The sequence below is a fragment of the Caballeronia sp. LZ028 genome (genome assembly GCF_031451415.1).
In the GTDB taxonomy this organism is placed as follows: domain Bacteria; phylum Pseudomonadota; class Gammaproteobacteria; order Burkholderiales; family Burkholderiaceae; genus Caballeronia; species Caballeronia zhejiangensis.
The window spans coordinates 1,574,233-1,626,560 of sequence record NZ_JARUXN010000001.1; the positions used below are offsets into that span (position 1 = coordinate 1,574,233).

76 protein-coding genes, 1 tRNA gene and 1 pseudogene (1 of these 78 running past the window's edge) are annotated in these 52,328 nt (G+C 61.6%); 56 read left to right on the plus strand and 22 right to left on the minus strand.

From position 1 onward, the window contains the following. Positions 1–221: 221 nt before the first annotated feature. The 4 genes from QCE58_RS07420 to QCE58_RS07435 form a co-directional block, all read right to left on the minus strand. Positions 222–647: a hypothetical protein gene (locus QCE58_RS07420; RefSeq protein WP_008349938.1), complete on the minus strand. Its 426-nt coding sequence runs from the start codon at positions 645–647 to the stop codon at positions 222–224. Positions 648–756: 109 nt separating this feature from the next. Then, entirely contained in the window at positions 757–1,002 is a 246-nt protein-coding gene (locus QCE58_RS07425) for a hypothetical protein (RefSeq protein ID WP_033535750.1), read from the minus strand. Positions 1,003–1,289: 287 nt separating this feature from the next. Continuing rightward, positions 1,290–2,504 (minus strand): hypothetical protein, encoded by a 1,215-nt coding sequence (locus QCE58_RS07430; RefSeq protein WP_309779340.1) that lies wholly within the window; start codon positions 2,502–2,504, stop codon positions 1,290–1,292. Then, complete coding sequence (locus QCE58_RS07435) at positions 2,473–2,700, minus strand: DUF4224 domain-containing protein (RefSeq protein ID WP_309779341.1); 228 nt, start codon at positions 2,698–2,700, stop codon at positions 2,473–2,475. Before QCE58_RS07435 ends, QCE58_RS07430 begins: the two co-directional genes overlap by 32 nt. Positions 2,701–2,791: 91 nt before the next feature. Here QCE58_RS07435 and QCE58_RS07440 point away from each other — a divergent pair, with 91 nt between their 5' ends. Next, entirely contained in the window at positions 2,792–3,103 is a 312-nt protein-coding gene (locus QCE58_RS07440; RefSeq protein WP_309779342.1) for a phosphatidylserine/phosphatidylglycerophosphate/cardiolipin synthase, read from the plus strand. Positions 3,104–3,108: 5 nt separating this feature from the next. On the opposite strand, the gene QCE58_RS07445 is transcribed toward QCE58_RS07440, so the two are convergent. From QCE58_RS07445 to QCE58_RS07460, 4 genes are all read right to left on the minus strand, one after another. Further along, a complete protein-coding gene (locus tag QCE58_RS07445; protein ID WP_309779343.1) occupies positions 3,109–3,546 on the minus strand; it encodes a hypothetical protein in 438 nt (145 codons plus the stop codon). Then, positions 3,539–4,090: a Lar family restriction alleviation protein gene (locus tag QCE58_RS07450; protein WP_309779344.1), complete on the minus strand. Its 552-nt coding sequence runs from the start codon at positions 4,088–4,090 to the stop codon at positions 3,539–3,541. The genes QCE58_RS07445 and QCE58_RS07450 overlap by 8 nt, the downstream gene beginning before the upstream one ends. A 27-nt stretch (positions 4,091–4,117) precedes the next feature. Then, positions 4,118–4,528, minus strand: coding sequence for an ASCH domain-containing protein (locus tag QCE58_RS07455; RefSeq protein WP_309779345.1), 411 nt, complete (start codon positions 4,526–4,528; stop codon positions 4,118–4,120). Between the two features lie 789 nt (positions 4,529–5,317). Next, positions 5,318–5,620 carry a hypothetical protein gene (locus QCE58_RS07460; RefSeq protein WP_309779346.1) on the minus strand — a complete coding sequence of 101 codons (303 nt, stop codon included), beginning with the start codon at positions 5,618–5,620 and terminating at the stop codon, positions 5,318–5,320. 121 nt (positions 5,621–5,741) lie between these two features. Between QCE58_RS07460 and QCE58_RS07465 the strand changes: the two genes are divergently transcribed. Then, a complete protein-coding gene (locus QCE58_RS07465; protein ID WP_309779347.1) occupies positions 5,742–5,960 on the plus strand; it encodes a hypothetical protein in 219 nt (72 codons plus the stop codon). Between the two features lie 134 nt (positions 5,961–6,094). Then, positions 6,095–6,391, plus strand: a complete 297-nt coding sequence (locus QCE58_RS07470; protein ID WP_250459818.1) for a hypothetical protein — start codon at positions 6,095–6,097, stop codon at positions 6,389–6,391. Between the two features lie 73 nt (positions 6,392–6,464). Here the strand turns inward: QCE58_RS07470 and QCE58_RS07475 are convergent, their stop codons facing one another. From QCE58_RS07475 to QCE58_RS07495, 5 genes are all read right to left on the minus strand, one after another. Continuing rightward, positions 6,465–6,614: a hypothetical protein gene (locus tag QCE58_RS07475; RefSeq protein WP_309779348.1), complete on the minus strand. Its 150-nt coding sequence runs from the start codon at positions 6,612–6,614 to the stop codon at positions 6,465–6,467. A gap of 141 nt (positions 6,615–6,755) precedes the next feature. Continuing rightward, positions 6,756–6,917 carry a hypothetical protein gene (locus tag QCE58_RS07480; protein WP_167561873.1) on the minus strand — a complete coding sequence of 54 codons (162 nt, stop codon included), beginning with the start codon at positions 6,915–6,917 and terminating at the stop codon, positions 6,756–6,758. A gap of 10 nt (positions 6,918–6,927) precedes the next feature. Continuing rightward, positions 6,928–7,068, minus strand: a complete 141-nt coding sequence (locus tag QCE58_RS07485; protein WP_309779350.1) for a hypothetical protein — start codon at positions 7,066–7,068, stop codon at positions 6,928–6,930. A gap of 285 nt (positions 7,069–7,353) precedes the next feature. Continuing rightward, positions 7,354–8,052 carry a hypothetical protein gene (locus QCE58_RS07490; protein ID WP_309779352.1) on the minus strand — a complete coding sequence of 233 codons (699 nt, stop codon included), beginning with the start codon at positions 8,050–8,052 and terminating at the stop codon, positions 7,354–7,356. An 11-nt stretch (positions 8,053–8,063) separates the two neighbouring features. After that, positions 8,064–9,377: an XRE family transcriptional regulator gene (locus QCE58_RS07495; RefSeq protein WP_309779353.1), complete on the minus strand. Its 1,314-nt coding sequence runs from the start codon at positions 9,375–9,377 to the stop codon at positions 8,064–8,066. Between QCE58_RS07495 and QCE58_RS07500 the strand changes: the two genes are divergently transcribed. The 41 genes and pseudogenes from QCE58_RS07500 (at position 9,370) to QCE58_RS07700 (ending at position 38,436) form a co-directional block, all read left to right on the plus strand. Next, a complete protein-coding gene (locus QCE58_RS07500; RefSeq protein ID WP_309779720.1) occupies positions 9,370–9,630 on the plus strand; it encodes a hypothetical protein in 261 nt (86 codons plus the stop codon). The genes QCE58_RS07495 and QCE58_RS07500 overlap by 8 nt on opposite strands. Next, complete coding sequence (locus QCE58_RS07505; RefSeq protein ID WP_309779354.1) at positions 9,627–9,821, plus strand: hypothetical protein; 195 nt, start codon at positions 9,627–9,629, stop codon at positions 9,819–9,821. Before QCE58_RS07500 ends, QCE58_RS07505 begins: the two co-directional genes overlap by 4 nt. Positions 9,822–9,940: 119 nt before the next feature. After that, on the plus strand, positions 9,941–10,180 hold the full coding sequence (locus QCE58_RS07510) for a hypothetical protein (RefSeq protein WP_061163915.1): 240 nt from the start codon (positions 9,941–9,943) through the stop codon (positions 10,178–10,180). After that, entirely contained in the window at positions 10,177–10,365 is a 189-nt protein-coding gene (locus QCE58_RS07515) for a hypothetical protein (RefSeq protein WP_309779357.1), read from the plus strand. The genes QCE58_RS07510 and QCE58_RS07515 overlap by 4 nt, the downstream gene beginning before the upstream one ends. An 8-nt stretch (positions 10,366–10,373) precedes the next feature. Beyond that, complete coding sequence (locus tag QCE58_RS07520; RefSeq protein WP_309779358.1) at positions 10,374–11,063, plus strand: phage regulatory protein/antirepressor Ant; 690 nt, start codon at positions 10,374–10,376, stop codon at positions 11,061–11,063. Between the two features lies 1 nt (position 11,064). Continuing rightward, positions 11,065–12,240 (plus strand): replication protein, encoded by a 1,176-nt coding sequence (locus tag QCE58_RS07525; RefSeq protein WP_309779360.1) that lies wholly within the window; start codon positions 11,065–11,067, stop codon positions 12,238–12,240. Further along, positions 12,237–12,770 carry a DUF1064 domain-containing protein gene (locus QCE58_RS07530; protein ID WP_309779361.1) on the plus strand — a complete coding sequence of 178 codons (534 nt, stop codon included), beginning with the start codon at positions 12,237–12,239 and terminating at the stop codon, positions 12,768–12,770. Before QCE58_RS07525 ends, QCE58_RS07530 begins: the two co-directional genes overlap by 4 nt. Before the next feature lie 38 nt (positions 12,771–12,808). Then, the gene (locus QCE58_RS07535; RefSeq protein WP_309779362.1) at positions 12,809–13,177 is read left to right on the plus strand and encodes a hypothetical protein; all 369 of its coding nucleotides are present in this window, start codon (positions 12,809–12,811) and stop codon (positions 13,175–13,177) included. Then, entirely contained in the window at positions 13,174–13,569 is a 396-nt protein-coding gene (locus QCE58_RS07540) for a DUF4406 domain-containing protein (protein ID WP_250507651.1), read from the plus strand. The genes QCE58_RS07535 and QCE58_RS07540 overlap by 4 nt, the downstream gene beginning before the upstream one ends. Beyond that, positions 13,566–13,967 (plus strand): annotated as a pseudogene (locus QCE58_RS07545) (hypothetical protein); the annotation flags it as partial. The gene QCE58_RS07540 and the pseudogene QCE58_RS07545, both read left to right, overlap by 4 nt. A gap of 452 nt (positions 13,968–14,419) precedes the next feature. Continuing rightward, positions 14,420–14,545, plus strand: a complete 126-nt coding sequence (locus tag QCE58_RS07550; RefSeq protein ID WP_309779364.1) for a hypothetical protein — start codon at positions 14,420–14,422, stop codon at positions 14,543–14,545. Then, positions 14,542–14,790: a phage portal protein gene (locus QCE58_RS07555; protein WP_250459788.1), complete on the plus strand. Its 249-nt coding sequence runs from the start codon at positions 14,542–14,544 to the stop codon at positions 14,788–14,790. Before QCE58_RS07550 ends, QCE58_RS07555 begins: the two co-directional genes overlap by 4 nt. A 29-nt stretch (positions 14,791–14,819) precedes the next feature. Then, positions 14,820–15,380, plus strand: coding sequence for a hypothetical protein (locus QCE58_RS07560; protein ID WP_309779366.1), 561 nt, complete (start codon positions 14,820–14,822; stop codon positions 15,378–15,380). A gap of 91 nt (positions 15,381–15,471) precedes the next feature. Further along, positions 15,472–16,434, plus strand: coding sequence for a hypothetical protein (locus QCE58_RS07565; protein ID WP_309779367.1), 963 nt, complete (start codon positions 15,472–15,474; stop codon positions 16,432–16,434). Between the two features lie 334 nt (positions 16,435–16,768). Then, positions 16,769–17,494, plus strand: a complete 726-nt coding sequence (locus QCE58_RS07570) for a hypothetical protein (protein WP_309779369.1) — start codon at positions 16,769–16,771, stop codon at positions 17,492–17,494. Beyond that, positions 17,494–18,180 (plus strand): hypothetical protein, encoded by a 687-nt coding sequence (locus tag QCE58_RS07575; RefSeq protein WP_309779370.1) that lies wholly within the window; start codon positions 17,494–17,496, stop codon positions 18,178–18,180. Before QCE58_RS07570 ends, QCE58_RS07575 begins: the two co-directional genes overlap by 1 nt. Before the next feature lie 6 nt (positions 18,181–18,186). Next, positions 18,187–18,396 carry a hypothetical protein gene (locus tag QCE58_RS07580; RefSeq protein ID WP_309779372.1) on the plus strand — a complete coding sequence of 70 codons (210 nt, stop codon included), beginning with the start codon at positions 18,187–18,189 and terminating at the stop codon, positions 18,394–18,396. 192 nt (positions 18,397–18,588) lie between these two features. Further along, positions 18,589–19,167 (plus strand): hypothetical protein, encoded by a 579-nt coding sequence (locus tag QCE58_RS07585; protein ID WP_250459776.1) that lies wholly within the window; start codon positions 18,589–18,591, stop codon positions 19,165–19,167. Continuing rightward, the gene (locus QCE58_RS07590; RefSeq protein ID WP_250497223.1) at positions 19,145–21,166 is read left to right on the plus strand and encodes a terminase gpA endonuclease subunit; all 2,022 of its coding nucleotides are present in this window, start codon (positions 19,145–19,147) and stop codon (positions 21,164–21,166) included. The genes QCE58_RS07585 and QCE58_RS07590 overlap by 23 nt, the downstream gene beginning before the upstream one ends. A 17-nt stretch (positions 21,167–21,183) precedes the next feature. Continuing rightward, complete coding sequence (gene gpW / locus QCE58_RS07595) at positions 21,184–21,459, plus strand: gpW family head-tail joining protein (RefSeq protein ID WP_309779374.1); 276 nt, start codon at positions 21,184–21,186, stop codon at positions 21,457–21,459. A gap of 144 nt (positions 21,460–21,603) precedes the next feature. Beyond that, complete coding sequence (locus QCE58_RS07600; protein WP_250497262.1) at positions 21,604–23,121, plus strand: phage portal protein; 1,518 nt, start codon at positions 21,604–21,606, stop codon at positions 23,119–23,121. Positions 23,122–23,134: 13 nt separating this feature from the next. Continuing rightward, the gene (locus tag QCE58_RS07605) at positions 23,135–24,031 is read left to right on the plus strand and encodes a S49 family peptidase (protein ID WP_250497224.1); all 897 of its coding nucleotides are present in this window, start codon (positions 23,135–23,137) and stop codon (positions 24,029–24,031) included. A 23-nt stretch (positions 24,032–24,054) separates the two neighbouring features. Continuing rightward, positions 24,055–24,645 carry a hypothetical protein gene (locus QCE58_RS07610; protein ID WP_250497225.1) on the plus strand — a complete coding sequence of 197 codons (591 nt, stop codon included), beginning with the start codon at positions 24,055–24,057 and terminating at the stop codon, positions 24,643–24,645. Positions 24,646–24,672: 27 nt separating this feature from the next. Beyond that, positions 24,673–25,086, plus strand: coding sequence for a head decoration protein (locus QCE58_RS07615; RefSeq protein ID WP_250497226.1), 414 nt, complete (start codon positions 24,673–24,675; stop codon positions 25,084–25,086). A 77-nt stretch (positions 25,087–25,163) separates the two neighbouring features. Next, entirely contained in the window at positions 25,164–26,213 is a 1,050-nt protein-coding gene (locus tag QCE58_RS07620) for a major capsid protein (RefSeq protein ID WP_250497227.1), read from the plus strand. 7 nt (positions 26,214–26,220) lie between these two features. Continuing rightward, a complete protein-coding gene (locus QCE58_RS07625; protein WP_250497228.1) occupies positions 26,221–26,457 on the plus strand; it encodes a hypothetical protein in 237 nt (78 codons plus the stop codon). 3 nt (positions 26,458–26,460) lie between these two features. After that, on the plus strand, positions 26,461–26,799 hold the full coding sequence (locus QCE58_RS07630; protein ID WP_061163934.1) for a hypothetical protein: 339 nt from the start codon (positions 26,461–26,463) through the stop codon (positions 26,797–26,799). A gap of 43 nt (positions 26,800–26,842) precedes the next feature. Beyond that, a complete protein-coding gene (locus QCE58_RS07635; protein WP_309779376.1) occupies positions 26,843–27,397 on the plus strand; it encodes a hypothetical protein in 555 nt (184 codons plus the stop codon). Between the two features lie 9 nt (positions 27,398–27,406). After that, the gene (locus QCE58_RS07640; RefSeq protein ID WP_061117460.1) at positions 27,407–27,595 is read left to right on the plus strand and encodes a DUF2635 domain-containing protein; all 189 of its coding nucleotides are present in this window, start codon (positions 27,407–27,409) and stop codon (positions 27,593–27,595) included. Beyond that, positions 27,592–29,085: a phage tail sheath subtilisin-like domain-containing protein gene (locus QCE58_RS07645; protein WP_250497230.1), complete on the plus strand. Its 1,494-nt coding sequence runs from the start codon at positions 27,592–27,594 to the stop codon at positions 29,083–29,085. The genes QCE58_RS07640 and QCE58_RS07645 overlap by 4 nt, the downstream gene beginning before the upstream one ends. A gap of 65 nt (positions 29,086–29,150) precedes the next feature. After that, complete coding sequence (locus tag QCE58_RS07650; RefSeq protein WP_061136869.1) at positions 29,151–29,525, plus strand: phage tail tube protein; 375 nt, start codon at positions 29,151–29,153, stop codon at positions 29,523–29,525. 3 nt (positions 29,526–29,528) lie between these two features. Next, positions 29,529–30,089, plus strand: coding sequence for a phage tail assembly protein (locus QCE58_RS07655; protein WP_061163938.1), 561 nt, complete (start codon positions 29,529–29,531; stop codon positions 30,087–30,089). A gap of 163 nt (positions 30,090–30,252) precedes the next feature. Further along, complete coding sequence (locus QCE58_RS07660; protein ID WP_309779378.1) at positions 30,253–31,680, plus strand: DNA circularization N-terminal domain-containing protein; 1,428 nt, start codon at positions 30,253–30,255, stop codon at positions 31,678–31,680. Between the two features lie 3 nt (positions 31,681–31,683). Continuing rightward, positions 31,684–33,291: a phage tail tip lysozyme gene (locus tag QCE58_RS07665; protein WP_309779379.1), complete on the plus strand. Its 1,608-nt coding sequence runs from the start codon at positions 31,684–31,686 to the stop codon at positions 33,289–33,291. After that, positions 33,291–34,370, plus strand: a complete 1,080-nt coding sequence (locus QCE58_RS07670; protein WP_409014097.1) for a phage baseplate assembly protein — start codon at positions 33,291–33,293, stop codon at positions 34,368–34,370. The genes QCE58_RS07665 and QCE58_RS07670 overlap by 1 nt, the downstream gene beginning before the upstream one ends. A 9-nt stretch (positions 34,371–34,379) precedes the next feature. After that, positions 34,380–34,943 carry a phage baseplate assembly protein V gene (locus QCE58_RS07675; RefSeq protein ID WP_309779382.1) on the plus strand — a complete coding sequence of 188 codons (564 nt, stop codon included), beginning with the start codon at positions 34,380–34,382 and terminating at the stop codon, positions 34,941–34,943. A gap of 3 nt (positions 34,944–34,946) precedes the next feature. Then, the gene (locus tag QCE58_RS07680; protein WP_309779383.1) at positions 34,947–35,393 is read left to right on the plus strand and encodes a phage GP46 family protein; all 447 of its coding nucleotides are present in this window, start codon (positions 34,947–34,949) and stop codon (positions 35,391–35,393) included. 43 nt (positions 35,394–35,436) lie between these two features. Further along, entirely contained in the window at positions 35,437–36,558 is a 1,122-nt protein-coding gene (locus QCE58_RS07685) for a baseplate J/gp47 family protein (RefSeq protein WP_309779384.1), read from the plus strand. A gap of 7 nt (positions 36,559–36,565) precedes the next feature. After that, a complete protein-coding gene (locus QCE58_RS07690; protein WP_309779385.1) occupies positions 36,566–37,162 on the plus strand; it encodes a putative phage tail protein in 597 nt (198 codons plus the stop codon). A 12-nt stretch (positions 37,163–37,174) separates the two neighbouring features. Then, positions 37,175–38,020 carry a glycine-rich domain-containing protein gene (locus QCE58_RS07695; protein ID WP_309779387.1) on the plus strand — a complete coding sequence of 282 codons (846 nt, stop codon included), beginning with the start codon at positions 37,175–37,177 and terminating at the stop codon, positions 38,018–38,020. 11 nt (positions 38,021–38,031) lie between these two features. Beyond that, positions 38,032–38,436, plus strand: a complete 405-nt coding sequence (locus QCE58_RS07700; RefSeq protein ID WP_309779389.1) for a tail fiber assembly protein — start codon at positions 38,032–38,034, stop codon at positions 38,434–38,436. Here the strand turns inward: QCE58_RS07700 and QCE58_RS07705 are convergent. Both QCE58_RS07705 and QCE58_RS07710 read right to left on the minus strand, forming a co-directional pair. Beyond that, on the minus strand, positions 38,433–39,173 hold the full coding sequence (locus QCE58_RS07705) for an SGNH/GDSL hydrolase family protein (RefSeq protein WP_309779390.1): 741 nt from the start codon (positions 39,171–39,173) through the stop codon (positions 38,433–38,435). The genes QCE58_RS07700 and QCE58_RS07705 overlap by 4 nt on opposite strands. A gap of 98 nt (positions 39,174–39,271) precedes the next feature. Next, entirely contained in the window at positions 39,272–39,535 is a 264-nt protein-coding gene (locus tag QCE58_RS07710; protein WP_309779391.1) for an XRE family transcriptional regulator, read from the minus strand. Between the two features lie 202 nt (positions 39,536–39,737). Here QCE58_RS07710 and QCE58_RS07715 point away from each other — a divergent pair, with 202 nt between their 5' ends. From QCE58_RS07715 to QCE58_RS07750, 8 genes are all read left to right on the plus strand, one after another. Next, on the plus strand, positions 39,738–40,157 hold the full coding sequence (locus QCE58_RS07715) for a hypothetical protein (RefSeq protein ID WP_250456693.1): 420 nt from the start codon (positions 39,738–39,740) through the stop codon (positions 40,155–40,157). An 85-nt stretch (positions 40,158–40,242) separates the two neighbouring features. After that, on the plus strand, positions 40,243–40,698 hold the full coding sequence (locus QCE58_RS07720) for a hypothetical protein (RefSeq protein WP_309779393.1): 456 nt from the start codon (positions 40,243–40,245) through the stop codon (positions 40,696–40,698). Between the two features lie 61 nt (positions 40,699–40,759). After that, positions 40,760–41,047: a hypothetical protein gene (locus QCE58_RS07725; protein WP_250456695.1), complete on the plus strand. Its 288-nt coding sequence runs from the start codon at positions 40,760–40,762 to the stop codon at positions 41,045–41,047. After that, positions 41,019–41,540, plus strand: a complete 522-nt coding sequence (locus QCE58_RS07730; RefSeq protein ID WP_309779395.1) for a glycoside hydrolase family protein — start codon at positions 41,019–41,021, stop codon at positions 41,538–41,540. The genes QCE58_RS07725 and QCE58_RS07730 overlap by 29 nt, the downstream gene beginning before the upstream one ends. 1 nt (position 41,541) lies before the next feature. Beyond that, positions 41,542–42,120: a lysis system i-spanin subunit Rz gene (locus tag QCE58_RS07735; RefSeq protein WP_309779397.1), complete on the plus strand. Its 579-nt coding sequence runs from the start codon at positions 41,542–41,544 to the stop codon at positions 42,118–42,120. Positions 42,121–42,124: 4 nt separating this feature from the next. Continuing rightward, a complete protein-coding gene (locus tag QCE58_RS07740) occupies positions 42,125–42,538 on the plus strand; it encodes a hypothetical protein (RefSeq protein WP_309779399.1) in 414 nt (137 codons plus the stop codon). 21 nt (positions 42,539–42,559) lie between these two features. Then, positions 42,560–44,113 (plus strand): hypothetical protein, encoded by a 1,554-nt coding sequence (locus tag QCE58_RS07745; protein ID WP_309779400.1) that lies wholly within the window; start codon positions 42,560–42,562, stop codon positions 44,111–44,113. 16 nt (positions 44,114–44,129) lie between these two features. Continuing rightward, on the plus strand, positions 44,130–44,414 hold the full coding sequence (locus QCE58_RS07750; RefSeq protein WP_309779401.1) for a hypothetical protein: 285 nt from the start codon (positions 44,130–44,132) through the stop codon (positions 44,412–44,414). A 557-nt stretch (positions 44,415–44,971) separates the two neighbouring features. On the opposite strand, the gene QCE58_RS07755 is transcribed toward QCE58_RS07750, so the two are convergent. From QCE58_RS07755 to dusA, 5 genes are all read right to left on the minus strand, one after another. After that, complete coding sequence (locus QCE58_RS07755; RefSeq protein WP_309779402.1) at positions 44,972–45,238, minus strand: hypothetical protein; 267 nt, start codon at positions 45,236–45,238, stop codon at positions 44,972–44,974. Further along, a complete protein-coding gene (locus tag QCE58_RS07760; protein ID WP_309779403.1) occupies positions 45,231–45,389 on the minus strand; it encodes a hypothetical protein in 159 nt (52 codons plus the stop codon). Before QCE58_RS07760 ends, QCE58_RS07755 begins: the two co-directional genes overlap by 8 nt. A 1,120-nt stretch (positions 45,390–46,509) precedes the next feature. After that, entirely contained in the window at positions 46,510–47,589 is a 1,080-nt protein-coding gene (locus QCE58_RS07765) for a RelA/SpoT domain-containing protein (protein ID WP_309779405.1), read from the minus strand. Between the two features lie 180 nt (positions 47,590–47,769). Then, positions 47,770–47,845, minus strand: a tRNA-His gene (locus QCE58_RS07770). A 118-nt stretch (positions 47,846–47,963) separates the two neighbouring features. Beyond that, positions 47,964–48,968 carry a tRNA dihydrouridine(20/20a) synthase DusA gene (dusA, locus tag QCE58_RS07775; RefSeq protein ID WP_250434634.1) on the minus strand — a complete coding sequence of 335 codons (1,005 nt, stop codon included), beginning with the start codon at positions 48,966–48,968 and terminating at the stop codon, positions 47,964–47,966. 180 nt (positions 48,969–49,148) lie between these two features. Here dusA and QCE58_RS07780 point away from each other — a divergent pair, with 180 nt between their 5' ends. From QCE58_RS07780 to QCE58_RS07790, 3 genes are all read left to right on the plus strand, one after another. Beyond that, a complete protein-coding gene (locus tag QCE58_RS07780; RefSeq protein WP_008349936.1) occupies positions 49,149–49,451 on the plus strand; it encodes a hypothetical protein in 303 nt (100 codons plus the stop codon). A gap of 40 nt (positions 49,452–49,491) precedes the next feature. Continuing rightward, positions 49,492–49,887 (plus strand): DUF5594 family protein, encoded by a 396-nt coding sequence (locus tag QCE58_RS07785; RefSeq protein WP_008349935.1) that lies wholly within the window; start codon positions 49,492–49,494, stop codon positions 49,885–49,887. Between the two features lie 111 nt (positions 49,888–49,998). After that, the gene (locus tag QCE58_RS07790; protein WP_008349934.1) at positions 49,999–50,202 is read left to right on the plus strand and encodes a hypothetical protein; all 204 of its coding nucleotides are present in this window, start codon (positions 49,999–50,001) and stop codon (positions 50,200–50,202) included. 25 nt (positions 50,203–50,227) lie between these two features. Here the strand turns inward: QCE58_RS07790 and QCE58_RS07795 are convergent, their stop codons facing one another. Beyond that, a complete protein-coding gene (locus tag QCE58_RS07795) occupies positions 50,228–51,253 on the minus strand; it encodes a methyltransferase (RefSeq protein WP_008349933.1) in 1,026 nt (341 codons plus the stop codon). Positions 51,254–51,452: 199 nt separating this feature from the next. Between QCE58_RS07795 and QCE58_RS07800 the strand changes: the two genes are divergently transcribed. Beyond that, positions 51,453–52,190 carry an SDR family oxidoreductase gene (locus QCE58_RS07800; protein WP_175980087.1) on the plus strand — a complete coding sequence of 246 codons (738 nt, stop codon included), beginning with the start codon at positions 51,453–51,455 and terminating at the stop codon, positions 52,188–52,190. A gap of 21 nt (positions 52,191–52,211) precedes the next feature. Here the strand turns inward: QCE58_RS07800 and QCE58_RS07805 are convergent, their stop codons facing one another. After that, on the minus strand, positions 52,212–52,328 hold the final stretch of the coding sequence (locus QCE58_RS07805; RefSeq protein ID WP_008349929.1) for a lytic transglycosylase domain-containing protein. 345 nt of this gene lie beyond the right edge of the window; the window shows 117 of its 462 coding nt (coding positions 346–462); its start codon lies off the right edge, out of view — the gene reads right to left on this strand; its stop codon occupies positions 52,212–52,214.

The window sequence follows — 52,328 nt, forward strand, 5'->3', positions numbered from 1 at the left end:
CGTTCGATCCACTCGAAGGGCAGATGCTCGGCCAACCGTCGCAGATCGGCCGGCTCCTGTGCTTCGATCAGGTACGTGAGGTGGTTGGCAAGCATCGCATCGAGAAGTTAACAGCCCGGCGCTCCGTTTACAACCACTTCTCGCTCCACAAACAAAAATGCCGTTCAGCGCTAACTGAACGGCATTAGCCCGCGCGGGCCGCTTTCGTTTCCGGCGGCGGGTCAGTGCGGCTCGTGACCCGCCATGAACGCGCGCATGAAGACGAGCGCGCCCCAGCCCCAGATCGCATTGGCGATGAAGTTCGGCGCGAGACGCGGCAGCATGTTGCCGCTCGGCCAGATGCCGCGGGCCGGATCGATGACGAATACGCCGACGGCCGTCAGCACGATGCCGCCGAACACGAGTGCGCCGATCCAGGGCGCGCTGCGCTCGGGCGCGACGCGCAGCAGCCACGCCATCAGCACGCCGAAGATCGAACTCCACAGCGCATTCGCGATGAATTCCGGGATGCCGAGCGGAACAAACGGTGCGGTGGAAAAGCCGGCCGGATCGACGAGACCCGCTGCGTGCAACAGCGCCAGGGTCGATTCGCGAAAAAAGAGTGCGGCGAGAAAACCGGAAACGAACGGCAGAATGACTTTTTGCATTGGCTAGACCGCTTGGAGCATGAGCACGCGGTAGGCTCCGATTATCGTGACGAGCGCCATTATAGTGGCGTCGCGCGTGCTTCCAGCGCGGGTTCGGGGCCGTTGCGGGTTATTTCGCGATCGCGTCGCTCGCGGGGCTGTGATGCAGCATGCGATCGCTGTTCTGCGGTGGATTCGGGCGCTTCACCGGCATGTTGTCGGGATTGTCGGGGCGGGTGGCGCTCGCGGACGGCGCGCCGGGTGCGCCCGGCGGCTTGACCATTGAGGCACTCTCGTCGGGGCGCGCGGTCTGGGCTTGGGTCGCGAAGGTCGTGGCGAGGAGAAGGGCGGCTGTTGCGAGGTGATGTCGGGACATGATGAGTCTCCGCCAAGGGGAGACTTTCGATGTGCACGGCGCGTGCCCGAGGGGCGTCCGAATCAGAAGCCGCAAAGCAAAAAGCCCAGTCATTCGACTGGGCTTTTTGCATGAATTCTCGGTGGGGTGGCTGATGGGACTCGAACCCACGACGACAGGAATCACAATCGCGTCGTCAATCGTCATTTAAATCAATCGAATCAGTCCGATAGCTTCAGGAAATCGGAACGAAATGACGGTTTCGACCCACGGTTTTATGCGGCTCTCCGGGCACCCGTTCCGAAATTTTACTCTGTCGCGCTGGCCTTTTTTACCTTTCGTCTGTCGTAATGGCGGTGGGTCGTGCCCGGGTTCGCGTGCGCCGCAAAGTCGTAGGCGTCGGCGTCGCGGCTCTCCAATTTCGCGGTAATCGCGGCGGGGCGGATGTCGAGCATCGAGAAGTACTCCGCGTGGTCGGTCAGGTGGAGTTCAATTCCGCCGCGCACCGGGTTGTTCACGCGCCGGCCGATCCGCTGCGCAGCCTCACGCATCTTCTTGACCTCGAATTCCTTCGCGATCGCCGGGTCGCGCGCGCCGATGTAGGCGTACATGGCGTCCTGCCAGACCGAGCCCCAGCCGCTCTTCGAATAGGGCTGCCCGCGGCGATTCGGAAATAAAAACAGGCTGTCCACCTTCCGATCGCGTTTCGCGCGCTCAACGACCACGCGAAGGCGCGTCGACCAGCTGCGCAGCTTGACCGTCTCGGCTTCGCCTTTTTTGCGCTTGGCGCCGACGACCTTCACGCCGTCATCGGTGATTCCGGAAAGATGGAAAGGGCGCACTTCGGCGGCGCGGAAGCCGGTGAGGTAGCAGAACATCGCCGCGAGGCCCATCGTCCGGTACGCCTGCTCCTGCCGCAGCGCCCACAGGTAGAACCTGACCACCTGGGCGCGCTCGACCGTCCGAACGTCCTTTTCTGCCTTGTTCAGCATCATCCCGACGAATGGATTCGCCTTGATGACGCCCCAACGGACGGCGTAATTGCAGATCGTCTGCATGAGCGCCATGTCCTTGTTTGCGCCGATCGGCGCGCCGGCCTTCGCGCGGGTGTCGAGATACTGGTAGCCGTGGAACGTTTCGAGGGCGCTCGGCGACATGCGCCCGAAGAACTTCGTCAGGCGCTCGTATGCGCCGGTGCGAACGGACAGCCCCTCTGCGGACTGGTCGCGGAAGTGCGTCGGCGCGACGTCCGTCCTGAAGCGGTCGATCATGTCGGCGACAGAGCCGGCGAGGATCTGCCCGGCCTGAATGTCGAGCGCCTTGCGCTTCGCGCTGCGCTCTGCCGTCGCGATCGCGTGCCGATCGGTGCGCGGCGCGGTGGTCAGCGTCTCGGTGCGGCCGTCCGGGTATTTGTACCAGAACGAGATCTTGCGGACGCCACGGCGCTTGTAGAGCCGATCGATGCCCGTCGACTCGTTGATCTGGTGTGCTTCAGGCGAAGGCTTCGAGGTTCGGCGCGGCATCGTACTTTGCTTTTACGGTTTCGGTGGAGAGGCCCATCTTCTTGTCGCGGTAGGCGCGCGCGACCTTCGGCAGGCCGTTTTTGTCGATCACGAAACGCCAATGGTTGTTTTCGAGCCAGTGCGCCATGGCGGCGCGCTGATTCGGCTTGCAACCGACTAGATCGGCGAGCTCTGAAGCTGAAAGGTACTCACTCATCCGGGTTCTCCAGATACGCGCGGCTGACGCGCATGAATTCGTTGATGTGTTGCGTCATGCTAGGATTGGTCGAAACTCAAATGGAGGGGCTATGCCCGCATACGTGGTGAATGGCGTGCGGCTCGACGAGAATACTGGTCGTGTCACGCACGTCCGCTGGGGAGAAGTCCATAGCGGCAAGCCTGAATGGGTTTCGCAGCCCACGGTCGCCGAAGTGAGCGACGTGGTTGCTGCGCTCGACAGCGGCTCTGAGGTGACGTCGTCCTTCATGGTCGAAGGCCATTTCGTCTTTGGCCCGCGATTTGTCGTCGTTGCGCATGAAGACGGTTCGACGAGTGTTGATCTCGACAAGATCGAAGATCGCGTGGTCGCCCGCGATCTTCGGGACATGGCCCAGATCTAATCTCTTCATCGCTTCTCCGGAGCCATAGCGGCGTCGACGGCGTCGCGCGGCTCGTCTGTGGTCGATCGGGCGAGCTCGCGCTCATGCGGCGCGCTCATGTGGTGCTGAACGACGATCCAGCGCACGTCAGAGTCGTCGCCGCCGGTCGGAACGTCGATGCAACGTAGATCGCAGGACTCTTCGCGCAGCCAGTCGAGTCGCTCCGCATCCTTCTCCATCCCCGCGATCCGCTCGCGCAGCGCGGCGATCTCGGCGTCTTGCCGCTCGATGTGCTTTAGCGACTGACCGAGCGCGCTTTGCTCGTCGATGACGTATCGAACCGCCTGCCCCTCACTCGCGCCTGCTGCGTGCGCCTTCGGTTCCATCATCGATTCGTCGAACATGGCGCATTGGCGGCTGTGACCAAGCACGCCTTTGCAGGTGCATTTCAGTTCCTCAGTCATTGCCGGACTCCTTTGCCAATTCGCCCGCGAAGTTGAAAAGATCATCGTCGCAGTGAAACGACCAACCTTTCGCCTCGCTCCATCCGTCGCCGTGCTTCTCGGCCAGCGCCATGACGCGCGTCCAGTCGATGTTATCGGGCAGAGACTCACTCGCCCCCGCCGCATCGGCTACCGAAGGCGCGGGAGGGGCGGCGAACGTGAGTGGTCTACTGCGCCCATACATCTGGTCTACAGGATTTTCCGCGAAGTAATGGCCAAGCTCCGGTTCGTCCGGCCAATCGATCAGCCACGCCACCGGCTTCGCCCCCGCTGTGTCGGCGATGCTCGCGGAGAGAGCGCGGCGGTTCCATGCGGCCTCGACTTCTTCGCGCGTGCCGTGGATCATTCCGCACGAGCAGGCGACGCATTCGACCGTCCAGCTTCCCGGATGCTTCGCGGGGATGCCCGTGAGCGCGACGAGGCCGGGCGAGTGATCGTGCGGCTCGTGCTCAGTCAAAACAGCGTCAGCGCCACAGAACGGGCAGGGCTTCAGTTTTTCAGTCATGTCGGTTCTCAAAAATGGTGTCGGCGGTCAGGCGGCGGCCGGGGCGTGCATTGAACGCAGGAGCGCTGCTACGTCATCGGGCACATTGAAGAATCCGAGGGCGCCTTTGCACTCGACGAACGGCAAGGCGCGCGCATTAGCAATTTGAAATCCGAACTGGCCTTCCATATGCCAAATCGACGTGCGGCGTTCGGACGGTATGCAATCGGCGATCGTCGCGACACCGACGATGCCGCCGCGCTCCAGATCGTCACGCGCAGGAAGCTGGAGGCCTTCCGCGAAAGCGCTGACGTCCTCGTACTCAGCGCGCGTCATACCCTTGCTCGCGTGAACCAGCACTCGCCCACGGAAGCGTGTCGGCCATGTGCGGTTCTCAATGTCTTTATGGCCGTTGACGATAAGCCACGCCCACGGCTGCCTGATTGAAAGTGCTTTCATGTTCTCTCGCAATAACAGTCTGTCCAATGGCGATCGCGCATCGTTCGCCGGTGATTCCCGCGACCATCTCCACGAATCGCTCACATACGCGCTGTATCTGCTGTGTCGTCGGCTTCCGAGCGAGCCCTATGCTTTCGAGTGCGTCGAGCAGCGCCCGGAAGGTGGGGAGCAGGCGGGTCATTAGGGCGTCCAAGCGATTTAACGACGGGAATCTCATATAGCGCGTATAGTGGTCTGGCATGCCGCTCCTGGTGTGTAGGGAGCAAGCATGGAAAACCTATCGTGTATGCCATATCGCGGGTACACCATCGACGTTCGCGTTGTCACAAGCAAATCGCCATCGCTTGATGGCCAACAGGTTCGATACGCTGTCTCCTGGTCCATCCTTTCCTCTAACCCTCTCGCAACGCCTGTCATAAGCCTGCCGGAGCAACTTAATTTCCTTACGCCCGAAGCGGGATTCAAATATGCCGAACGGCAAGCGAAGAGGTTCATCGACGGTTGCGTCAACGATGGAACTGCTGATGCAGCACCAGCCTGAATCATCTTTCCGGAATTGAGCATGTCGCGACTGTTGAGAATCGGAACTCTGGAGTTCCACGTGCTGGTTGAGCCGCTGGTGGGCGGCGGATTCACATACGCTTGCGTTGAGATTGATCGAACGAGGCCGAAGGTTGATCGGATCCATTTCGAGAGCTCCCTTCGATACGAAAGTGAAGATGCTGCGTACGCTGGCGGCACGGCCTATGCTCGGAAGCAAGGGCGACGAGTGCTGAAATAGAGGGCCGCTCATTCCGTCTCTCCCGTTTCCGCCGAGAATTTGAGGTACTCCGCATAGTCCTGCCAGTAGCGCTTCATATTCGACGCGTGCTGCTTCGGCGTGCTGTCCCATTCGACGACGGCGGCGGTGACGGTCGGCCAGTGATCCGGGTTCTTGCCCTCGGCGACCGACTGCGCGCGCTGCTTTGCGAGGTACGCGCCCCAGTACGCGTTGAACGCCGCCGCGACTTTTTCGGCTTCCTCTCTCGACGGCGCGGCGACGACGTCGTCCGGGCCTTGGATGTGGAGCATCCACAAGTTTTTTTTGCTCACGCTTGCCTCATTCTCGGTTTTCGACTCCTAAATTCCACTCGGCTCGTCAATCTCTCGGCTTAGGCCTCTTAAGAAGCGCACAATCAGTTTTCCGTTGTGCATACCTACTGCTGGAATCGCCATGACACGCTTGATCAAGATGGGAAATCATGAGTACCACGTCGTGGTACATCCGCTGCTGGCGGGCGGCTTCGCATTTACAGTCGTTGACATCGACCTGACCGGTCCTAAAGTCACCGAGGCTCGTCATGACAGTGAGACCAGATTTCCCACCGAGCAGGATGCCTATGAACGGGGTTCCGTCTACGCTCGTCGGCGCGCTAGATTGTTCAGACGGTAACGGGCATAAGGCGATTCTCGGTTCTGCCCTCTCGAATCTGCCGATCTCTCCGCATAGCAGGGCGTGATGACTGATCGAACGTTTTGCGTAAGTTTCTTGCACAGTCTGCATAACTAACCTAGGACGTTCCTTTCATGAACGAAAAACCTCAGCTCCCCGTGTTGCGCTTGGAGGGGGATCTCTTCTTCACTCAACGACTTGCCAACAAGACATATCGAATCCAAGTAACAAGCGAATGCCTCGCTGATATTTTCGGTTCTGACGGCTCGTTAGAAGCCGACATCCGAGCTTTGCAAGGCAACATTCAATTGATCGTTACAATCGCGGCACGCAAAATAATGGTCGGCACGAAATCGCCAATTAGAATTCGGTGCGCCGACTTTCGGCGCTTCGCCTCGCTAGGCGCCGATGCCGATGGTCGCTCTCGGTGAAGATCACTATGTCGTTCCGCCCCGCCAATAAGCCGGCAGCCGGATTACGCGCCGGCACGCGGTTGATGGGAATTCAGTTCGTGGACGGCCAGTTGATACGCTTCTTCTGCTGCTCCAGCTCTTCGAGGCGGCGTTTCGCGCTGGCATCGGCACCGCGCACCAGCGCGATCGCCGCAACCATCGTCACGAAAAGCAGAAGGACTACTATCTGATACGTGTTCATGGTGAGCCTTTACGGGATCGTTTTACGCGCAGTGGACGACTGTGCAGCGTTCGAAACGAGCGGCGCGGTAGTCGATCTCAGCACAGATCGCCAGATAAGCCGCCGCGACCAGAAACGTAATTCCCCAGATCTGCCAGAGCTTCACGCCAACACCCCAGCGCGGAATGCGACGCACAGGAACCACACTGCGCCGATCGCGACACCGTAAAGACCGGCAACGCCGATCGCCTTGTAGATCCTTTCGACGTCCTGCAGCCGCGTGATGTCGCGGAGCAGGGCGTTGTCTTCTAGAACGCGTTCCATCTTCCCGTCCTTATCCGCCGGCCCGAGCGTCAGCGACGCCGGGTGCGATGATATTGAGTGCGTATTCACGCAGGAGATGTTCGATGAGCGCGCCGGCGCCACCTTGTGCAAGACGCTTCAGCTCGAATAGATCGCTTGCCAGCCAGCTCATTTGCTATCTCCCGTCCACTTGCCGGACAGGAAGCCCTGAGTACAAGACACTGATCACTGCCAGTGCCCTGAGATCAGGGCTCCCGGTTTATCCCCGGAGCGCTTCGTTCAGCGCATGGATGCATTAAACATCATGTTTAAACCCGTGTCAAACATTTTGTTTAACGATTTCTTATCCGTTTGAGAAAAGGAAACAGCCCGCCGGGTTGGGGCGGGCTGCTGATCTGGAATGTAGGAGACGACGAGTTGAGGCGGCTGCGAAGGCTGTATCCGTAGTGGTCGCGCTCTACCTCATGACGACAAGGTTGCCCGTGTTCATTCCGCTCTCGACGGCCCAGTCAAGGAGGGGTCTTGGCAGGTTTTCAGGATTGCCGCCATAGATGTGGAAGGTCGACCCTTCAACCATAGTTATTGCATAGCCGCGCGCGGTGTTTGTGTCGACTGCCCAAGCCGCAACGTTCGAACCGCACTCGTGAGATTTGCAACCCGAGCCGAACAGAACGGAGCCGGCGCGCTTGACCGGTGTGACGGTTTGCAGGCGCTGGGAGAACTCCGTTTTCTGTTGCTTTAGCTCAGCTGGAAACGAATCCCATACTGCAGCATCGTCGCTTGCGATGTTGCTGTATTGCCCTTCGACGTTAGCAAATCGCGCGCGGTTCAAGGAGGCAATAGCTCGCTGCCACTCGGAATCTTGGACTCTATAAATAACGTTTTTGCGGTCGGCCACGATGTCCAGTGGAATCTCTGCCGATGAGCCGTATGCGAGGACGGTTACTACGCCCTGGTACTTCGTCCCAGAGTCCTGCACAACCTTGATTGCCCCGATCCGCGGCGCTGGAGCTCCCGCCGGTGTCTCGCGAGAGAGTCGAGTCTCCAACTGCGAGGACACATTCTTCGCGATGTCGTCCGTACTCTGTTGGCAGCCGGACAATGCTGCGGCGAGCCAGGTGCACATCAGCAGGTTTTTAGTGTTGTTATAAGCCATGTGGCGGTCCTTCAATCGGGGCGCCAGCTTGACGGGCGGCAGATTGCTCGAACAAAGTGCATCTTCTCGATCTCATCGCTCGAGAAGCTGATGGGTTTATGAGCATCGTTCGCCGAGCGCAAGTGAACCCGACCGGCGCGACGATAGAGAAACTCTTTCACCATGACCTGCCCAGCCTTCGACTTGACGAGCACCTCGTCACCGGCCTCGATAGCTTGGTTGGGCTCGATAACGACGAATTCGCCGTCTTTGATTCTGGGACGCATTGAGTCGCCGACGCACTTCAAGGCGTATGCGTTCGGATCCCTGGAAGGGAAGTCGACGTAGCCGTCACCGGCTCCGACGGGATATTCGAGGTCGGCCCAGTACCCGTTATCCCCAAGTTGCGCATGACCTACCACGGGGACAGCTCTCCAGTTCGTAATGGGGATAGGCTCATACTCGTCGACATATCGAACAGCGACGCCCGGCTCGCCTTTCCCTTTCGTAAGCCAAACAACGTTCACGCCGTAGGCTGTTTGCAGCGCGGCACCTTGCGCCAGTGTGATGTCTGGGCCTTCCCCGTCCAGCCATTGGCCGGCGACGGATTCGCTAACCCCCGCAACAGATGCAATTTCAGCGGTAGTTAAGCCCTTATCGAAAAGCGCTGCTCTCAGTCTACGTGGCGACCTCGCTGACGCCAAGTCGTCTGAAGAAATAACAATATCAGACTCGCTTCGATCAGATTTTCCGATCTCGGGGCGTGATCGGTCTCTTTTCGACGAATCATTCGACGAAGGAACCGGTGCGGAGCCGAGCATCGTGCCTTCGCCGGTCATGAGCCAAACAGCGCTGCACCCAAGTTTTTCTTGGGCGTCGAGCATCGCCGCTTTCGACATGCCGCGACGCTCCCAGTTGTTTACGTTCTGGGGCGCGACATTCAGAAGGCGTGCGATTTCGGTAGGCGTGGTGAGCCCGCGCAACAGCCGGGCTGCCTCGTAGAGGCGGGCGGTGGTTTCATGCATACCCCGGATGTTCTCAAAATTAAACACTTTGTTGTTCAACATAGTGTTTGCTTTTTGATTAAACGTGGTGTTTAATAACGCATGGACCGGAAAAACGACATCACTGCTGACCGACTCCTCATCGAGGAACTCGGTGGGGCTTCCAGGCTTGCCCGTCGGCTGGGTTTCGACCAGCGCGGTGGAGTTCAACGCGTCCACAACTGGAAGGAGAGAGGGATCCCGGCTGCCGTCAAGCTCGAATTCCCCGACATCTTTCTTGGTAGGCCCCGTCAGCGACTCGCAAAGTAGGTCTCTCGCGCGTTCGTTGTCTTTTGTGTTCATCAACCGTTTTTCTTTTATGGAGGAAGCAATGTCTCGTCGCGCTGAATTTCGCAACGAAGTAAAGACCCGCCTCGAAGACCCCGTCTACGACGGAATGCAAGCATTCAAGGCTCTCTACGGCATTGACAGCGATTCCGCTGCACTTGCCCGCATCGCCAAGCTTTTTCTGTTTGGCACGGTTGGTACTTTGCCGGCGAATCTGTTGGGCGTCAGTGTCGCGTCGCCCCAAGTTGGGAGCGCAGTAAGCGCATGAATGAAGGAAAAACCGGCCTTCTCGTTGAACTTCCGATTCCTGAAGCTGGGGAGTTGGCTGCTTTGGCGGCGAGTCTGGGCGTTTCAACTCAGAAATACCTCGGGTATCACGTCCTGCGCTCTGCATACGGACCGCTGCACCCGGAAGTAGCCGCGTTTGAAGTGGCCCACGTTGGGCGGCGCGGGGAATAAAACGTCAGACAACTGACGGAGTTCGTCGGCTACGAGGCCGACACCTGCATGGATGAGTCGATACACAAGCAGCTTGGGCGCCAGGCTTCTTCTGTTCCGATTTAGTACTACTGACCGGCATGCCGGCGGGAGATCCCATGCAAAACAACTCGAATCCGGTTCTCTTTGCGCCGGAGCTGCCGCCGGAACTGCCGGCTGCCCAGCAGAAACAGATCCGCGACGCCATGTGTGCGGTTGCGGCGCGCGGCGAGCGCTTTCCCGGCGAACTCGCTGCTGTTCGCGTCGGCCTTTCGCGCGAATTCGCAACCTTCAATGCCGACTGCTCGCGGGCGGCCAAGGCTTCGAAGGTGAAGGCATGAGCGCGCGCGATCTTCAGCCGTCGCTCGGCGGCGCGGATCTGCTTCATACCGGCCGCTTCTTCATCGGCCCGATGACGACCGATCAATCGATCCGGCTGAATGCCGCGCCGAAGATTTGCATCGGCTGCGGTGCTCGCCAATTGGCTGACGGCAGCTTGCCGTGTGGCCACGACAACGACCTGTGAGGTCATCCATGAACGAAATGTCGCTCCTCAATTCGCTGACGATGTCGAGTCGGGAGATCGCTGAACTTTGCGGCAAGCGCCACGACAACGTCATGCGCGACATTCGCCTCATGTTGATCGACCTTCACGGCGTCGATGGTGTCCTCAAATTTGAGGATACCCAGATCAACCAGCAGAACGATCAGCGTTACCCGATTTTTCGCTTGCCGAAGCGCGAGACGCTCATCCTCGTTTCTGGGTACAGCGTCGTCATGCGTGCACGAATCATCGACCGTTGGCAGGAACTCGAAGCGCGCGCGGCGCAACCGGCCGTCAATCTCGACGACCCGGCATTCCTGCGCGGCGCGCTGCTTCAGTACACGGAGCGCGTCATCGCGCTCGAGCAGAAGGTGGCGGAACAGGCACCGGCCGTCGAATTCGCGCATGCCATCCGCGACACAAGCGACGCGATCTCGATCGCCCATATGTCGGCGGTCCTCGGCATCGGACGGAATCGCTTCTTCGCGCGTCTCCGCGCAGACCACATCCTGATGGCAGACAACCTGCCGTATCAGATCTACAAGGATCGCGGCTATTTCCGCGTCATCGAAAGCGTGTGGATCGATGAGGCCAAGGAGCCGCACCCGACGTTCAAGACGCTCGTGACGGGCCGCGGGCAGGTGTTTCTGCAGCGCAAATACGGCGCCGAGGCTGCGTGAAATGGCACTCGCAGACGTCATCCACATGCCCGAACAGCGCGCCGTCCAGGTCGAGGACGGATTCACGCGCATCGCTCACGGCATCCTCGAAGCGCTCGCGCTCGCGGACCTCGGCAAGCGCCACTACAAGGTGCTCATGGTCCTTTTGCGCCAGACGTACGGCTACAACAAGAAGGCCGACGAGATCAGCCTGACGCAGTTCCGCGACAAGACTGGCGTGCTGCCGCCGAACGTTTCGACGGCGATCGATGAACTGGTCGACATGCGCGTCATCGTCCGCACGCCGGGCAAGCACGCCTTCTGCCTCGCTGTGAATAAGTCGTATGGCCAGTGGACCGGCAAGGCGAAAGTGGACGTTGCGAAGCTTTGGGGTTATCGAAACGATAACAGCACTGTTATCGAAACGATCATCGAGGGTTATCAAAACGATAACTCTGCTGTTATCGAAACGATAAACACAATAGACAACTCCAAAAGAAAAGACCAAAAGACAACTCCAAAAGAAACCCTTTCGCGCTCGCTTCGCGAACGCTTTGAAATTTTCTGGGCGGCATACCCGCGTAAGAAATCGAAGGCCAAGGCAGAGAAAGCCTTCGCCAAGCTCAACCCGGACGAGCAGCTGATGACGGCCCTGATGGCCGGTCTGACGCAGGCCATGACTTCGGAGCAGTGGGCAAACCCGCAGTTCATCCCGTACGCCGCTTCGTGGCTGAACGCTGGCGGATGGATGGACGAGATCCAGAGCGCATACAGCGACGCCGAACTTGCCGTGATCCGAGCCTTCAATGAGGCGCTCGGGGAGCGAGTCGGCACCGTGGACGAGGCTGCATTCGTCGAGGCGCGCGCCGGCGCAATCCGCGCGTTCCTCGGAAAGCTCGCTGCGGATCCGGAGGCGTGGAAGCGCTACTTCCCGGCCGTGCGCGACAAGGTCGAACTGCCGCCGCATGCAGGCTTCGACTACCTCATCAGCCCGAAAGGCTACGGCGACGTGCGCGGCCGCATGGCGATCAAGCGCAATCCGGACGGAACGCGCGTGCACGCCGGCGAATGGGACAAGTCGGCAAGCGGCATCAAGGCCAAGGCGAAGGAAATGGGAATCGCATTCGACGACGAAGAGCCGGTGCCTGCGATCGCCGTGCGCGTGCGTGCCGCAATTGCGAAGCAGGAGGAACAGTGAAGCGCTCCGCAGCCCTCCATTACCCGGAAGGAACGACGCATGTCGGCACGGCGCGCGTGCGCGAGGACCGCACAGTCGGGCCGGACTTCGCACGGCGCGAGCTGATGCGACGCACTGGCCGGCAGCCGACGAGCGAGTTCGACGACATTGCTTCCGGCTATGACCCGTTCGCGACCGCGCCGAAGGTTCCGACCGCGAAGAAGAAGCCAGCGAAGTACCGCAACGAGAAATGCGAGAGCGGCGGCATCAAGTTCGACAGCAAACGCGAGATGAAGCGCTGGCACGAGCTGGTGCAGATGCAGGTTCGCGGCGAGATCAGCGAGTTGGAGCTGCAGGTGCCGTTCGTCCTGGCTGAGCCGGTGGTGATCGGTGGGCGCAAGCGGCCAGCGCTGCGGTACGTGGCGGATTTTGTGTACGAGAAGGGCGGCGAGACGGTCATTGAAGACGTGAAAGGCCGCGTAACCGAAGGATACCGCATCAAGCGCCATCTGATGGCGGCGCGCGGGCTGACGATCGTGGAGGTGAAGTGATGCGATGCAACGAGAACTACGCGCGGCAGGACCTGAGCGTGCGCGCGCCGATGAAGAAGACGCACAAGGTGATGCCGCTGAATCAGCGTCTTTTGCTCGAAGCGCTGCGACGTCGTCGGCACGCGGCGATCGCCGTGATCGCCGATGAGCTTCAGAAATCGCGCGACGCGACGAAGCACGTATTCGCCTCTCTCGTCCGCCAAGGCTACATCGAGCAGACCCGCAAATCGGAGGCTATTTGCCACGGTCGCGTGCCATCCATTTACCGGTGGACTGGCAAGAGCTTCCCGCCGTCGAGCGAAATCATCGCGAAAGCCGAAGAAGAGGATCGCGTTCTCTCGGTCGCCGTCGCCGCTCTCGTGGCGGGGATTCAGGCCATGTGCCGCGTCGGGAGGGTCGCAGCATGAAGCTTTATATCGCTGGTCCGATGACGGGCTATCCCGAACTGAATTTCCCCGCTTTTCATGCCGAGGCAGGGCGTCTCCGCGCGCTGGGCTTCGAGATCGTTAATCCGGCCGAGATCAACGTTGATCCGACGGCCGGATGGCTCGCCTGCATGCGCGCAGACATCAAGCAACTGGTCGACTGCGACGGCATCGCACTGCTGCCTGGCTGGGAGCAATCGAGCGGCGCGACGGTGGAACACACGCTCGCGCGCGGGCTGGGCCTGCGGGTCATGCAGGCGCGTCACATCGTCGGACTGGCAGGCGAAATCCCTGTGATCGCACAGGAAGCCATTGTCGAGATCCTCGATGAGATCGAAAGCGGTGCGAGCGAACAGATTGCGGAGGCCCAGTGAAGCGCTCGAAGCCGCTCGTGAGCAAGACGCCGATGAAGCGCTCGGCGTTCAAGACGGCGGACCGCGCGACCTCGCTGCGCCGCTCTGCGATGAAGTCACGTGTGAAGAAGCCGACTGTCGCCGAGGGCTCGAAGTATCTGGCGGCGTGCCGCGGCGAGCCTTGCTTCCTTCGCGTCTTCGGTGTGTGCGTCGGTCGCGAGTCTGTCGTGCCGTGCCACTCGAACCAGTTGCGCCACGGCAAGGGCAAGGGCATCAAGGCGAAGCACGAGTTCACGGTGCCCGGCTGCTGGGCGTGCCATGCATGGATCGACCAAGGCAAGGCAGCGCGCGAGGAGAAGTTCTCGACGTGGGATCGCGGGTACGAGCGCTGGGTGCCCGTGCGCGCGGAAAAGATGGGTTTGAAGGAGGAAGAGGGTGCGGTGCTTGATTCGAATACCAACGGATACGCGATGGCGCACGCCGCGCGGCCGCAACGGGAAGCGCTATGCCGTGGAGCCGTTTCAACTCACGGCGGCGTTGGAGACGCGGGTGTACAGGCTGGCGCGCCCGACGGTGCAGAACACGATCCGGCCGTTTGTTTGGGTTGATGCATGGATTCCCGAGGATCGCCGGAGCGGAATTCCGGTCCTCGACGACGCGTGGGTGAGGGCGGGTGTGTATCGCACCAGAGCATTCATCGACGACAACAAAAAGACTTTGGCCCCGTTCCTCGAGAGCGGATTAGACGAGATGGAAGTGGGAGATTGACCATGAACACGACGATTCCGGACAACTTCGATGCACTCTGGGTGGCGCTCGGCATCAAGCGCAAGATCTGGACTGCTCCGATCCAGCCGCAGAAGGTGACGCGATGATCTCCGCCGCCGCTCTCGCAACGCCGAACGCTGACGTCGCCGGCATCGTTTTCGTGTTCGTGTGGATCGCTCTGTCGGTTCTCGCTGTCGCCGCGTATTCGCGCACGGAGGTGCATCAGTGAGCGCGCATGCCTACATTCAATACGCAGACGTCCCGCAGAGCTTGATCGATACGAGCAGGCAGCACATCGACGGAGTGACGGGTGCCAAGATCATCGCCTTCGACGGTTGCCCGTTCGCCGGCCAGATCGAGAGCGATGGCGATTCGCTCGAAGTCGAGTTCCCGTTCCCGCGCAACGCAGCGCTGCGAGACAGCTTCGTTGCATGGCTCATGAACTGGGGCATCAGCTTCATGGTGGCAATGTGAGGCGCGGCGACTTCCGCGATCCGGCCATCGTGCTCGAAGAGCGTCAGTCGGGCACGTGCCTCGGATGCGCTGAGTTGATCCGCTCGCGCTGGGGCGGAACGACAAAGTTCATCTGCAACAAGGCATTTCAGAAGGCAGCACTGAGCATCTATGAGATGCGTCGCTGCAGAAAATACAACGAGGGAGTTTTCATGACGCGCGAACAGAGCGAACAGATCGAAGAAATGCTGCTGGAGTGGTATCGCTGGCAGATCCGCCAGTCGCACCGCGAGACGCTTGCGCATTTCTATCGCCCGGAGGATCGCACCTGCCGCGGCTATGAGACGCCGGCGAATGCCGAAGAGGACGCCGAAGACGCGTATCAGTGGGCGGATGACCAACAATCCGAGCAGGTGCAGCTCTGCGTCGATGCGCTGCCGGCGGAGCAGCGCGCGGCGATCAGCGCCAGTATGCGCAACAAGGAGGCAGGCTATCAGGTGTGGAGCAACGGCCGCGCGGGCGACCAGCACGCGACGTATCAGGCGGCGAAGGAAAGGCTTTTCCCGATGTTTGTCGCACGACATCTCATTCGCGTCGAGGTGTCAGTCTGAAGCGGATCCGTTGGTTCCGTGACGAGCAGCATTGAAATTTAGCTTCGGCAGCGATAGTCTTCAACGATTCCAAAAATGTGGGAGGACGGGAGTGGCAAGACTTTTGTTGCGCAGCAAGGGAGTTCTGAGGCACTTAGCGTCCGTTAAAGTCACGAACGACGGCTCGATAAAACTCAACCTTGTGCGGGAGGGGATTAGCGAGGGCGGTTATCAGTGGTCCTTTGACGGGGCAGGCCCGGGTCCGGTTTCTACGCAGGACGCGCCGGAGCCAAAAACAAAGTCAATCACCATCCACACGAGTGGGCGAATCAACTATCACTTTGGCGGTGGTTCGAGCCGCTGCGTTCCCTGCCTGTTGGATCTGGAGCAGATTGTACCGATCGTCGCTTACTCGATTCCCAGCGTTGACCTCTTGGACGCTGTCGGACAGTCCGGCGAGGATGATTGGGTCTGTGACTTCCCGTCTGAACTTGAGCATCGGATAGTCTTCTCCTTCTCGGTGCTTCCTGCGGTGCAGCCACCAGTACCTGGAGAATTGGGGCGATTCGGTGTCGAGGGACTCTTTGCATTGGCTTGGTGCGCTGAGCCTGATCCTGCCGGAGTAACTAAGAACACCCTTCCCGATGCGGTATTCACAACGTTACGACCCGGCGACAGCTTGCCGGCGCAAGCAGCTCGCGAGGAAGAGGTGTATCTGCGATTTCGACGAGCGATGTATGCGAACGACATCGCCACCGCAGTGGCAAATTTGCCAAACAGCGATGCAATCACAGCAGAACAGGTCGAGGCAATGATTCAGGCTGGTCCTGGGCTATACCCTCCCAACAAGGAAGGCATTTGGACGGTTCTGTCAAGCGTTCCGATGCGGATAGCCCCGCGTCTCGAAGTCTCCTTCGAAGACGAAAGATTCCGGGCGGAGGTTGTCGACCTCCGTCCGGGTGACACGCGACTCGCCACGGTTAGAGTGCGATTTAAGGTTTTCGACGAGCATACAAAGAGGTACGTTAAGGGAAGCGTCGCAATTCGCGGCATTGCGCTCCACGCGGAGCTTTGACAGGAGCGAGGACCGTATCGCCCGGACGAAAGCAAGCGGGCACGATCCGCAAATCCCGTCGGCAGTGGATTGAAAGTAGATGCTGGAAAGGTCGAAGCACGGTCCCGTGCTGGTTGGCCTCTCTGACGGGCCTCAGAAAAAAGTTGTAAAGCTTAAAAGATTGTCAGATAATCATCGCCGGAAAGATGCGCCCTGAAAGCCCGCTTGTCAAAAGACAGCGGGCTTTTTGCATTGCGCATCGCTCGAACACGTTTGTGCGTGTCTCCTCGGCGGGGCAACTGCCCTGATTTGACGCCTCGGCTTATGCCGGGGCGTTTTCTTTTCGGAGGTTGCTATGCTGAAGTTCAATCCCGACACCAACGTCATCTTCGATAACGAAGAGGCGGCTGTCGCACCGATCCGTGAAATCACGCGCGACGATATTCCCGACCTGATCGCAAACGGAGCGGGCGTTGACCCGAGCGCCAACGTGGGGGAGCAAACCTCGTCGCCAGCCCAGACGGATGGCGATGCCCAGGCTGCTCAGGACCCGGCTGTGTCTGCGACCGGCTCGGATACGGACGCTGACGTGGGAAAGCCCGTCGACACGTCCTCGATCTCGCCCGCAGCATCCAGCAGCGAATCCACGGCGGCGGCTGACGAGGGAAAGGCGGCAGATACGGCCGCGACCTCCGACTCGCAATCAGTCGACGTTTCGCCCGCGGTGATTTCTGACGCGCAGGCCGACCCGGGCGGCGCGGGCGCGGCCGACCTCAATCCGACGCCGGCCGCACCGAACCTTGATGCGCAAGTGCCGGCAAGCGTCTCGTCGGACGCCGTCCCTTTGGACGTTGGTGGCGCCGCTGATGCGGAGGCTGGCGGTGCTGAAGCGGGGGAGTCCGATGCGGCGCTTTCTGCTTCCCAGATTGGCTCTGGCTCGGATGAGCATCCGCTGACCATCATCGGCGAGATCGAAGCGTTGGTGCGCATGGTCGGCAACGCCGCTGTGCACGAGTATCAGCGCCTGATCCAACGTCTTGCCGATCTCAAGAATCACCCGACCATCAAGGACGGCGAGTAATGCAGAGCCCCATCCGCATCAGCGTTCAGTCGGATCTCGACGCGCTGACGCGGAGGCTCAACGATTTCGAACGCAAGCAACTTCCGTTCGCGTGTGCACAGGCGCTGACGGCGGTCGCGAAACGCGTTCAGGCCGCCGAGAAAGCGGCCCTCCCTCAAGTGTTCGATCGCCCGACGCCATTCACGGTCAATTCGATCGGCATGAAAGCCGCGCGCAAGAACACGCAAGAGGCGCTGGTGTTCGTGAAGGACATCGCCGCCGCGTATCTCGCGCCGTACGAGTTCGGCGGCACGCACAAGCTCATCGGCTCGGGCAAGACGTGGCTGAATCCGAAGGATATGGCGCTGCTGAACCAGTACGGCAACTTCAGCCGCACGGCGCTGAAGCGTTTGGAGGGCCGGCCTGACATATTCGTCGGCTCGATCAAGACAGCGAGCGGCGAGTCGATCGGTGGAGTGTGGCAGCGGCCGACCGACGTCAAGGCGATCAAGCGCAGCGGCAAGCGCGGCGTCGCGCTGCGTGGCGCGAACAAGACGAGTCATCTAAGACTGCTGATCCGCTTCGGCGATGCGCAGCCGGTCAAGCAGCACCTCGACTTTGGCAAGCGCGGCCGTGAGGTGGTCGCATCTACATATCGCGCCGAGTTTGCTGCGGCGTTTGCAAAGGCGCTCGCGACGGCACGGTGATCGACGATGAGGATCTACAAGTGCACGAACTTCACCGGCTTCTATCCGGTGGGAGTCGCTGCGGTGGTCGTCGCTGAATGCGCGTCTGCTGCCGAGCATCTGCTCAACGTGGCATTGCAAGCTGTCGGGTTGCCCGGTGATGCACAGATCAGTGAAGACGACGCGATCAACTCTGCTGTGCCCGGCATCGTGATGCTCAGGAACGGCGAGTACTGACGCGCGCCGCGCGCGGGATGGTTGTAAAAAGTGCGCATCAAGAGGGCGGTGTGGGGTGCTCTGGGAGGGGTGGCAGGTATGGTTTACAAGCGGGTCCTCCGCCGCCCTTCTACTTCGCGGGCACTGCGCGCGCGCGATCTTTCTCTAGCCACAAACTTTTCAAATTTGGGTAACAGGTAACAGATTCGAGCGATGAAACAGAGCGAGTTCGCGGTTCTCCACGGTGTCAGTCGAAAGACGGTCACGAAGTGGAAGGAGCGCGGCTGGCTTGTGTTTGCGGGCGATGAGGTCGACGTCGAAGCGTCGAACGCGCTGCTGAAAAAGTACCGTCGCGACGGTGTCCCGACTGTTACCCACGCTGTTACCCAAGAGGCTCAGGGTAACAAACGCAAAACTGTTACCCAGGCGGCGAGCGAGGTAACACTCGGCGCGCGCGAGGATGCGGCTGACGTCGCGGATCGGATTCTCGCGGGCAACGTCGAGCTGCTTGACTTCGACGCGGCGCGCTGCTTCAAAGAGAACTATCTCGGGTTGAAGGCGCAGCTCGAATACGACCGGGATTCCGGTCTGGTGATCGACGTGGCCGAAGTGGCGAAGGCGGTCGGCACCGAATACGCCAAGGTCCGAACCCGCCTGCTGTCAATTCCCGCGGAACAGGCTCCGCGTCTCCATCGATGCAAGACGCCTGCCGAGTTGCAGGACATGTTGCAGGAGGTCATCACAGAAGCACTCGAAGAACTCACTCGCGATGGAGCAGGCAACCCTAAATAGCACACGGCGATACGCGCGCGGCTATGCAGCGTTGCGCGCGGGCCTCGCGGCGGCGCTTCGCCAGAACCTGACGCCACCGCCGAAGCTGACGTTGAGCGAATGGGCCGAGCGCTATGCCGTGCTTTCGCGTGAGACGAGTGCGCAGACCGGCCGCTTTCGGGCGTTCGGTTATCAGAGGGGCATGCTGGATGCAGTAACCGACCCCAGCGTCGAGAAGATCAGCGTCATGAAGTCGGCTCGCGTCGGCTACACGAAGCTGATGGATCACGCTGTCGGCTTCTTCATCCACCAGGATCCTTCTCCGATTCTCGTCGTGCAGCCTCGTGTCGAGGATGCGGAGAGCTATTCGAAGACGGAAATCGCGCCAATGCTGCGCGACACGCCGGTGCTCGCGGCGATCGCGGGCGATCAGAAGGCGAAAAACAGCGATCAGACGATCCTCGCGAAGACGTTTCGCAACGGTTCGAGCCTGACGCTCGTCGGCGCGAACAGTCCGGCAGGCTTCCGGCGGATCACGTCACGCGTCGTCATGTTTGACGAGGTCGACGCCTATCCGGTCGACGGTGCTGGCAACGAAGGCGATCAGATCGCGCTCGGCACGAAGCGGTCTGAGACATTCTGGAATCGCAAAATCGTCCTCGGCTCGACGCCGACGGTGAAGGGCTACAGCCGGATCGAGAAGAGCTTCAACGAAAGCGATCAGCGCTACTTCTTCGTGGCCTGCCCGCACTGCGGTGAGCGCCAGGTGCTCGAGTGGGGCAGTCCCGAAACGCCGTACGGCATGAAGTGGGACAAGGACGAGCACGGCAACGGCATTCCGGAAAGCGTCTACTACGTCTGCCGGCACAACGGCTGCATCATCCACGAGGCCGACAAGGCTGACATGGTGACGAACGGTGAATGGCGCGCGACGAAGCCATTCAAGGGGCATGCCGGTTTCCATATCTGGGCCGGATACAGCCTCTTTCCGAACGCGTGCTGGTCGAACCTCGTTGCCGAATGGCTCCGCGTGAAGGACGACCCGCTGGCACGGCAGACGTTCATCAACCTCGTGCTCGGCGAGCCTTACGAGGATCGCGGCGATCGCGCGCTGAGCGAGACGCGGCTGGCGGCTCGCACGGAAGTCTGGGATGCGGAAGTGCCCGACGGCGTCGGTCTGATCACAGTCGGCGGCGACGTCCAAGACGATCGCGTCGAGCTCGAAACGATCGGCTGGGGGCACAACGAGGAAAGCTGGTCGATAGATCACGCGGTCATCGAGGGCGACCCCGAGAGCGCGGAGCTTTGGAAACGCGTCGACGAGTACCTGAAGAGGGTCTGGCGGCGCGCAGACGGCCGCGGTTTCGCAGTATCCGCCGCCTGTATCGACTCCGGCGGTCACCACACACAGAAGGTGTACGAGTTCGCGAAGGCGCGACTCGGGCGCCGCATCTGGGCGATCAAGGGCGAGTCGGCGCGCGGCGGCGCGCGGTCACCTGTCTGGCCGACGAAGCGGCCTTCGTCGCGAACGAAATCGACTTTCCGGCCGGTCATCATCGGCGTGAATGCGGCGAAGGACGTGATTCGCGAGCGGCTGCGACGCGATCCCGAAGATAACGACGGCGTGCTGACGTACCCGGCTGGGTACATGCACTTCCCGACGGACCGCGACATCAACTACTTCGCGCAGCTCATCTCGGAGCGCTCGGTGACGAAGTTCGCCAACGGGCAGAAGTTTCGAGTGTGGGAATTGCCGCCTGGCCGCGCGAACGAAGCGCTCGACATTCGGGTGTACGGCTACGCAGCGCTGTGCGGCCTCATGCACATGGGCCTGAAGTTGAACCGGCGTGTCGAAGCGGTGCAGGCGGATTCGACAGATCTTCTGCCGCCTGCTCCGGAGGCGCGGCAGGAGGTCGAGCTGGATGTCGTGAGCGCGGCGCGGCCAGTGCGCCCAGACGGCCCGATCATCAAACAGGCGCAGCCTGAGAAACGCTCTCGGATCCGGCGGCTCGCCGGCTGAAGCATAGGAGAACCACTTTGCGATGCTTCGACCCGAGCCGCAGCCTGCTCGCCGGCATGGATCAGACAGCGCTGCGGCAGTCACTCGCCAACGCGCAGCAGATCTACATCCAGTTGTCGACGGGCGCGCAGGGCGAGTCTTACTCGTACACGCAGGGCGACGGTACGCGCTCGGTCACGTACACGCGCGCTAATCTCGCGGAATTGGCTGCGGCAATTCAGTTGATGCAGGCGCAGCTCGGCATCGTCTCGTCGCCCCGCAGAGCGAACCGAATTACCCTCACACGGCGATAACGCATGGAATCGAACGTACAGCTACTTGGTCCGGACGGGAAGCCGCTGCCGGAGCGCAAGAGCCGTGCGCTCGCGCTGAACGGCAGCTATAGCGGATACGGCAGCACCAGCGCATTCGATGCGGCGGACATGTCCAGTCAGCACATGCGGGACTGGAACCCGGTGCTTTGGTCGCCGGATGGCGAACTCAACCCGTACCGCGATCGCATCGTTTCGCGCGTGCGCGATCTGGTGCGCAACGACGGTTGGGCGTCGGCGGCGGTCACGCGCACGCTCGACAACGTCATCGGTGCCGACTTCCGGCCGATCTCGAAGCCGGATTACCGCGCGCTCGCCGCGATGACCGGCAACAAGAAATTTGATCACGTCTGGGCAGATGAGTTTGGGCGTGCGCTGGAGGCGGGTTGGCGCACGTGGTCGGAAGATCCTGCGCACTTCTGCGACGCGCAGCGCAAGCTGACGATCCCGCAGATGATGCGCCTGGCCTTCCGTCACAAGATCATCGACGGCGATGCGCTCGCGATCCTTCAGTGGATGCCCGAACGCCTGGCGCGTGGCGCGCGCTATGCGACCGTTCTGCAGCTCATTGATCCCGACCGACTGTCGAACCCTCAACAGAATTTCGATCGACAGACGATGCGCGGCGGCGTCGAGGTAGACGAATACGGCGCGCCGGTGGCGTACCACATCCGGAAGGCGCATCAAGGCGACTGGTTCAGCGGCGGAAAGCAGGTGACGTGGGAGCGGATCGCCGCTGAAACCGATTGGGGCCGGCCGATTGTCGTCCACGACTACGACTTCGACCGCGCGTCGCAGCATCGCGGCGGCGCGGGCATTCTGACGCCTGTGCTGCAGCGGCTGAAGATGCTGATCAAGTACGACGGCACCGAGCTCGACGCAGCGATTATCAATGCGATCTTCGGCGCCTACGTCACGAGCCCGTTCGACAAGCAGCTCGTGACCGAGGCGCTTGGCGACGGTGAGGACGTCGAGGCATACAACGGGTACCAGGACGCGCGCGCGGATTTTCACGACAAGACGGATCTACGTCTCGGCGGCGCGCGGTTGCCGATCCTGTTTCCCGGCGAACAGATCAACACCGTATCGGCCACCCGGCCGGCGGGCAACTTCGCCGAGTTTGAGAACGCCATGCTGCGCAACGTCGCGGCGGGCACCGGCATGTCCGCGCAGCAGATCACGCAGAACTGGGCAGACGTCAACTATTCCTCGTACCGCGCGGCGGCGCTCGAGGCGTGGAAGACGTTCGATCGCCGCCGCAGCGACTTCGGTCGCGGGTTCGGCCAGCCGATTCTGTGCGCCATGGTCGAGGAAATGATGGACATCGGCGAACTGCCCCTTCCGTCGGGAGCACCCGACTTTGCGATGGCGCGCGCGGCATATACCCGTGCGTGGTGGATCGGCCCGGGCCGCGGCTACGTCGATCCGATGAAGGAGCGTCAAGGTGCGGCGCTCGGCATCGAGTCCGGTCTGTCCACGCTTGAAGACGAATCGGCGCAGCTATCGGGCAACGATTGGCGCGACAACATCGACCAGCGGGCTGTCGAGATTCAGTACATCAAGGATCGCGGCATTCCCCTTCCGTCAACGCTGAAGGACGATGCGACGGCGGACGACGTTACGCAGGAGCCAAAGGCGCAATGACAACGGAGAAGTTATGGATGGCCAATTCGCGTTTCTGAGCCAGCGGATGTTCAACACACCGCTGGCGATCAAGCGGGAGAAGGCCGAAGTCGTCATGGCGTCGCTCGCCGAGCGGCTCGGCATCTCCCACATCGGGCGGCTTGACGGATCAACGATCCGCCCAATGGCCTTCGGCGCGTGGGACGAAGAATATGAAGACGACACTCGCGCAGGCCGCGTAGTCGATCCCGGCTACGACATGGTCGGCGATACAGGCATCGCGATGATCTCGGTGCGCGGCACGCTCGTGCAGAAGCTCGGCTCGCTGCGCCCATATTCCGGGATGACGGGCTACAACGGCCTGCGACAAAGCATCCTGTCGGCGCATGCGGATCCAGGTGTGCGGGCGATCATGCTTGACGTGGATTCGCCCGGCGGCGAGGTCGCGGGATGCTTCGATCTGGTCGACACGATCTACGGTCTTCGCGGCGACAAGCCGATGTGGTCGATTCTTTCTGAGTCGGCTTATTCGGCCGCTTACGCGATCGCGAGCGCTACGGACAAGATCATCGTTCCTCGAACCGGTGGCGTCGGCTCGATTGGCGTGATCACGATGCACATCGACTGGTCTAAGGCGATAACGAGTGCCGGCATGGCGGTGACATTCATCACCTACGGCGATCGCAAGGCCGATTTCCATCCGGAAATTCCGCTATCTAAAGAGGCGCTCGCTGCGGCTCAGGCCGACATCGACGCTATGGGCGAACTGTTTGTCAACACGGTCGCCCGCAACAGGAATCTCGCACCCGAAGCGGTGCGTGAGACGCAGGCCGCCTGCTTCATGGGCGAAAACGGCGTCAGCCGAGGGCTTGCAGACGCAGTGATGGCGCCAGACGCGGCGCTCCTGGCCTTGCTGGCCGAGCTGGCCTAAACAACACTCTCACGAGGTATGCAATGAGTTTGAAAAAGACCCTTGCGGGCGTGGCGCCGTTTGCCCACCTGCTGAGCCGTGCCGGCGCCGCGCGCGCCGAACAAGAAGACGACGAGCGCAAGCAGCGTGACGACGAGTCCGACGAGGATTACGCGAAGCGCATGGAGGAGCTCGACGACAAGGAAAAGGCCGAAGAGGAAAAGCGCAAGGAAGAAGAAGCCAAGAACGCAAAGGCGAACGACGTCGACGGTGACGACACCGAGGCCGAAGACGGCGACGACGAAACCGACGACTCCAAGAAGGCTGCTCGCGCAACTGAGCGCGCGCGCTGTGCGCGAATCATGGCGCACGGTGTTGCGACCGGCAATGTCGAGCAAGCTGCAAAATTCGCTTTCAACACGAAAATGTCGTCGGCTGACGCCATTGCGATTCTCGGCTCCGGAGCGCACACCGCTGCTCCGGCAGCCCCGGTCGCGTCCCAGCGCAAGTCGCTCGACGAGCGTATGGCGCACGCGCGTCCGCGCAACCCCGGCGATTCGGCACCCGCAGCGGCAGAGCCGACGATGGCAGAACGCATCATCGCGGCGGGCAAGCTCCGTCGCGGCGAGCTTTAATCCCTCCCCACACCCGGAGAAATTCAGATGGCTTTGACTCCTACCACGGTCGGGGAGAACCCCCAAGTCCCGTCGGCATCCGCGCAGACATTCGTTCCCGATCAGCTGATCGCCGGTCCGAAGCAGCTGGTCACCCGCAACGTCACCATCACCGGCGGCCCGTTTGTGCGCGGCACCGTGCTCGGCAAGATCACGGCGAGCGGCAAGTTCACCATCGCCCTGTCGGCATCGTCCGACGGCAGTCAGACGCCGACGGCGATCTTGGCCGACTATGCCGACGGCAGCGCTGGTGACGTGGTCGCGGGCGTGTACCTCGAAGGCGAATTCAACGTCAACGCGGTCACGCTCGGCACCGGCATCACGTCGACGGCTGCTCAAGATGCGCTGCGCCCGCTCGGCATTCACCTCAAATCCTCGGTCTCGGCTGCTGACCCGAGCTAATCTCAACCAGAACTGATGTGAAGGCCCCGCCACCGTGCGGGGCTTTTTCATTTGGGCTCACATACTCGGAGAGTGCAATGCCCGGTAATCTCGTATTCGACACCAACACGCTGATTCAGGTCGTGCAGAACCTGAAGATGGCGCAGAGCTTCTTGCTCGACAAGTTTTTTCCCGGCTTCATCAATCCGGACAGCGAGTTCGTGTCCATCGACGTCGACGTCGGCAAGCGCCGGATGTCGCCGTTTTGCTCGCCACTGGTCGAAGGCAAGCTCGTCGAAAGCCGCCGCTACCAGACCAACACGTTCAAGCCGCCGTACATCAAAGATAAGCGCGCTCCCGATCTGCGCAAGCCGGTCCGCCGCATGATCGGTGAGCGCATCGGCGGTGAACTCACGCCGGAAGTGCGCGAGCAGATGAATCTGGAGTTCGAACTGAATGACCAGATCGACATGCTCACGCGCCGTCTCGAATGGATGGGTGCAAATGCCCTCCTGACCGGCACTGTCACGGTATCCGGCGAGGGCTTTCCAACCACGGTCATCGATTTCGGCCGTGATGGCTCCCTGACAATCGCCTTGACGGGCGGTGCGCAATGGACGCAGGCCAACATCACCGCAGGCACGGCGTCGCCGACCAGCAATATCGAAGCGTGGCAGACACAGATCCTGAAGGCGTCTGGCGCGGTCGCTACCGACATCGTGTTTACGCCGAAGTCATGGGCTGGTTTCAAGCTCGATCCGGTGCTGAAGGGCGCCGAGTTCTATCCGTCGCTCGCCCCGTTCGGCAATGCGGTGAATGTGGGTGCGCAAATCGAGCGCGGCGGCGTCCACAAGGGCAAGTGGGGAAACTACAACTTGTGGCTCTACAACGACTGGTATGTGGACGATGTTACCAACGTCGAAACGCCGATGCTGCCGGACGGTGCGCTGATCATGTCGGGACCGGATTTGCAGGGTACGCGTGCTTTCGGCATCGTCGAAGACCCGGCGTTCAACTATGCTTCGCTGCCGTTCGCTCCGAAGACGTGGGTCAAGGAAGACCCGGCGCAACGATTCCTGATGATGCAGTCGGCGCCCATCGTCATCCCGAGCCGCGTGAATGCCGCGCTGGCCGCAACCGTCGCGTGAGGCAGACATGGCGAACGAAAAATTCATCGAAGCCGTCGTCGCGCGTGGCCGCACGATTCACGACCAGCTCAAGCCCGGCGAAGAGCCGATCATCAAAAAGGCTGGCGAGACCGTCAAGCTGCCCGAATCGGAAGTGAAGCGCCTGCGCGCGCTCGGCTTCCTCAATCCCGAAAAGGTCGAGGAAGTGAAGCTAGAAGGCGCGCAGATCACCGGCGGGCAGGTGTCGATCGACCACGCGGAGTGAGCGATGGACTGGGACGACATCGTCGACGGCAAGATCCTGGGTCCTCTGATGGCGCAGTTCGGGACGGCGATCACCTATATGCCGATCGACGGTGGTTCGTTCCAGATCACTGGCGCTTACGACAAGGCGTTCTTCGGCGTCGATCCGGTGACCGGGTCGACGGTCGTCACGCAGCAGCCGACGGTTGGCATCCAAGTCTCGCAGTTCCCCGTTGAGCCGCAGCAGTACGACACGCTGATGATCAATAAGACGGGCGAGCAGTGGCAGGTGCGCGAGGTCCATCTCGATGGCCACGGCGGCGGCCGGCTCATGCTCAACGTCATAGGGCAAACCGATGTCTGATCCGACTGGCCGCGCCGAATTACGCGGCGTGCTGCTCTCGATCTTGCAGACGATTCCGGGTGTGGCTGTGTATTCGCCTGGTGACTGGAATGTGGCGACGCCCAAGCTGCCCGCGATCAAGCTGCGGCCGGCGAAAGAGCGGAAGCAGTCGAATGGCCGAAATGGTCCGACGGCGTTCACTACCGTCGCGGCATTCGAGATCAAGGCAGAAGTGTCGGCCGCCTCCGGTCCTGCGGCGCTCCTTGCGCTCGAAACGCTCGGTGCGGAGATAGAAGAAGCGGTCTTCAAAAGCATTCCGTTACGCCGCATCGCGCAGGACTTCCCGTTCTGCGACACGGAAACGGAAGTGACCGCCGATGGCTCGACACACGTAGGCGGGCTCTCAATCCTTCTGGGCATTGAGTTCTTCGAGACGTTCTATCCAGACATCAACACGCAGTTGCTCGCGATGAACGTGACGGCTGACCTCACGAACCTCGCCGATCCGAACGGCACATATCCGGACCCGCCATTTCCCGACGCTGTCACGCCGGCCCCGCGCACGCAGGGTCCAGACGGGCGCGCGGAAGGCGAGGTCAACGTTCAATTTCCTCAATAGGAGCGACGAATGATCGTCAAACCTGCACCGGGCCTCAAAGTGCGGCATCCGGTTACGAAGCAGTTGCTGCCGGATGAAGGCATCGAAGTGCCGGACGGCGACATCTTCTGGACCCGCGTGCTCAATGACGGCGACGTCGTTCTCGCGGACAACGCGGCTCTGCCCGCACCGAAGCAGTCGGGGAGTGACGCAGAATGACCATTCCGTTCAAGCAGATCCCGCAGAACATCCGCACGCCGTTGTTCTTCGCCGAGATCGACAATTCGCACGCGAACTCCGCTGTCGCGAACCAGCGCGCATTGCTGATCGGCCCAATCACGTCGGCCGGCATCGCGACGCCCAACGTGCCGCTCATTTCGTCTGGCACGGGCGACGCGAACGTCCAGGCGGGCGCGAACAGCGTGCTCGCTCTGATGACGGCCGCCTATCGCCAAAATGACCAGTTCGGTGAGGTTTGGTATCTGCCGGTGCAGGACGCTGCCGGCGCGGTAGCCGCGACCGGTTCGATTGCGTTCACTTCGGCGCCGACGGCCAATGGCACGATCTCGCTGTATATTGCTGGTCAGCTCGTCTCCGTGCCGGTGACGGCAGGCCAGACGACCGCGCAGATTGCGACCGCTGTCGCTGCGGCGATCAATCTGATCCCGTCGATGCCCGTCACTGCAGCCGCATCGACGAGCACCGTAACGCTGACGGCCGACAACAAGGGCCTCGTCGGCAACGACATCGACGTCCGCTTCAATTACATCGGCACTACGGCCGGCGAGGCGCTGCCCACCGGTCTGGCTGCGACGATCACGGCGATGGCGGGTGGGACGACGAACCCGACGCTCACGACGGCGCTCGGCAATCTTCAGGATATGCCGTTTGACTTCATCGCTTGCGCGTTTACCGATACGACGTCGCTCGACGCCCTGAAGGCGTTCCTGAACGATTCGACCGGTCGCTGGAGCTGGCAACAGCAGGTGTACGGTCACGTGTTTGTCGCATATCGCAGCACATGGGCGGGGCTCACCACGTTCGGCACGTCGCGCAATAACCAGCACGAGTCGATCATGGGCTTCAATGACTCGCCGACGCCCGCATGGCAATGGGCGGCGGCGATCGCGGCCGTGACGGCGGTGAGCGTGCGGGCTGATCCGGGCGTACCGATGCAAACCGTCGCGCTGACCGGCGTGCTTGCGCCGCCGCTCCAATCGCGATTCAACTTGAGCCAGCGCAACACGCTGCTCTATGACGGCATCGCCACCTTCACCGTTGGTGACGACGGCACGGTCGCGATCGAGAACCTGATCACGAGCTACCAGACGAACGCGTTCGGCCAGCCCGACAACAGCTATCTCGAAGTCGAGACGATGTTCCTGCTCGCGTACGTGCTGCGTCGCCTGCGCACGCTGGTAACGTCGAAGTATGCGCGCGTGAAGCTGGCGGCGAACGGCACGCGCTTCGGCCCGGGTGCCGGCATCGTGACGCCGAACATCATCAAGGCTGATCAGATCGCCGAATATCAGGCGATGGAGTACGAAGGCTACGTGCAGGGCAGCGATAAGTTCGCTCAGTCGATCATCGTCGAGCAAAACGCGCAGAACCCGAACCGTGTCGACGTCCTCTGGCCGGGCACGCTGATCAACCAGTTGCGGATCTTCGCGCTGCTCGCGCAGTTCCGTCTGTCGACCAGCCAGACGTAAGCAGTTCGCCAACGCTGTGAGCCGCCCATGACCGGGCGGCTTTTTCTTTTGTGGAGAAGCCAACGATGGCGAACAACACGAATTTCATCGCCGGCACCGCGTATATCACGATCGACGGCGTCAACTATCAGCTCGAAGGTGAGTTGCGGTACGACGTCGGCACCGTGACGCGCGAGTCGCTGGCCGGCCAAGATACGGTGCACGGCTTCAGCGAGAAGCCCAAAGCTCCGTCGATCTCTGCATCGATCCGCGACTCGGGCGGTGTCAGCCTCGCTGCGATCAACGCGATGCGCAGCAACACGGTCGTTCTCGAGCTCGCAAACGGCAAGACGATCATCGGCCGGAACATGTGGACTGTCGAAGCGCAGGAAGTCGATACGACCGAAGCGAAATTCACCGTCAAGTGGGAAGGCCTGCAGGGCTCGGTCACGGAGCAGTAATCGATGAGCGACACAAAAACCATCCAACTTCGCAAGGCGCTGAGCTATGGCAAGGGCGATCAGGCGAAGACAGTCGACTCGATCACGCTCCGTGAGCCGACCGCAGGCGAGTATGAGAAGGCGGAAAATGCGGCCGGTGTCTACGGTCTGCAGATCGCCCTCATCGCGCTGCTTAGCGGCGTGCCCGTCGACGTCATCGACCAGATGTACACGAGCCAGATTGATGAGGCTGCCGACTTCATCGGTTCATTCGGCAAGGAAGCGATCAGCGGCATGAAGGCCAGCGCCGATGAGTTCGAGCTTGTTCTCCAATCGCCGGTCAAACTCACGGCCGACGAGAGCCCGCTGAACGTCGCTTCTCTCGAACTGTGCGAGCCGACGAACCAGCAGAAACGCAAAGCGTCGGCCGCCGGCGGCACGTTCGCCTCGAGTATCGCGCTTATCAGCATCGTGTCGAAGGTGCCGAAGAACGCGGTGCGCGCGTTGACGGCGCGCGATTTCATGGCCGCGTGCGCGTACTTCAACGGTTTTCAGCTTCGGCGGACAGCGAACTCGGACGACTGATTGCCGCCGTCACGGCCGTGCCGGAAGGCTGGGATGACGTTCTCGCCGAGTTGACGCATTTCATGCGGTGGGGGCCGAACGACGCCGACGGCATGACGTTTTCCGAGACTTTGCGCTGGCTTGATCAGGCCAAGCGCATGAAACAACAGATTGGAGCGAAGGCATGAACATTGGGGGCGGCGCAGGTGCAGTGCTCGGCACCACGTCGGGCATCTCCAATCTGGCGAGCTCGCTGGCTGCACGGCTCGGCGGCTCCGCCGGTTCGTATTTCGATCAACTGCGGCCCGCGTCATTCCGCGGCGTGCCGTTTGTATCGCTAGGCGGTGAAGGGGGCTTCGGTCGGCGGAACGAACTGCATGAATACCCGCTGCGCGACACGCCGTGGGTTGAGGATCTTGGGCGCGGCACGCGGCGCTTTCGCGTGTTCGGCTTCGTCGTTGGCGACGACGTCATTGCGCAGCGCGACCTGCTGATTGCAGCGTGCGAGAAGGAAGGCGCTGGCTCACTCGTGCATCCGACGTATGGTCGGCGAGACGTCAGCCTGATGGATAGCCGCTGGATCGAGCGGTGGGAGAAGGGCCGGTATTTCGAATTCGAGTTTGAATTCATCGAGGGCGGTCCTCGTGTCTTCCCGGCGACCTCGGTGGCGGGCGGCAGTCTTGTAGAAAGCGCCGCGAGCGGCCTGAACGTGGCGGCCGCTCTTAATTTCGCTCGCACGGCGCTGACAGCAATCGCGTACGGCGCTGCGGTGCTTGGATCGGCAGTGAGCACGGCGGTCGGCTGGTACACGGCGGCGAAGAATTTCGTCGGAGACGCGCGGAACCTCTTCCGACTTCTGACGACTCTGCCTGGGGACTTTGGTCGGTTCGCCGGCAGCGCGACGGTGCCGACATTCAGCAAATTTCCGATCTCGTCCGTCGACACAAGCGGCGCAACCGTCGAAAGCCTCACACAAGCTGCAACCCTCGCGCGCGCGAATCTTGACACCGCGTCCGCGACCCTGGACGCAGCGGCGCGGAATCTCGACGCGTCGACAATCGACGACTTCACCGCTGCGGCGCAAGGGCTCACGAGCGCGATGCTGGCGGCGACGCCGGACCCGGCTGATTCGATGCGCTTGCTAACGTCGTTGGCCGCCTACGAACCGAGCGGCGTGACGACGGCGTCGGCGATCGGCAGCGCGATGGCGACCATACAATCGGCGTGCACGGACCTGTTTCGGCGCGCAACCATCGCTTCCATAGCAGTGGCGGCGTCTACTTATGAGCCTACTTCGAGCGACGACGCGGCGAGAGTGCGCGCTCAGGTGCTCGATCTAATCGACGCTGAAACAGTGATTGCTGGCGATCAAGGTGACGATGAGACGTACGACGCGCTCCGATCGCTTCGGCAAGCCGTTGTATCAGACTTGAACCAACGCGGAGCGGGGCTTCCGGCCATGCGGACATTCGCGTTTGCAACGCCGCTGCCGGCACTCGCCCTTGCGAACCGCATTTATCGCGACGCATCGCGCGCGGATGAGTTGGTCGCGCAAGCTGACCCTGTGCATCCCGCGTTCTTTCCAACACGCTTCAAGGCACTTGCGACCTGATCCATGGCGAACAACCTGACGATCGTTATCTCCGCGCTCGACAGGACCGGGGCGGGATTCGCGTCGGCGAACCGGAACCTGCGCGCCATCGATCAAGCGATGATCCGTACGAGTCGATCGTCGCAGCGGATGACGGCGGTGCAGAGCTTCGTGACTGGGGCCACGCGCGCCAGCGCCCTCAGCGGCGCTTTGCTTGCCGGCGTGGTCGGCGCGGCTGCGCTCGTGACATCGAAAATTCTTTCGATCGAATCGGCGTGGGCGAACACGGTCCGCAGCGTCAGCAACAAATCGCTGACTCTTGGCATCGACGCCAAGGAACTATTCGGCATTCAGAATGCGGCGAAGTCTGTCGGTTTGAGCGCCGAGCAGGCGACGTCGTCCGTTGAGGGCGTGACTCGTGGGTACTACGAGTCGACGCAGGGTCGAGATCCGCAGAAGCGGATGATCTACCAGGCGTACGGCATCAACGGGCTCGACGAGCGCGGCCAGTTCAGTTCAGAGCGTCTGCTCGAGCAGATCGCCGCGGCCGGCGAGAGCGTGAACAGTCGGAACGGCCCGCTCGCGCGCCATCGCCTGTTTGAAGCTCTCGACGCCGGCGGCCTGGAAGATCTGCTGAATAAGGGCGCCGGCGGTGTGCGCGATCGCTACGCGCGCGGCGTCGCGCTCGCTCCAAGCGAGGACGATATTCGTCACGCGAACGACTATGCCGAAGCGATGGCAAGGCTGGATGCTCAGTTCGACAAGACAAAGCAGACAATTCTCGGCGGCCTTGCTCCAGCGCTGACGACCTTCTTGGAGGGTGTTGAGCGGGTTATCGCGCGGGTGAACGGGCAGGAATACGTGCCGACTCGCTGGAACGGCACGAGCAATGTGCCCGCTTCGTCGCCGGATGCGCCGCCCGCAGCGAACCTCGGCGACCGCGCAATTGATGGGCTAGAGAAATTCGGCAACTTCTTGCGCGGGAACGGAGCGCGCACGAATGCGCAAGTCGGCGCGGAGCCGAACGCCAACGTCCCGGCGGCTGTCTCGTTTTTCGAATCGAGAGGCTGGACGCGGTCGCAAGCGATTGGGATCGCGGCAAATCTGCAGCACGAGAGCGGAATCGACCCGACGGCAACCGGCGATAACGGGCGCGCCTACGGTGCGGCGCAGTGGCACAAGGATCGACAGGAAGGCTTCCAGAGGTGGGCCGGGAACTGGATCGGCAATTCGACGCTTGAGCAGCAGCTTGGTTATGTGGACTACGAGCTTCGAAACGGTGGCGAGCAGCGTGCCGGAGCAGCTCTTGAGATGGCCCGCACTCCGGAGGAGGCAGCTCGCATTGTGTCTCGGCTGTACGAGCGGCCGGCGGCAGCTGACACCGAAGCTGCTGCGCGCGCGGCGACGGCGACCCGCATCGCTGGTCTATATTCGGGGAGCCAAGGGCCGTCCGCGGCACAGCGGGACGCGGCACCGGCGCGTTCGGATGGCGAGTTGCGCGTGAAGGTTGAACTCGGCAACATGCCGAAGGGTTCTCGCGCTGAAGTCTCCGGCACGCCCAATGTGAAATCGACGGTGGAGCGAGGTTCCACCGGTTCAACCAGTCAATTCGCGCTTGGGGCGACGTACTGATGAATTCGCTCGTTGTTACCTTGCCGGAATCGAGTATCTCGATCACCGGCTGGAAAGGCGCGCGCGTCACGCGTTCGATCGAGAGTTGCACCGGTTCGTTCGTGCTGGAGATGACCGAGCGCTTTCCGGAAGAAGTCGATGAGGCCTCGCTGATCGGCGGCGTTCCAATCCAGATCGCTATCGATGCGGACAATCTGTTGCTGACCGGATACGTCGATACCGTCGAATACATCATCACGCCGCACGAGCATCTGGTTCGCGCGACCGGTCGCGGCAAATGCCAAGATCTGATCGACTGCAGTGCGCCGGTCGATCGGATTTTGGCGAACAGCCGTATTGATGCTGTCTGTCGGTCCCTGCTGAAGAACTTCGAAATTGACGTTGTTGTTTCGGCGAGCCTGCAGGCTGTCATCGACGAATTGCCGACGATCCCGTTTCAGTTGATCTCGATCACGGAGACGCCGTGGGAGATCATCGAGCGCTGCTGCAGGTACAGCGGCGTGCTCGCTTTCGAGCTCGAGGACGGCTCCTTGTGCCTTGCGCTGGCCGGCGACGCGCTTGGATCGACTGGGCTCGAAATCGGGAAGAACGTAGAGTCGGCTGTATCGGTAAAGAGCTCGCTTGGGCGCTTTTCCAGCGTCTCGGGTGTGCTGACGAATTACAACAACGCGACGGACATCGGCGTCAATCTGCTGCCTGAATACACAGCGTATGACCCGGGCGTGAAGCGGTATCGCCCGAAATTTATCGTGTCCGAGCAGCCTTCGTCGGATCGAACCTATCTCGAGCGGCGCGTCGACTGGCAGATTGCGCGTGCCTATGGCATGTCTCGGCAGGTCCGCGTGCTGGTGGATAGCTGGACCGATTCGAGCGGATCGCCCTGGTATGTGAACTATCAGGTGCCCGTCACGATGCCGCAGCTCAAGATCCCAGAAAAGACGCTCCTGCTCATCACCGAGATCAGTTTCATCCTCGACGAGAACGGAACGCATACCGAGCTTCTGCTGGCGCCGCGTCAGGCATATCTGCCCGAGCCGCTTGTTCTACAACGCATCGATCCGGACATCGCGCCGGCCTGAGGACTTTGAATGCTCGACGCACTGAACGCGCTTTCACGGCGGATTCGTCTGTTCGTGAGCCGCGCGGTGATCTCGTTCGTCGATGACACGCGAACGGTGCAGTACCTGCAGGCGAGGGTCAATGCGCTCGAGACGGTCGGCGACATTCCGCGCTACGTCGAGTACGGGCTGTCATCGAATCCGCCTCTAGGGTCCGAGGCGCTGATCGTCTTCGGGAACGGTGAGCGCACGAACGGCATCGTCATCGCCACATCGAACGCGAAATATCGCGTCACGGCTCTGGCAAGCGGCGAGGTTGTGGTGCACGACAACACGGGTCAGAAGGTCTATCTATCGCAGGCGGGCATGGTGCTAGATGGCGGCGGCAAGCCTGTGACGATCACGAACACGCCGGAGATCGAAGCCGACACGCCGTTGTTGAAGTGCAAGGGCGACATCATCGACAACTATGAAACGAACACGCGAACGGTCGCGGGAATGCGCCAAGTCGCGAACCTGCATACGCACCCGATCGTGAACGTACAGACTGGCGGAAGCACAATCAACACGCAGCCGCCGACGCAGCCGGAGTAATAGATGCCTGACATCAGCATTGTCTGGGATACGGCGAACAGCCGCGGCGACTGGCAGCAGCTCGGACCTGATCTGCTCACAGGCAACGATCTTCAAACCGCCGTCCTCATAAGCTTATTCACCGACCGCGTCGCCAATTCCGACGACGTCATACCCGACGGAACCGGAGACCCGCGCGGCTGGTGGGGCGATCTCGACGAAGACAGCCCGATCGGTTCGCGGCTGTGGCTGCTTGATCGGTCGAAGCAGACTCAAGAGGTGCTCAACAACGCGCGCGATTACATCGTCGAGGCGTTGCAATGGCTCGTTGATGATGGCGTCGTCGCGACCATGGATGTTCAGACGGAATGGACGCGCGACACGTTTCTCGGCGCGCAGATCACGCTCTATCAACCGGCCGGCCCGAGCGTCTCACTGACGTACGCTTGGGCGTGGCAACAGCTCACCTGATATGCCATTCCAACGAAAAACGCTCTCCACCTTGATCAGCGAGGTGGCGGCCGACATCAACTCGGCCTTGCAGGGTGCCGATGCAACGCTGCGTCGTACCGTTCTTAAGGTGGTCGGAAAGGTGCAGGCAGGGATGTCGAACCTGCAGATGGGCTACCTTGACTGGATCGCGAAGCAGGCGGTGCCGTTCACAGCAGAGGATGAATACCTTGAAGGGTGGGCAGCCCTCAAAAAGGTGTATCGCAAGGCGGCGACGCCGGCGCAGTTGACTGCTTCATTCGCAGGAGTCGTGGGAACAGTGCTGAATGCAGGGACGCCGGTGGCGCGCGGCGATGGCGCTGAGTATTCGACGGCTTCGACGGCAACCGTCGGCGTAGGCGGCTCGTTGTCTGTGACTATCGTTGCGGCGTCAGCTGGCGCCGACGGTAACGCTGATCCAGGTACGACGGTAGCGCTCGGCGTCGCGGTTGCGGGATTGCAGTCGTCGGGGACGATCACGGGCACCGTCGCATCCGGCGCAGACATCGAAGATAACGACGATCTGCGCACGCGGATGCTTGCCGCATATCAGAACACGCCGCAGGGCGGCGATCTCAATGACTACGTCGGCTGGGCGCTTGCCGTGCCCGGTGTGACGCGCGCGTGGTGCGCGCCGAATGGCTTCGGTGCGGGTACGGTCGTGATCTACACGATGTGGGATGCCGCCGAGGCTTCGCACGGCGGATTCCCTCAAGGCACCAACGGGTGCTCGCAGTACGACAAGGGACCGGGCGGCACGCCGCGTGGAACCGTCGCGACCGGTGATCAGCTCATCGTCGCCGACACGATCGTCAATGAGCAGCCGGTCACCGCACTCGTTTATTCGTGCGCTCCCGTCGCGAACAATCTGACGCTCACGCTCTCTGGGCTGACGGGCACGTCGACATCGACGCGCGCAGCAATCTCCGCAGCGATCTCCGATGTCCTTTTCCGAAACGGCGATCCGCGGTCGGGCACGATCAATCGCTCGGACATCGAATCGGCGATCGCGTCGGTGTCGGGTACGAGCGGATTCGTCATTACGCTCGTTCAGGGCGTGGTGGGAACGACGACAACGACGTATCCGGGGAACATCACGAGCGGATTCGGGCAGCTTCCGGTGCTCGCCGGCGTGAACTACGTTTGAGGCATCCATGCTTGCACCGAATTTCAAAGCGGCTGACTTTCTCGCTGCGATGCAGGCGCTGTTGCCCCGCGGTCGCGTATGGCCGCGTGATCCGGATACGGTCCAGGCGAAGGTTCTGTCTGGTCTCGCGCCATCGTACGAGCGTCAGACGGCACGCGCGAATTATCTGTTGCTCGATGCGTTCCCTTCGACGACGTACGAGCTTCTCCCTGAGTGGGAGTCGACGCTCGGTCTGCCTGATCCGTGTGCCGGGGAGGCGCCGACGATTCCCGCGCGGCGGGCGCAGGTGGTGGCTCGCCTGACGACCCTAGGTGGCGCGTCGATACCGCATCTGATCGCCTTCGCCGCCAGTCTTGGATACACCGTCACGATCACGCAATACACACAAGCTCGCGCCGGCATGTTACGCGCGGGGCAGCCGTGCTGCGGCTATGACTGGAACTTCGCCTGGAAGGTCACAGCACCACTGAATACGGTCGTCCGTGCAGTCGCGGGGTCGATGGCGGCGGGGGATCCACTCGTATCTTGGGGCAATAAGGTTCTTGAGTGCGAACTCAGCGCCGTGATGCCCGCCCACACCATCCCGATTTTCGCTTACGCGTAAGAGGTCAAAACAATGTTTCGCATCGATGACGCCACCGCAGCGACGTCTCTTCCGACGCCGGAAGCCGCTGGAACCGAAGGCTATTTCACGGAAGGAAATCCGACGGCAGGGGTGCCAGCGACAAACGTGCGGGGGTCCTGGTTGAACATGATTCAGGAGGAACTCCGCGCAGTCGTCGTGGCCGGCGGCTTGACCCCCAGCAAGACCACGTATAACCAGCTTCTGCTGGCACTAAGGGCGATGTTTATTGGGCGTGTGAAGCGCACGGTGTTTACGGCCTCTGGCACCTATACACCGTCTGCCGGGCTCCTTTACGCGGAAGTTGAGGTTATCGGAGCGGGCGGAGGCGGCGCGACCGGGTCGTCGAGCAATGCGGCCGGCGGCGGCGCGGCCGGCGCGTATTGCAAGGCCATTCTTTCGGCGGCGACCATCGGGGCGTCTCAGACGGTTACGGTCGGAGCTGGCGGCGCTGCCGGTGCGGCTGCAGGGAATGGCGGATCCGGAGGTAGTCCGTCGTCCTTCGGATCGCTTATCGTATGCGGTGGCGGCAGCGGCGGAAGCCTTACCGCAAGCACGCCCACCATTGGTCAGCCCAGCGGCGGCGGATCAGTAACGACATCCCCTGCTGGATCCATTGCCGTTAGCGGCGCTTTCGGCCGGTACGGATTCGGAAGCTCCAGCGTTGCCGTGGGCGGCGACGGCGCGTCAACGATTTACAGTTCGGGCGCCAACGGGGCGGGCACTGGCGCGGGCAGTACCGGGAGCGGCTTTGGCGGCGGCGGAGGCGGGTCGCATACGAACACTGGAGGTGTTGGCCGTCCCGGCGTCGTCATCGTCACCGAATATCTGTCTCAATAAGAGGGAAAGACATGCAGAATCTTTACGCGTTGGTCGATGCTTCGAACTCGGTCGTCAGCGTCATCTTGTGGGATGGGGATGATTCTCAATGGTCGCCCGAAGAGGGACTGCGAGCGATCGCTCTGCCAGAAGGCTCCGCTGTCGGTCCCGGCTGGAATTTTGATGGGACTGATTTCATGGGTCCGGCCCCTGTTGTGCCGAACGCCGCCGAAATCTTAGCCGCCAACACGGCGACCCGCGACGATCTTCTGGCGCAGGCCGCGCTAGCGATCGGCCCATTGCAGGATGCTGTCGATCTCGGGGAAGCGACGGCCGCTGAATCGGCCTCGCTGACCAAGTGGAAGCAGTATCGCGTTGCGGTCAATCGCACGGATCTGACGCAGATTGCGCCGGCGTGGCCGGCACAGCCGGTTTAATTCATTAGCGTCTTGACGAGCGGCTTCATAGCATCTGCGTCTTTTTGGCTGATGATCTGGTAGAGCGCATCGGTCGGATGCAAGCAATCGCCGAGCATCTGCTGCCATCCCGGCATTGCAAGTATTGCATCGTACTGAGCGATCAGCGCGACGCCATTCGCTTTAGCAACGTCTCGCTCTGCTTGAATGAAAGGTCCCGGATCCGGGGCCCCTTTCGCACAAATGGGGTTGCGCTCGACCATCACCGGGATTTTCCCGAACGACTTAACGGTATCGATCCACTTCTGCCAGTCCTGCTTGTACTGGTCGGCGGTCGTCAGCAATTGATCGTTGATGCCGAAGTTGGCAAGAACAATCTGTGCGTTCGACGTTGCAAGTCGGGTCGCCAGCGGCGCGGGATAGCGCCCAGTTCCATTGAGAGAGCTTCCGACCGTAGTGCCTCCGACTGCGTGGTTCTCCACGCTCACGGATGGGCCGAAGGCCGCTTGCAGTTGCGTTTGCATCACGTCTGTGGGGATGTACTTCGTTCGCGATGGCGTGTTCGGAGGAATCGGGCCAGTCGGCACGATGTATCCAACCATCGTTGAATCGCCCTCTGCGTAGATCAGTACCGACTTATTGGTTTGAGCCGGAGTCTTGGTGGAATCCGCGACGCCGCTACCGCCTCCGCCGCCGCAAGCAGTGCACGCCATAACGAGCGGTCCCAAAAGGCATGCCGCGAGGGTTCGAATCATCATCGTTTCAAGTCCCTTTTTAGATGCGTCTGTTTTGATCGGACGGATTGTATCGGATGATTCCTCAGGGCGATTGAACGAATAGGCGGCCGCGACTTCGACTATTCGGCCGATAGATCGATTTGAGCGCCGGCCGCGCGCATGCGATCGAGGATCGCCTGCAGCGTTTGCTCGTCGAGTTCCAGCCGTGCCATCGCAAAAAACAGCATCTGCGCGCTCATCTGCCGGGGCTCGTGCCCGCCGGTGTACTTTCGCCACTGCTGATCGCCAGCCAGACCGAACAATTCCGCGATCTGTTTGCCAGTCATGCGGAGATCCGCTTTCAGGCGAGCCAGGTCGCTTGTCGACGGCGGGGTGTATTTCATTCGAAGCTCTCTTAGAGGCGCGTGCGAGCGCGCGAAAAAGGCGGTCCATTTTCGTCCTTTCGGGATGACGGGCGGCGCAGGACGCGCTACCCAATGAGAAAGACATTAGCCCCTTTGGGGCTAACAGTCAAGCACGAACACCGCCGCCATTGAGCGGCTTTTTCATGCCCGGACCACCGGCGAAATTACGAGGGTATGCCAGATGTCGGAGTTCTGGAACGAGGGCGTCAAGTCGATAGTGACCGCTCTTGGAAGCGTTGGCACCTTCTGGGTCGGCGGCCGCATGTGGCGGCAGATCGATCGCAGACGACAAGCCGAGAGCGAGGGCGAGGCCAACATCGTCAAGGCGGACTCCGCTGCGCAAGTCGAAGCGATTGCTCGGTTCGAGCGGCTCGCGACGTTGGCGGAAGAGCGCGCTGGCCGCGCCGAGGCTCGTGAGCTGCTTGCCGTGCAGCGCGCGGACCGCGCTGAAGAACTGATGCGCTCGGCAGAGCAGCGCGCCGATGCGGCCGACCGGCGCGCGCAGCGCGCTGAGGCCGAGGTGCTCGAATTGAAAACCAGAATCGAACGCCTTGAGCGGGTGATCGAGAACCGGAGGGAGTCAGATGTCTCGCGTTCGTGACTGGCGGTGGTGGGTAATGGGTCTCTGCATCATCGGTGGGCTTAGTGGCGTCGCCGCAGTTGGCTTCTTCATTGGACAGTGGGGAATGTCGGTCGAGCGCGCGAATTGGACCAAGGAGCGCGCGGCGTACATCAAACGCTTTCCCGAGGTGCGCGCTGAGACGCGAAACGCATGCGTCGCCGAGTACGAGAGCAAGGTGCAGCAGCTGCAGCAGCAGAATCAGCAAAACATCCAGGCGATGTCCGACCTTCGATCGCTGATCACGGATACGCATGACGTCGCGCAATACACGCTGCGCTTTCTCGGCGACCGCGCGAAGCTGACTGATGCGCGCCAGGCGGCCCTCATCAAGCAGACGCGGCAGGCCGCTGTGGCGGCGACTGTCGCGGCGCAGAAGACAGAGGCCGTCGAGCAAAAGGTTGCGGTCGCGGCGACTAAGGCTGACGAAGCCGCCAACACCGCGAAGGCAGTCGACAAGAAGCTCGAAACCGCCACGCATCCCTCGTTGCCCGCGCAGCCTTGGGCGGGCAGTCGCCGATAACCAGCAGCAGCTTTTACATCCGAACCCGGCCGCGCGCCGGGTTTTTCTTTTCAGAGGCCCTATGAACCTCAAGCTTCGCCTCGTCGATGACGCGGCCAAGGTGCACACGTACTCGTCGACCATCATCGCGGCGACCCTCGGCGCCGTCTCGGCAGCATCGCCTTTCATCGAGGCGGCGTGGACTGGCATGCCCGATGAAGTGAAGTCACTCCTCCCGGATAGCTGGCGGCTCGCGATCGCGATCGCGGTCGGCTGTCTTGCAATCATCGCCGCGCGCTACACGACGACGGCTCCGAAAACGACCACGAGCGGGGCAGCGGATGGCGACGCAAGCGCAGCAGCCGAGTAAGCGGCCCGGCAAGAAGACACTGGCCGCGACGCTCGGCGCTGCCGCTGCGGCTGCGCTCGTCGCGCTGACCGCGTCGCAGGAGGGCGTATCGCTGAAGCCGTACAACGATCGTCTCGCGAACAACGTCCAGACCGTCTGCTTTGGCGAGACGAACGTCGAGATGCGCGCGTACACGTTACCCGAGTGCAAATCCATGCTCGGCGACAGCCTTGCGGGCTACGCGGCGGCCGTGCGCGACATCACTCCGGGCTTCGACTCTCTGACGGACGGGCAGAAGGTTGCCGTCGTGGATCTCGCCTACAACATCGGCGTGCCGAACTACAAGGGATCAACGCTGCGCAAGCGCTACATCGCGCGAGACTTCCCCGCCGCGTGCAGCGAGTTCATCAAGTGGCGCTTCGTTGCTGGCAAGGATTGCGCGATCGCGGCGAACCGCTGCGGCGGAATCGTGACGCGTCGTCAGCTCGAGGCGCAGGCCTGCCGAGGAAACTGACATGTCTCCATACCTCATCACTGGGATCATCGCCGGCGCACTCGGTATCGCGCTCGGCGGCGCAGCCGTACACACGGTCGATGCCACGAAGCTCGCCACCGAGCAGACCTCGCACGCGCGCGACAACGAGATCAACGCGCAGAAGCTCCAGGCCGTGTCCGACGCGGCTGCCAGCGCGGCGCGCGCGGCGATCGCAAAACAGAACGACGCGTCGACCCAGATCGCGTCTCTGGACGCGCAACTCATTCAGGAGAAAGCCTCTCATGATGCCGACAATGCGAAGAATCGCGCTGCTATCGCTGATGGCGCTCGCCGGCTGCGCGTCGCAGTCACAGCCTACACCCCCGCAAGCAGTGGCAACGCCGCAGATTCAGGCGCAAGCGCCGGCAGCGTGGGCAATGGTGCCGGTGGCACAGCCGAGCTATCACCAGCGTTTGGATCAGCTCTTTTCGGGATCGTCGACGACGCCGACAGCGACGCCCGCGCAAAAGCCGAATACCTCCAGCACTACGTCTGCATCCTCCAGCAGCAAGGAGTGATCGCGGGCGCATGCAGCCTCACGACCACCGCGAAGGAATGACCACATGGCATCGGATCTGAAGTACAGCGTCGCGCTAAAGAACGCTCAGCAGGACCAAATTACCGCGAAGGTCGGAACGAGTGGCGCGTACGACATCTACGACGGCGCGAAACCGTCCGGACCGGACACCGCCATCACGACGCAGAACTTGCTTGCGACGCTTCCGTGCAGCTCGACGTTCGCGCCGGCCGCAGCGAATGGCGTGGTCACCGCGAATGCGATTAGCAACGGCACGGGCACGGCGGCGGCAGGGGCCGGGAAGACTGCGACCTGGTACCGCCTGCGCACGTCGGCGGGCGTGGCAGTCGTCGATGGCACGGTCGGCACGAGCAACTGTGATCTGAATCTCACGAGCACGACAATCGCGCAGGGCCAGACGGTGAGCGTCTCGTCGAGCACTTACACGAACGGCCAGTAATCGGCCGCACAGGCGGCCGCAATGGGCACTCTCACCGGTTCGAACACCCTTCTAGCCGGCACCGAGACATTCAACCTCTCGTCGCCGGCTCAGACCGACTGGATTCAGTTTCCGCAGTCGGCAACCGCAGTCAACCGGAAATCGGGCGGCGGCTCGACGATTGGCTTGCCGACGACGATCGGCTCCGGCGTCACGTTCACGGGCTATACCGACGGCCCGAAGATGACGTGGACGGACGGCACGCCCACGGCATCGGCGACAGCGCTCGCGGGCGGCATCTACGCCGACAACACGACAGCGACCGGGCAGGGCATTCAGATCGTGCTGCCCGCCGACACGACCTCGCGCACGGCTACGGTCTACTGGGCGGCGTATTCGAGCGGTTGCACGCTCACCGCGACGCTGCCGGATGGCAGCGCGACCGCCTACACGGTCTCGCCGGGAACGACTGGCAGCGGCAACCAGAAGTTCTACGCCACGACGATCACATGGGCGGCGAACTCGGCGGGGCAGACGCTCACGCTGAAGATGACGATCACGACGACGCAGGGCTCGTCGTTCAACGTCATGCTTCACGCGATCAAGTATCTGAGCAGCGCGCCCGCCGCGATCAGCGGCACGGGAACGAGCACAGCGAATACGTCGAGCGGCGCGGCATCGGGCGGCGTGAGCACGTCGGGCGCGGCAGCCGCAGCGCAGGCAGGGAACGTCGCGAGCGCTTCGGGCAGTGTGGGCGCGAGCGGCAGCGCGGCGGCGACTCAGGCACTTGGCGCGGCCACGGCGAGCGGCAACGTCTCGACGACCGGCACGGCGAGTGCCGCGCAAGGACCAGTCGCCGGTGCGGCATCCGGCGGCGTGTCGATCTCAGGCGCCGCAGCCTCGACGAGTTCGGGGGGCGCGGCGGCGAGCGGCACAGCATCGACAAGCGGCACCGCGGCCAGCACGCAGGCGGCGAACACCGCGCAAGCGAGCGGGCAAGTTGGTGCCGCGCCTATCTCCGGTGCCGCCGCATCGACGAATAGCGGTGCGGCGCGCGCGGCAGGGTTGGTGAGCGTCACGGGTGCCGCGGCTGCGACGCAGGCGGCGACTAACGGGTTGGCTTCGGGGCAGATCGGCACGCCCGCGATCGACGGTGCCGCGGCGTCGACGCAAGCGCGAAATGCCGGCGACGCGCTCGGTGGCGTGCGTATCGACGGAGTCGCGGCGGCTGCGCAGTCGCTTCAAGGCGCGGATTCGAGCGGGGCGGTGACATTGGGCGGCAGCGCCGCCGGCACTCAGACGCCCGGCATCGCTTCTGCGACCGGCGCAATCCTCGATCCGATCTCTGGAAGCGCCGCTGCGACCCAAGCGCCCGGCGTCGGAAGCGGTAACGGTCAGGGTGCAATAGTCGGAGTGTCGGTTCCGGTCCGCTATGCGATTGCGGCAGAGCCGAGAGTGGTCACTATCTCGCGTGAAACGCGGATCGTCGCTATCGACTGTGATCCAAGACTGGCGATAGTTGCCGCCGAGCGGCGCACACAGTTGACGGAACGAGAGAGCCGCGGCATCGCCGTGCGAGTCGAGAAGCCGGCATAAAATTTCGGAGCATCAAATGGCGTTTCCGTACGTTCCTTCGTTCATCAAGGATCCGCAGGCTTTTCTCGACTTCAACTGGGATTGGTCCGCGTGGCTCGGTGACGGGGAAACCATCACCGACACTTCCATCACGCCCGACGCCGGGATAACGGTCAATTCCTCAAGCATCGTCGGCGGGGTTGTAGCAGCGTGGTTGTCTGGAGGTGTGCTAGGCGAGGTCTATGTAATCGCTTGTACGATTATCACGTCGGCCGGCCGTACCGAAACCCGACGGATTCAGATCGCCGTCGCTCTTCGATAGCAGTTCCAACGCGATAATGAAGCCGCTCGGGCGAGACTACCGAGCGGCTTCCCAGCTTTTACTTCTTGGTCGGTTTCCCGGCGCCATTATGAGCCGGACGATTCATAACATACCCCTGTCCGGGCTTGGGAGTCGGGGGCAGCGGCTCGCCCTTGACGACGGTTCTTTCCTGACCAGTGTTCCCGCCGCGGCTGCCGACGATTCCATACTCACCCGAACGCGGGGCCGATTGACCAGGTTTCAACGGTTTCGAAGCCATAAATGTTCACCTAACAAATGGCCGAGCGCGTCTTGACCCTGTTGGGAGGGTCGATATAATCACGCTCAGCGGTTTGGATTTGATCTCGGGTCGCTGGCAGGCATTGCCGAGATCACGATTGCAGAAAGCTCCGAGGCCATTCTTCCCGAAAGGAGAGTGGCCTTTTTGTTTCTGCACGTAAACATTACCTCATGACGAATCGTTTTTCCACAATATCTTGTGCTTAACAAAAAGGGATGAACTAGATCCTGTGTTCGTTGTGGTGGCGAAAAACGTTTGCGTTGTGGTGATGAGTGAATCAACCTGAGCCGGGCGTACCTTGAGACTTGATCTGCGGCAAACGCGGAAAGAACACGTCGCACCGCTCGTGATGACCGGAGGCGCTTCGCCGAGGGCAATCCGCCAGCTCGGCGCCGAGGTCGGTCATCGGGAAGTCCTCGCCGAGTCGCGCGACCAGCTTGGCGATTCGGTACCTGCCTTTGCGGTCGCAACGAGAGCACTCGATGTCGAGGTGCGTCGCGCGCGCCGCGAGTTCGCCAATCAGAACGGCTCCGTTCTTACCCATCGCATTCAGGCTGCTCGTACTCGTCGTCATACTCGTTGACGACGCAATCGCAATCGCCGCACATCCACCGATTCGGCACGTCGCCGACCGCCGGCTGAAACTCATCGCGCGCGAGCCGCCGCGCGCAGACCGGGCACCATATCGTCGTCATCTCGTCCTCGTTTTCCGACGCGCATTGTTGCGCGCTCGACACTGTATGGATGAACAGTATATGCTGAGACGCGCATGCGGAGACCCGGAATATTACGAAAGGCCGTCTAGAGGTTTTAGGAGTTGGATTTTCTCGTCGTGCGACACTCATGCTGTGCAAGGCTTCCCGGGCAGAAACTAAACGACTCGTCATGCTGACCGTCCATCAGCGCGGCGATCTGAAGAAAGTGCAGACTGACATGCTAAATCCCGCGGATCAGCTCCTGCGCTGCCTGCCACTCGGCAATGGTTAAGCTTTCGGCGTAAACCCTCTCCGCGTTCATGGCGCTCATGGTCTAGCTTACTTTCGTGTAAGTAGGAACTTCGGAGCATCTATGAACAGATGTGCGGTTTTTGGCTATGCTCATGCACTATGCATTAGTGCAGTGCTGCTGGCGTGCTGCGGCAGTTCCTTCGCCGATGACGCAGTGAAACCCAACAAGAGCGCGGCCGGCCCGTCTGGGCTTCGCAGTCCATCGGATACGTTCGTCATAAGCGGAAAACGAAGCCTCGATGTCCTCGTAACCTGCGAGTTGCCGGATCGTCAAACAATAGTCCTTAAGACATACAACAGGGCGGGAAAAGGTCGGCGCTGTGACATCACGTGTTCTTGGACGCACGACCGAACCGGCGGCCCTGGAACGAATACATACTACGTCAGCGGCTATGTTGAGCCTCGTTCTCGCGGTGCCATCATCAGCCAGACCAATTGCCCTGCCGGTGATTTTGGCAGGCTTGTCTCAGTCACCGCCTCTTGTCAGGTTGCGAAAAGACCCTCCGAACCGACGTCACCGATTCGTGAGTGTCAAGGTGCCGGCAAGGGCTGAATTTTCGGGATATTGCAGTCGATGAGTAGCGGAATTTCAACTCTGTAGCGAAATGGTGTATTTCGCCGGTGCGGTTCACCATCGTCGGAACTGATCGCACGCGTCCAGAGGCACGTCCATTCTCGGGCAGAAGAAGGGGGCGGCGGGGCGGGTGACTAGAAAAAGCGGATATGCGTGAGTTCGACGGACGTGCTCAGCGACAAGACGGAGGAAGCGATCGACGCGCGCAACACTGCGCAATTCCGAAGCCGCTGGTTAGTCGAGCAGTAGCTCCTTCTGCGCTTGCGGATTAGGGATGTCGCCGCTTGTCACCTTTGTAACGAGCGAACTGAAGCGGTTGGTATCCAGAAAGTAGTTGGGATAAGCCCGCTTCAGCGCATTAATGTTTTCCACCGACACTAACACCACCTGAGTTGAGTCACCTTCTGGTAGCGCCCCTTCGAGTTCGATGTAGTGGGCATTGGCGCGTTCCGACTGCAGAGCCTTGTAACGCCACACGGTGATTTTTTGCGTCATAGGATCGAGAGACAACACGAAATACTTAGCATCTTTTGCGCTTCCCAGATAATCGATGCTCGTGTTGTACACGTTCAGCGTTTGCTGGACGCGCAATTTTTCAGACAGTCGTCGAATCTCATTGACCAGATCGTCCTTATTCGTCGGCGTGTTCGGCACGGGGCTGCACTTCTCGATCGCCGCAATCGCCGAACTCATCAGGGCAAAAAATCGCAGCCAGTCGCGGTCTCCCTGGTTCGACTTAAGAGCCTGCCGAGTGAAGATGCCAACTGCCTCCACGGCTGTGGCCCAAGCATGTTGAAGTTGGGTGCGTATCTGAACCTCGACCTGCAGGCCGGTATAGGCCTTCGTGGCTTCTGTGCCTTGATAGATGTAGACCAGGTGATGGCAACGATAGCCGTCAGGTTTCGGAGCGGAGATATAGTCCTTCTCTCCCTTTAGGCGATGCGCGAACCTGCTGGATTTATAGATGGAGACGAGCCGCCTAACTGTGGTCATCTTCTTCAAGACGGCGCGACATCCCGCTATGTCCTGCATCTGAGACATGCGCATTGTGGCCTGCCGCGAAAGCTTGGCGTGAATTGACTCGAGACGCTTTATTCGCTGCGCGACGATCACATCCTTCTCTAACTTCCGAGCGCGCTTGCGCAGCGTGATCTGGAATGTATTCAAGGGATAGGCGTGCGACGAGCGCCAATTGTTGATGACCGACAACGCCTTCAGTGCGTCATCGTCGACAACTGGGAAGGCCATGCGTGCCAGGTCCTTTCCTGCCGCGTTTATCTCTTGCTGTTCGAATTCAGGCGTCGCCCAAGCCATTGTCGTTCCCCATTCCGACTGCGTCGTTTTTTCATCCGTGATTTGTCTCGCGGCCAACGCAAGGACGCAAAAAAGCCCGCAAATTGTGCGGGCTTAATTCCGAAATTAGCTATCTAGTTCCGAATTCTAATTTGTGAAAATTCACGAACGGCGCTAAGTCTTTGGTTCCTTGAGTTTTCTTGGGGTGGCTGATGGGACTCGAACCCACGACGACAGGAATCACAATCCTGGACTCTACCAACTGAGCTACAGCCACCACTGTTACCGCGATCTCGACTGCTTCAAAACCGCTGCAGCAATCAAGAAGCGAGATTATACGAACAATGATTGCGCTTGCCTAGTCCCTTTTAGCATCTTTTTCCGACGGCCACGCATCATGCATCGAGCGCTTCCACCGCCTCGCGTAGGTGAGCCCGCGCTTCATCGAAAATCGTCAGATCGCCCTTCGCGAGACGGCGATTGTCGGACAGTACGCGACGCCATCCGCGCGCGCCGGCCACGCCGCGATACAGCCCGAGCGCATGCCGCGTCACCGCGCCGAGATACGTGCCGCGCGTCAGTTCGCCGCGTGCATAGTCGATGAGTCCCGCCTCGATTTCTTCGCGCGACGGAACCGGCGTATCCGCGCCGTAAAAGCGCGTGTCGACGCCGGCGAGCACGTACGGATTGTGATAAGCCTCGCGCCCGAGCATCACGCCGTCGACGTGCTTGAGATGCTCCTCGACTTCATCGAGCGTCTTGATGCCGCCGTTGATCGAAATCTCAAGTTGCGGAAAGTCGCGCTTCAACCGATACGCATATTCGTACTTGAGCGGCGGAATCTCGCGATTCTCCTTCGGGCTCAAGCCTTTGAGGATCGCGTTGCGCGCGTGCACGATGAACACTTCGCAGCCGGCATCGGCGATCGTGCCGACGAAATCGCGCACGAACTCATATTCCTCGACGGTGTCGACGCCGATGCGATGCTTGACCGTTACCGGAATCGACACCGCGTCGCGCATCGCTTTCACGCAATCCGCGACGAGCTGCGGCTCCTTCATCAGACAAGCGCCGAACGCGCCGCGCTGCACGCGCTCGGAAGGGCAGCCGCAATTCAGGTTGATCTCGTCGTAGCCCCATTGCTCGCCGAGCTTCGCGCTTTTCGCGAGATCGGCCGGCTCGCTGCCGCCGAGCTGCAGCGCAACGGGCGCTTCGGCGGGTGTGAACGCGAGATGCCGCGCGACATCGCCGTAGAGCAGCGCGCCCGTCGTCACCATCTCCGTGTAGAGCCACGTATGACGCGATACCAGCCGATGCAGGGACCGGCAATGGCGGTCGGTCCAATCCATCATAGGAGCGACGGAGACGCGGCGGGGACTGATCTTCGATACGGCTGACATGGGCGACGGCGGCCGCACCTTCATGCGAACCGCTTGAATTTCAAGGGGAATCCGCGATTTTACCGCAGCGCGGCAGTTTGTTCGCGCCGGCTGACCGTTTCGCCCGCGCAAACGTCAGCCGCCTTCGTCCAACAATGCTAGGATTTCGAGATCACCCCAACGACGGCATCGGAGGCAGACATGGCTACTTTGGCGATCGACGGTGTGCGCTGGGTCAACGACCGCGTGACCAGCGTGCGCTGGGGCAGTTTCGATCCGGCCACGAACGACTGGGCCGCGCCCACCACCATCGTGGATGTCCAGCAGGTCGTGGACGCCATCAAGAGCGGCAAGGAAGTCCGCACGCTCTTCAAGCTCGGCGGCCGCGCCTTCCTCGGCCCGAAAGTCAGCGCGCTGCCTTACACGAACGGACACATCGGCATCGAAGCGCGCGTGCAGGACGGTCAGATCGAGAAATCGCTCGAAGACTTGCCCGCCGTCTGACGATGCCGTTGATGCAGTCGAGCGCTCGCGGAGAAGCCCGTTGAACCGGCAACAGGCGCTCCGGTTCGAAACCGAATTCATGCCGCGCATCGTGGAACGTGTGACGCGCGTCGTCGATCACGGCGTGCGCGTCGACATCCTCGGCTACGAAAGCCCGGCCGTGCCGACACGTCTGCATGTCAGCGCCGAACGTGCACCGCGACAGGGCGATGAACATCGGCGCGTTTATCCGTACCCGCTGAACGTATTTCTGACCTGGGACGACGACGAGATCGAACGGCTGATGGGCGCGGGCGGCGAGGCTCGATTCCTGCGTTATCTCGACGCCATCGGCGCGAAGCTCGACGCGTGGCAGGGCGCGCGCGAGGTCGATCTCGCGACGCGCTCGCAGGCGGAACCGTCGGTGCTCTTCGGCGGTCTCGATTTCGAAGCCTGAAGGCGGCCGGCTGCCGCCCGTTAGCGCCCGTTCAGCCGACGCATCGCATCGCCGGTCGATACGCGTCTTTCGCGGCCGGCAGGGCGCATCAACTTGAACGAGGAGGTCGGTATGGCATCGTCGAATGAAGGCGATCTGCGCGCATTCGTGCAGACCGCGGAGCAGGCGGGCGGTTTCGTCTGGGTCATCACGCTCGTCGATTTCGCGGCGCGCGAGGTCAAGCGCGCGCTGGTTTCCGAAGAGAATTTCTCCACCGCCGACGCCGCCCGCGACGCCGGCAACGATCGCCTGAAAGGCATGTCGAACGACCGTTGACGAAGCGTTCAGGCGCGCGGCCCGCTCACTTTGTCGCGATCACCATCGACTCCGCGCCGACGAGCGGTTCGACGCGCGCCGTCGCGAATCCCGCTTGCCGCATCCACGCGCAGCATTGCGCGCCGGTGTAGTCGAAGCCGCCGGGCGTTTCGATCAGCATGTTGAGGCTCATCAGAAGCCCGAAGGCATTCTGACGGCGCTCATCGTCGATGATCGCGTCGTACACGATCAACGCGCCGCCCGCCGGCAGCGCCGCATGACACTTCGCGAGCAGTTCGAGCTTCTGCGGCAGATCCCAGTCGTGCAGGATGTGCCCCATCACGAGCACATCCGCCGACGGGCACGGCTCCTTGAAGAAATCGCCGGGATAAAAGCGCAGCCGGTCTTGGAGTCCGTGCGCGGCGACGTACGCGTCGAAGACCGGACCCACCACCGGCAGATCGAAGCCGCCGCCCGTCAGATGCGGATGCGCAAGCGCCACCTGCACCGGCAACGCGCCCTGCGCCGCGCCGATATCGATGAACGTGCGGTACTCGCTCCACGGGAACTGTCGCGCGATCGCGTGCGCCGCGCCCATGCTGACGCCGCTCATCGCCTGGAGAAAGCCGCGCAGACGTGCCGGGTCGCTATAGAGCGTCTCGAAGACGTTGCCGCCGTGCTTCGATTCGTTCTGCGGCAGGCCGGTGCGCAGCGCCTCCGTGAGCGAACCCCAGAACGGATAGAGGCGCGCGTTCGCCATTTCCAGCAATCCGCCGACATATGAAGGCTTGTTGCGATCGAGGAAGAAATCGGCGTCGTCGGCGTTCGCGTAGAAGCCGCCCTCGCGCGAGAGCAGGTTGAGCGCGACGAGCGTATCGAGGAAATCCAGCGCGCCGCGCGGATGCAGTGCCAGCGCCTGCACGAGATCGTCGGCCGTTCGCGGGCCGGTCGCCAGTTGCGTGAACACGCCGAGTTCGACCGCCGAAAGCAGCGTCTTCGACGCCCAGAACGCCATCCCCATTTGCAGCAGCCGCTCGGGATTGGGCTGTGCGCCGCGTTGCGCGTCTTGCATGATGCGCCTCCTGTCGGGAAGGAACTGCGTAACTCTAGGAGGCGATCGCGTTCGCTTCAAGGCGCATCTGTGGGGCGCCTCACTCAGACAAAAACTCGTTCGACGATATCGAACGAGTGCGCCGGCCGCGTCGTACGGAAAATGGCGCACGCCCGACCATAATGCCTTCACACCCTGCAACGTTCACAAGGAGAACGTCATGAAACGCTTCGAAGGCAAGACAGTTCTGATCACTGGCGGCAACAGCGGCATCGGTCTCGCGGCAGCGCAGGCGTTTGCTGCGGAAGGCGCGCGCGTCGTCATCACCGGCCGCGATGAAAGCGCGCTCGCGACGGCACGCGAGTCGCTCGGCGCGAACGCCATCGCGATCCGCAACGTGGCGGGCACGGTAAGCGCTGCGCGCGAACTGGCGCAAGCATTGACCGATGCGAACATCCGGCTCGATGCGATCTTCGTGAACGCGGGCGTCGCCACCTTCGGGCCGTTCACGGACATCGACGAAAAAGCGTGGGACGAAACCTTCGCGATCAACGTGAAAGGACCGTACTTCCAGATCCAGTCGCTCGTGCCCTTGCTGAACGAAGGCGCGTCGATCGTGCTGAACGGTTCGATCAACGCGCATATCGGCATGCCGATGTCATCGGTCTATGCGTCGAGCAAGGCGGCGCTCGTGTCGCTCGCAAAGACGCTGTCGGCGGAATTGCTGCCGCGCGGCGCGCGCGTGAACGTCGTGAGTCCCGGTCCGGTCTCGACGCCGCTCCACGACAAGCTCGGCCTCATCGATGAAGCCGCCGCGCAGCTTCAAAGCCAGATTCCGCTCGGCCGCTTCGGCAAGTCGAGCGAAGTGGCGGCGACGGTGCTGCATTTGGCGTCGCCGGAATCGGGTTTCATCGTCGGCACGGAGATCATCATCGACGGCGGCATGAGCCAGCTTTGAGCCGATGGCCGAGTTGCACCCTCAACGCATCTGGGGCTGCAACTCGCCCCAGTTGACGAGAATCTGCTGGATGCTGCGCGCATAGGCGTCGCGATGTTTCGGCGATTCGGAGTGATACGCGCCGATCGCGCGCCATGT

Coding starts and splice junctions, on each gene's coding strand:
- QCE58_RS07420 (WP_008349938.1), bottom strand. CDS start 647: ATGCAAAAAGTCATTCTGCCGTTCGTTTCCGGTTTTCTCGCCGCACTC.
- QCE58_RS07425 (WP_033535750.1), bottom strand. CDS start 1,002: ATGTCCCGACATCACCTCGCAACAGCCGCCCTTCTCCTCGCCACGACC.
- QCE58_RS07430 (WP_309779340.1), bottom strand. CDS start 2,504: ATGCCGCGCCGAACCTCGAAGCCTTCGCCTGAAGCACACCAGATCAAC.
- QCE58_RS07435 (WP_309779341.1), bottom strand. CDS start 2,700: ATGAGTGAGTACCTTTCAGCTTCAGAGCTCGCCGATCTAGTCGGTTGC.
- QCE58_RS07440 (WP_309779342.1), top strand. CDS start 2,792: ATGCCCGCATACGTGGTGAATGGCGTGCGGCTCGACGAGAATACTGGT.
- QCE58_RS07445 (WP_309779343.1), bottom strand. CDS start 3,546: ATGACTGAGGAACTGAAATGCACCTGCAAAGGCGTGCTTGGTCACAGC.
- QCE58_RS07450 (WP_309779344.1), bottom strand. CDS start 4,090: ATGACTGAAAAACTGAAGCCCTGCCCGTTCTGTGGCGCTGACGCTGTT.
- QCE58_RS07455 (WP_309779345.1), bottom strand. CDS start 4,528: ATGAAAGCACTTTCAATCAGGCAGCCGTGGGCGTGGCTTATCGTCAAC.
- QCE58_RS07465 (WP_309779347.1), top strand. CDS start 5,742: ATGACACGCTTGATCAAGATGGGAAATCATGAGTACCACGTCGTGGTA.
- QCE58_RS07470 (WP_250459818.1), top strand. CDS start 6,095: ATGAACGAAAAACCTCAGCTCCCCGTGTTGCGCTTGGAGGGGGATCTC.
- QCE58_RS07475 (WP_309779348.1), bottom strand. CDS start 6,614: ATGAACACGTATCAGATAGTAGTCCTTCTGCTTTTCGTGACGATGGTT.
- QCE58_RS07480 (WP_167561873.1), bottom strand. CDS start 6,917: ATGGAACGCGTTCTAGAAGACAACGCCCTGCTCCGCGACATCACGCGG.
- QCE58_RS07485 (WP_309779350.1), bottom strand. CDS start 7,068: ATGAGCTGGCTGGCAAGCGATCTATTCGAGCTGAAGCGTCTTGCACAA.
- QCE58_RS07490 (WP_309779352.1), bottom strand. CDS start 8,052: ATGGCTTATAACAACACTAAAAACCTGCTGATGTGCACCTGGCTCGCC.
- QCE58_RS07495 (WP_309779353.1), bottom strand. CDS start 9,377: ATGAACACAAAAGACAACGAACGCGCGAGAGACCTACTTTGCGAGTCG.
- QCE58_RS07505 (WP_309779354.1), top strand. CDS start 9,627: ATGAATGAAGGAAAAACCGGCCTTCTCGTTGAACTTCCGATTCCTGAA.
- QCE58_RS07510 (WP_061163915.1), top strand. CDS start 9,941: ATGCCGGCGGGAGATCCCATGCAAAACAACTCGAATCCGGTTCTCTTT.
- QCE58_RS07515 (WP_309779357.1), top strand. CDS start 10,177: ATGAGCGCGCGCGATCTTCAGCCGTCGCTCGGCGGCGCGGATCTGCTT.
- QCE58_RS07520 (WP_309779358.1), top strand. CDS start 10,374: ATGAACGAAATGTCGCTCCTCAATTCGCTGACGATGTCGAGTCGGGAG.
- QCE58_RS07525 (WP_309779360.1), top strand. CDS start 11,065: ATGGCACTCGCAGACGTCATCCACATGCCCGAACAGCGCGCCGTCCAG.
- QCE58_RS07540 (WP_250507651.1), top strand. CDS start 13,174: ATGAAGCTTTATATCGCTGGTCCGATGACGGGCTATCCCGAACTGAAT.
- QCE58_RS07550 (WP_309779364.1), top strand. CDS start 14,420: ATGATCTCCGCCGCCGCTCTCGCAACGCCGAACGCTGACGTCGCCGGC.
- QCE58_RS07570 (WP_309779369.1), top strand. CDS start 16,769: ATGCTGAAGTTCAATCCCGACACCAACGTCATCTTCGATAACGAAGAG.
- QCE58_RS07575 (WP_309779370.1), top strand. CDS start 17,494: ATGCAGAGCCCCATCCGCATCAGCGTTCAGTCGGATCTCGACGCGCTG.
- QCE58_RS07580 (WP_309779372.1), top strand. CDS start 18,187: ATGAGGATCTACAAGTGCACGAACTTCACCGGCTTCTATCCGGTGGGA.
- QCE58_RS07585 (WP_250459776.1), top strand. CDS start 18,589: ATGAAACAGAGCGAGTTCGCGGTTCTCCACGGTGTCAGTCGAAAGACG.
- QCE58_RS07590 (WP_250497223.1), top strand. CDS start 19,145: ATGGAGCAGGCAACCCTAAATAGCACACGGCGATACGCGCGCGGCTAT.
- QCE58_RS07600 (WP_250497262.1), top strand. CDS start 21,604: ATGCGGGACTGGAACCCGGTGCTTTGGTCGCCGGATGGCGAACTCAAC.
- QCE58_RS07605 (WP_250497224.1), top strand. CDS start 23,135: ATGGATGGCCAATTCGCGTTTCTGAGCCAGCGGATGTTCAACACACCG.
- QCE58_RS07610 (WP_250497225.1), top strand. CDS start 24,055: ATGAGTTTGAAAAAGACCCTTGCGGGCGTGGCGCCGTTTGCCCACCTG.
- QCE58_RS07615 (WP_250497226.1), top strand. CDS start 24,673: ATGGCTTTGACTCCTACCACGGTCGGGGAGAACCCCCAAGTCCCGTCG.
- QCE58_RS07620 (WP_250497227.1), top strand. CDS start 25,164: ATGCCCGGTAATCTCGTATTCGACACCAACACGCTGATTCAGGTCGTG.
- QCE58_RS07625 (WP_250497228.1), top strand. CDS start 26,221: ATGGCGAACGAAAAATTCATCGAAGCCGTCGTCGCGCGTGGCCGCACG.
- QCE58_RS07630 (WP_061163934.1), top strand. CDS start 26,461: ATGGACTGGGACGACATCGTCGACGGCAAGATCCTGGGTCCTCTGATG.
- QCE58_RS07640 (WP_061117460.1), top strand. CDS start 27,407: ATGATCGTCAAACCTGCACCGGGCCTCAAAGTGCGGCATCCGGTTACG.
- QCE58_RS07645 (WP_250497230.1), top strand. CDS start 27,592: ATGACCATTCCGTTCAAGCAGATCCCGCAGAACATCCGCACGCCGTTG.
- QCE58_RS07650 (WP_061136869.1), top strand. CDS start 29,151: ATGGCGAACAACACGAATTTCATCGCCGGCACCGCGTATATCACGATC.
- QCE58_RS07655 (WP_061163938.1), top strand. CDS start 29,529: ATGAGCGACACAAAAACCATCCAACTTCGCAAGGCGCTGAGCTATGGC.
- QCE58_RS07660 (WP_309779378.1), top strand. CDS start 30,253: ATGAACATTGGGGGCGGCGCAGGTGCAGTGCTCGGCACCACGTCGGGC.
- QCE58_RS07665 (WP_309779379.1), top strand. CDS start 31,684: ATGGCGAACAACCTGACGATCGTTATCTCCGCGCTCGACAGGACCGGG.
- QCE58_RS07670 (WP_409014097.1), top strand. CDS start 33,291: ATGAATTCGCTCGTTGTTACCTTGCCGGAATCGAGTATCTCGATCACC.
- QCE58_RS07675 (WP_309779382.1), top strand. CDS start 34,380: ATGCTCGACGCACTGAACGCGCTTTCACGGCGGATTCGTCTGTTCGTG.
- QCE58_RS07680 (WP_309779383.1), top strand. CDS start 34,947: ATGCCTGACATCAGCATTGTCTGGGATACGGCGAACAGCCGCGGCGAC.
- QCE58_RS07690 (WP_309779385.1), top strand. CDS start 36,566: ATGCTTGCACCGAATTTCAAAGCGGCTGACTTTCTCGCTGCGATGCAG.
- QCE58_RS07695 (WP_309779387.1), top strand. CDS start 37,175: ATGTTTCGCATCGATGACGCCACCGCAGCGACGTCTCTTCCGACGCCG.
- QCE58_RS07700 (WP_309779389.1), top strand. CDS start 38,032: ATGCAGAATCTTTACGCGTTGGTCGATGCTTCGAACTCGGTCGTCAGC.
- QCE58_RS07705 (WP_309779390.1), bottom strand. CDS start 39,173: ATGATGATTCGAACCCTCGCGGCATGCCTTTTGGGACCGCTCGTTATG.
- QCE58_RS07710 (WP_309779391.1), bottom strand. CDS start 39,535: ATGAAATACACCCCGCCGTCGACAAGCGACCTGGCTCGCCTGAAAGCG.
- QCE58_RS07715 (WP_250456693.1), top strand. CDS start 39,738: ATGTCGGAGTTCTGGAACGAGGGCGTCAAGTCGATAGTGACCGCTCTT.
- QCE58_RS07720 (WP_309779393.1), top strand. CDS start 40,243: ATGTCGGTCGAGCGCGCGAATTGGACCAAGGAGCGCGCGGCGTACATC.
- QCE58_RS07725 (WP_250456695.1), top strand. CDS start 40,760: ATGAACCTCAAGCTTCGCCTCGTCGATGACGCGGCCAAGGTGCACACG.
- QCE58_RS07730 (WP_309779395.1), top strand. CDS start 41,019: ATGGCGACGCAAGCGCAGCAGCCGAGTAAGCGGCCCGGCAAGAAGACA.
- QCE58_RS07735 (WP_309779397.1), top strand. CDS start 41,542: ATGTCTCCATACCTCATCACTGGGATCATCGCCGGCGCACTCGGTATC.
- QCE58_RS07740 (WP_309779399.1), top strand. CDS start 42,125: ATGGCATCGGATCTGAAGTACAGCGTCGCGCTAAAGAACGCTCAGCAG.
- QCE58_RS07745 (WP_309779400.1), top strand. CDS start 42,560: ATGGGCACTCTCACCGGTTCGAACACCCTTCTAGCCGGCACCGAGACA.
- QCE58_RS07750 (WP_309779401.1), top strand. CDS start 44,130: ATGGCGTTTCCGTACGTTCCTTCGTTCATCAAGGATCCGCAGGCTTTT.
- QCE58_RS07755 (WP_309779402.1), bottom strand. CDS start 45,238: ATGGGTAAGAACGGAGCCGTTCTGATTGGCGAACTCGCGGCGCGCGCG.
- QCE58_RS07760 (WP_309779403.1), bottom strand. CDS start 45,389: ATGACGACGATATGGTGCCCGGTCTGCGCGCGGCGGCTCGCGCGCGAT.
- QCE58_RS07765 (WP_309779405.1), bottom strand. CDS start 47,589: ATGGCTTGGGCGACGCCTGAATTCGAACAGCAAGAGATAAACGCGGCA.
- dusA (WP_250434634.1), bottom strand. CDS start 48,968: ATGTCAGCCGTATCGAAGATCAGTCCCCGCCGCGTCTCCGTCGCTCCT.
- QCE58_RS07780 (WP_008349936.1), top strand. CDS start 49,149: ATGGCTACTTTGGCGATCGACGGTGTGCGCTGGGTCAACGACCGCGTG.
- QCE58_RS07790 (WP_008349934.1), top strand. CDS start 49,999: ATGGCATCGTCGAATGAAGGCGATCTGCGCGCATTCGTGCAGACCGCG.
- QCE58_RS07795 (WP_008349933.1), bottom strand. CDS start 51,253: ATGCAAGACGCGCAACGCGGCGCACAGCCCAATCCCGAGCGGCTGCTG.
- QCE58_RS07800 (WP_175980087.1), top strand. CDS start 51,453: ATGAAACGCTTCGAAGGCAAGACAGTTCTGATCACTGGCGGCAACAGC.